The organism is Escherichia sp. E1130 (assembly GCF_005781065.1).
Taxonomy (GTDB): Bacteria; Pseudomonadota; Gammaproteobacteria; order Enterobacterales; family Enterobacteriaceae; genus Escherichia.
On sequence record NZ_VATL01000025.1, the window covers coordinates 1 to 44,609 of the forward strand.

At 49.4% G+C, this 44,609-nt stretch carries 49 protein-coding genes, 1 tRNA gene, 2 pseudogenes, 1 riboswitch and 1 other annotated feature; of the genes and pseudogenes, 22 read left to right on the forward strand and 30 right to left on the reverse strand.

All coding sequences use genetic code 11. The features are described 5' to 3' along the window. From FEK66_RS20880 to wzzB, 5 genes and pseudogenes are all read left to right on the forward strand, one after another. A pseudogene (locus FEK66_RS20880) lies at positions 1 to 282 on the forward strand (hypothetical protein); the annotation flags it as partial. 54 nt (positions 283 to 336) lie between these two features. Further along, positions 337 to 1,965 (forward strand): sulfatase-like hydrolase/transferase, encoded by a 1,629-nt coding sequence (locus FEK66_RS20885; protein ID WP_240783247.1) that lies wholly within the window; start codon positions 337 to 339, stop codon positions 1,963 to 1,965. A gap of 133 nt (positions 1,966 to 2,098) precedes the next feature. Further along, the gene (gene gndA, locus FEK66_RS20890) at positions 2,099 to 3,505 is read left to right on the forward strand and encodes an NADP-dependent phosphogluconate dehydrogenase (protein ID WP_130208711.1); all 1,407 of its coding nucleotides are present in this window, start codon (positions 2,099 to 2,101) and stop codon (positions 3,503 to 3,505) included. A gap of 244 nt (positions 3,506 to 3,749) precedes the next feature. After that, the gene (ugd, locus tag FEK66_RS20895; protein WP_130208709.1) at positions 3,750 to 4,916 is read left to right on the forward strand and encodes a UDP-glucose 6-dehydrogenase; all 1,167 of its coding nucleotides are present in this window, start codon (positions 3,750 to 3,752) and stop codon (positions 4,914 to 4,916) included. A 144-nt stretch (positions 4,917 to 5,060) separates the two neighbouring features. After that, the gene (gene wzzB / locus FEK66_RS20900; protein WP_130208743.1) at positions 5,061 to 6,041 is read left to right on the forward strand and encodes an LPS O-antigen chain length determinant protein WzzB; all 981 of its coding nucleotides are present in this window, start codon (positions 5,061 to 5,063) and stop codon (positions 6,039 to 6,041) included. Between the two features lie 181 nt (positions 6,042 to 6,222). On the opposite strand, the gene hisIE is transcribed toward wzzB, so the two are convergent. The 9 genes from hisIE to hisL form a co-directional block, all read right to left on the reverse strand. Beyond that, entirely contained in the window at positions 6,223 to 6,834 is a 612-nt protein-coding gene (gene hisIE, locus FEK66_RS20905) for a bifunctional phosphoribosyl-AMP cyclohydrolase/phosphoribosyl-ATP diphosphatase HisIE (protein WP_000954922.1), read from the reverse strand. Then, on the reverse strand, positions 6,828 to 7,604 hold the full coding sequence (gene hisF / locus FEK66_RS20910) for an imidazole glycerol phosphate synthase subunit HisF (protein ID WP_000880155.1): 777 nt from the start codon (positions 7,602 to 7,604) through the stop codon (positions 6,828 to 6,830). The genes hisIE and hisF overlap by 7 nt, the downstream gene beginning before the upstream one ends. Then, complete coding sequence (gene hisA / locus FEK66_RS20915; protein WP_135494145.1) at positions 7,586 to 8,323, reverse strand: 1-(5-phosphoribosyl)-5-[(5-phosphoribosylamino)methylideneamino]imidazole-4-carboxamide isomerase; 738 nt, start codon at positions 8,321 to 8,323, stop codon at positions 7,586 to 7,588. The genes hisF and hisA overlap by 19 nt, the downstream gene beginning before the upstream one ends. Continuing rightward, positions 8,323 to 8,913, reverse strand: coding sequence for an imidazole glycerol phosphate synthase subunit HisH (gene hisH, locus FEK66_RS20920; RefSeq protein WP_131161056.1), 591 nt, complete (start codon positions 8,911 to 8,913; stop codon positions 8,323 to 8,325). The genes hisA and hisH overlap by 1 nt, the downstream gene beginning before the upstream one ends. Then, entirely contained in the window at positions 8,913 to 9,980 is a 1,068-nt protein-coding gene (gene hisB / locus FEK66_RS20925; RefSeq protein ID WP_130208703.1) for a bifunctional histidinol-phosphatase/imidazoleglycerol-phosphate dehydratase HisB, read from the reverse strand. Before hisB ends, hisH begins: the two co-directional genes overlap by 1 nt. Then, positions 9,980 to 11,050 (reverse strand): histidinol-phosphate transaminase, encoded by a 1,071-nt coding sequence (hisC, locus tag FEK66_RS20930; protein ID WP_135494143.1) that lies wholly within the window; start codon positions 11,048 to 11,050, stop codon positions 9,980 to 9,982. The genes hisB and hisC overlap by 1 nt, the downstream gene beginning before the upstream one ends. Continuing rightward, positions 11,047 to 12,351 carry a histidinol dehydrogenase gene (gene hisD, locus FEK66_RS20935; protein ID WP_135494141.1) on the reverse strand — a complete coding sequence of 435 codons (1,305 nt, stop codon included), beginning with the start codon at positions 12,349 to 12,351 and terminating at the stop codon, positions 11,047 to 11,049. Before hisD ends, hisC begins: the two co-directional genes overlap by 4 nt. 5 nt (positions 12,352 to 12,356) lie before the next feature. Beyond that, complete coding sequence (hisG, locus tag FEK66_RS20940; protein WP_000131780.1) at positions 12,357 to 13,256, reverse strand: ATP phosphoribosyltransferase; 900 nt, start codon at positions 13,254 to 13,256, stop codon at positions 12,357 to 12,359. A 46-nt stretch (positions 13,257 to 13,302) separates the two neighbouring features. Then, positions 13,303 to 13,426: a sequence feature (His leader region), on the reverse strand. Beyond that, the gene (gene hisL / locus FEK66_RS20945; RefSeq protein WP_001364200.1) at positions 13,402 to 13,452 is read right to left on the reverse strand and encodes a his operon leader peptide; all 51 of its coding nucleotides are present in this window, start codon (positions 13,450 to 13,452) and stop codon (positions 13,402 to 13,404) included. It overlaps the preceding feature by 25 nt. 283 nt (positions 13,453 to 13,735) lie before the next feature. On the opposite strand from hisL, the gene yefM reads away from it, so the two are divergent. From yefM to plaP, 6 genes are all read left to right on the forward strand, one after another. Further along, complete coding sequence (yefM, locus tag FEK66_RS20950; RefSeq protein ID WP_087906931.1) at positions 13,736 to 13,987, forward strand: YoeB-YefM toxin-antitoxin system antitoxin YefM; 252 nt, start codon at positions 13,736 to 13,738, stop codon at positions 13,985 to 13,987. Continuing rightward, complete coding sequence (gene yoeB / locus FEK66_RS20955) at positions 13,984 to 14,238, forward strand: type II toxin-antitoxin system mRNA interferase toxin YoeB (RefSeq protein ID WP_135494139.1); 255 nt, start codon at positions 13,984 to 13,986, stop codon at positions 14,236 to 14,238. Before yefM ends, yoeB begins: the two co-directional genes overlap by 4 nt. Positions 14,239 to 14,320: 82 nt before the next feature. Further along, the gene (locus FEK66_RS20960; RefSeq protein ID WP_130208695.1) at positions 14,321 to 15,145 is read left to right on the forward strand and encodes an SDR family oxidoreductase; all 825 of its coding nucleotides are present in this window, start codon (positions 14,321 to 14,323) and stop codon (positions 15,143 to 15,145) included. Positions 15,146 to 15,190: 45 nt separating this feature from the next. Continuing rightward, entirely contained in the window at positions 15,191 to 16,120 is a 930-nt protein-coding gene (locus FEK66_RS20965; protein ID WP_130259983.1) for a LysR substrate-binding domain-containing protein, read from the forward strand. 214 nt (positions 16,121 to 16,334) lie between these two features. Then, positions 16,335 to 16,397 (forward strand): membrane protein YoeI, encoded by a 63-nt coding sequence (gene yoeI, locus FEK66_RS20970; RefSeq protein WP_010723108.1) that lies wholly within the window; start codon positions 16,335 to 16,337, stop codon positions 16,395 to 16,397. Next, positions 16,387 to 17,745, forward strand: coding sequence for a putrescine/proton symporter PlaP (gene plaP / locus FEK66_RS20975; protein ID WP_000019197.1), 1,359 nt, complete (start codon positions 16,387 to 16,389; stop codon positions 17,743 to 17,745). The genes yoeI and plaP overlap by 11 nt, the downstream gene beginning before the upstream one ends. A 76-nt stretch (positions 17,746 to 17,821) precedes the next feature. Here the strand turns inward: plaP and sbcB are convergent, their stop codons facing one another. Beyond that, the gene (gene sbcB, locus FEK66_RS20980) at positions 17,822 to 19,246 is read right to left on the reverse strand and encodes an exodeoxyribonuclease I (RefSeq protein WP_130208691.1); all 1,425 of its coding nucleotides are present in this window, start codon (positions 19,244 to 19,246) and stop codon (positions 17,822 to 17,824) included. 211 nt (positions 19,247 to 19,457) lie between these two features. Here sbcB and dacD point away from each other — a divergent pair, with 211 nt between their 5' ends. The 4 genes from dacD to FEK66_RS21000 all read left to right on the forward strand — a co-directional run bounded on the left by dacD (position 19,458) and on the right by FEK66_RS21000 (position 22,957). Beyond that, on the forward strand, positions 19,458 to 20,624 hold the full coding sequence (gene dacD, locus FEK66_RS20985; protein ID WP_135407155.1) for a serine-type D-Ala-D-Ala carboxypeptidase DacD: 1,167 nt from the start codon (positions 19,458 to 19,460) through the stop codon (positions 20,622 to 20,624). Positions 20,625 to 20,742: 118 nt separating this feature from the next. Then, complete coding sequence (gene sbmC, locus FEK66_RS20990) at positions 20,743 to 21,216, forward strand: DNA gyrase inhibitor SbmC (protein WP_135494137.1); 474 nt, start codon at positions 20,743 to 20,745, stop codon at positions 21,214 to 21,216. A gap of 181 nt (positions 21,217 to 21,397) precedes the next feature. After that, complete coding sequence (locus FEK66_RS20995; protein WP_135494135.1) at positions 21,398 to 22,456, forward strand: FUSC family protein; 1,059 nt, start codon at positions 21,398 to 21,400, stop codon at positions 22,454 to 22,456. Positions 22,457 to 22,627: 171 nt separating this feature from the next. Further along, a complete protein-coding gene (locus tag FEK66_RS21000; RefSeq protein WP_000450409.1) occupies positions 22,628 to 22,957 on the forward strand; it encodes a DUF496 family protein in 330 nt (109 codons plus the stop codon). Positions 22,958 to 23,066: 109 nt separating this feature from the next. On the opposite strand, the gene FEK66_RS21005 is transcribed toward FEK66_RS21000, so the two are convergent. From FEK66_RS21005 to pduA, 19 genes and pseudogenes are all read right to left on the reverse strand, one after another. Then, positions 23,067 to 23,510, reverse strand: coding sequence for a EutP/PduV family microcompartment system protein (locus tag FEK66_RS21005; protein WP_131161064.1), 444 nt, complete (start codon positions 23,508 to 23,510; stop codon positions 23,067 to 23,069). 4 nt (positions 23,511 to 23,514) lie between these two features. After that, positions 23,515 to 23,865: a propanediol utilization microcompartment protein PduU gene (gene pduU / locus FEK66_RS21010; protein WP_130259978.1), complete on the reverse strand. Its 351-nt coding sequence runs from the start codon at positions 23,863 to 23,865 to the stop codon at positions 23,515 to 23,517. Beyond that, positions 23,865 to 24,419 (reverse strand): propanediol utilization microcompartment protein PduT, encoded by a 555-nt coding sequence (gene pduT / locus FEK66_RS21015; RefSeq protein ID WP_130259977.1) that lies wholly within the window; start codon positions 24,417 to 24,419, stop codon positions 23,865 to 23,867. The genes pduU and pduT overlap by 1 nt, the downstream gene beginning before the upstream one ends. Before the next feature lie 2 nt (positions 24,420 to 24,421). Further along, on the reverse strand, positions 24,422 to 25,765 hold the full coding sequence (locus tag FEK66_RS21020; RefSeq protein WP_135494133.1) for a 4Fe-4S dicluster domain-containing protein: 1,344 nt from the start codon (positions 25,763 to 25,765) through the stop codon (positions 24,422 to 24,424). Beyond that, the gene (locus FEK66_RS21025; RefSeq protein WP_135494131.1) at positions 25,762 to 26,874 is read right to left on the reverse strand and encodes a 1-propanol dehydrogenase PduQ; all 1,113 of its coding nucleotides are present in this window, start codon (positions 26,872 to 26,874) and stop codon (positions 25,762 to 25,764) included. The genes FEK66_RS21020 and FEK66_RS21025 overlap by 4 nt, the downstream gene beginning before the upstream one ends. 10 nt (positions 26,875 to 26,884) lie before the next feature. After that, complete coding sequence (gene pduP / locus FEK66_RS21030; protein WP_138211534.1) at positions 26,885 to 28,270, reverse strand: CoA-acylating propionaldehyde dehydrogenase PduP; 1,386 nt, start codon at positions 28,268 to 28,270, stop codon at positions 26,885 to 26,887. Next, positions 28,267 to 29,274, reverse strand: coding sequence for a two-domain cob(I)yrinic acid a,c-diamide adenosyltransferase PduO (gene pduO, locus FEK66_RS21035; RefSeq protein ID WP_135494129.1), 1,008 nt, complete (start codon positions 29,272 to 29,274; stop codon positions 28,267 to 28,269). The genes pduP and pduO overlap by 4 nt, the downstream gene beginning before the upstream one ends. An 11-nt stretch (positions 29,275 to 29,285) precedes the next feature. Beyond that, positions 29,286 to 29,561: a EutN/CcmL family microcompartment protein gene (locus FEK66_RS21040; protein ID WP_130208669.1), complete on the reverse strand. Its 276-nt coding sequence runs from the start codon at positions 29,559 to 29,561 to the stop codon at positions 29,286 to 29,288. 3 nt (positions 29,562 to 29,564) lie between these two features. After that, positions 29,565 to 30,056 carry a microcompartment protein PduM gene (pduM, locus tag FEK66_RS21045; RefSeq protein WP_135410121.1) on the reverse strand — a complete coding sequence of 164 codons (492 nt, stop codon included), beginning with the start codon at positions 30,054 to 30,056 and terminating at the stop codon, positions 29,565 to 29,567. After that, complete coding sequence (locus tag FEK66_RS21050) at positions 30,053 to 30,685, reverse strand: phosphate propanoyltransferase (protein WP_135494127.1); 633 nt, start codon at positions 30,683 to 30,685, stop codon at positions 30,053 to 30,055. Before FEK66_RS21050 ends, pduM begins: the two co-directional genes overlap by 4 nt. A gap of 2 nt (positions 30,686 to 30,687) precedes the next feature. Next, positions 30,688 to 31,110, reverse strand: coding sequence for a BMC domain-containing protein (locus FEK66_RS21055; protein WP_205713432.1), 423 nt, complete (start codon positions 31,108 to 31,110; stop codon positions 30,688 to 30,690). Positions 31,111 to 31,133: 23 nt separating this feature from the next. Beyond that, on the reverse strand, positions 31,134 to 31,409 hold the full coding sequence (gene pduJ, locus FEK66_RS21060; RefSeq protein ID WP_001057752.1) for a propanediol utilization microcompartment protein PduJ: 276 nt from the start codon (positions 31,407 to 31,409) through the stop codon (positions 31,134 to 31,136). A gap of 19 nt (positions 31,410 to 31,428) precedes the next feature. Further along, entirely contained in the window at positions 31,429 to 31,779 is a 351-nt protein-coding gene (locus FEK66_RS21065) for a glycerol dehydratase reactivase beta/small subunit family protein (RefSeq protein ID WP_000444000.1), read from the reverse strand. After that, the gene (locus FEK66_RS21070) at positions 31,769 to 33,601 is read right to left on the reverse strand and encodes a diol dehydratase reactivase subunit alpha (RefSeq protein ID WP_135494123.1); all 1,833 of its coding nucleotides are present in this window, start codon (positions 33,599 to 33,601) and stop codon (positions 31,769 to 31,771) included. Before FEK66_RS21070 ends, FEK66_RS21065 begins: the two co-directional genes overlap by 11 nt. Positions 33,602 to 33,610: 9 nt before the next feature. Continuing rightward, on the reverse strand, positions 33,611 to 34,129 hold the full coding sequence (pduE, locus tag FEK66_RS21075) for a propanediol dehydratase small subunit PduE (RefSeq protein WP_135494121.1): 519 nt from the start codon (positions 34,127 to 34,129) through the stop codon (positions 33,611 to 33,613). 14 nt (positions 34,130 to 34,143) lie between these two features. Then, on the reverse strand, positions 34,144 to 34,812 hold the full coding sequence (locus tag FEK66_RS21080; RefSeq protein WP_130208657.1) for a propanediol/glycerol family dehydratase medium subunit: 669 nt from the start codon (positions 34,810 to 34,812) through the stop codon (positions 34,144 to 34,146). A 9-nt stretch (positions 34,813 to 34,821) separates the two neighbouring features. Continuing rightward, positions 34,822 to 36,488, reverse strand: a pseudogene (pduC, locus tag FEK66_RS21085) (propanediol dehydratase large subunit PduC). Between the two features lie 18 nt (positions 36,489 to 36,506). Continuing rightward, the gene (pduB, locus tag FEK66_RS21090) at positions 36,507 to 37,319 is read right to left on the reverse strand and encodes a propanediol utilization microcompartment protein PduB (RefSeq protein WP_064529394.1); all 813 of its coding nucleotides are present in this window, start codon (positions 37,317 to 37,319) and stop codon (positions 36,507 to 36,509) included. After that, entirely contained in the window at positions 37,316 to 37,600 is a 285-nt protein-coding gene (pduA, locus tag FEK66_RS21095; protein WP_001183614.1) for a propanediol utilization microcompartment protein PduA, read from the reverse strand. Before pduA ends, pduB begins: the two co-directional genes overlap by 4 nt. A gap of 513 nt (positions 37,601 to 38,113) precedes the next feature. Between pduA and pduF the strand changes: the two genes are divergently transcribed. The 7 genes from pduF (at position 38,114) to ldtA (ending at position 44,474) form a co-directional block, all read left to right on the forward strand. Further along, the gene (pduF, locus tag FEK66_RS21100) at positions 38,114 to 38,923 is read left to right on the forward strand and encodes a propanediol diffusion facilitator PduF (protein WP_130208653.1); all 810 of its coding nucleotides are present in this window, start codon (positions 38,114 to 38,116) and stop codon (positions 38,921 to 38,923) included. A gap of 204 nt (positions 38,924 to 39,127) precedes the next feature. Beyond that, positions 39,128 to 40,042: a regulatory protein PocR gene (pocR, locus tag FEK66_RS21105; RefSeq protein WP_130208651.1), complete on the forward strand. Its 915-nt coding sequence runs from the start codon at positions 39,128 to 39,130 to the stop codon at positions 40,040 to 40,042. 83 nt (positions 40,043 to 40,125) lie between these two features. Further along, positions 40,126 to 40,301, forward strand: a riboswitch (cobalamin riboswitch). A gap of 217 nt (positions 40,302 to 40,518) precedes the next feature. Further along, positions 40,519 to 40,953, forward strand: coding sequence for a cobalamin biosynthesis protein (locus FEK66_RS21110; RefSeq protein WP_135494119.1), 435 nt, complete (start codon positions 40,519 to 40,521; stop codon positions 40,951 to 40,953). A gap of 134 nt (positions 40,954 to 41,087) precedes the next feature. Then, complete coding sequence (cobU, locus tag FEK66_RS21115) at positions 41,088 to 41,633, forward strand: bifunctional adenosylcobinamide kinase/adenosylcobinamide-phosphate guanylyltransferase (RefSeq protein ID WP_130208647.1); 546 nt, start codon at positions 41,088 to 41,090, stop codon at positions 41,631 to 41,633. Beyond that, positions 41,630 to 42,373, forward strand: coding sequence for an adenosylcobinamide-GDP ribazoletransferase (cobS, locus tag FEK66_RS21120; RefSeq protein ID WP_130208645.1), 744 nt, complete (start codon positions 41,630 to 41,632; stop codon positions 42,371 to 42,373). The genes cobU and cobS overlap by 4 nt, the downstream gene beginning before the upstream one ends. A 24-nt stretch (positions 42,374 to 42,397) precedes the next feature. After that, positions 42,398 to 43,477: a nicotinate-nucleotide--dimethylbenzimidazole phosphoribosyltransferase gene (gene cobT, locus FEK66_RS21125; RefSeq protein WP_130208643.1), complete on the forward strand. Its 1,080-nt coding sequence runs from the start codon at positions 42,398 to 42,400 to the stop codon at positions 43,475 to 43,477. Positions 43,478 to 43,538: 61 nt separating this feature from the next. After that, positions 43,539 to 44,474, forward strand: a complete 936-nt coding sequence (gene ldtA / locus FEK66_RS21130; RefSeq protein WP_135494117.1) for a L,D-transpeptidase — start codon at positions 43,539 to 43,541, stop codon at positions 44,472 to 44,474. Positions 44,475 to 44,529: 55 nt separating this feature from the next. Here ldtA and FEK66_RS21135 read toward each other — a convergent pair. Further along, positions 44,530 to 44,605, reverse strand: a tRNA-Asn gene (locus FEK66_RS21135). Positions 44,606 to 44,609 lie beyond the last annotated feature (4 nt).

Genomic DNA, 44,609 nt, shown 5'->3' on the forward strand with positions numbered 1-44,609 from the left:
CGTCAGTCCTTGCGGGGAGCGGGCTTTCGTAATCTTGCCCTGGAGAATAACCTTCAGTGGTGCTTGGATATGGTAATGAATGAAGACGACTTCAAAATAAGAAGAGGAAACTCAGCAGAATTATTTTTAGGGATAAGACACATCGCTATTAATATTTTAACGGGTGATCAGGTATTCAGGGTAGGGTTAAGACGTAAAATGCAAAAAGCAGGCATGGACAGAAACTACCTGGCGTCACTCCTGGCGGGGAGTGGGCTTTACCAGTCCTTCCTTGCTCAGTGACAGAATATTAAATGAATAGCATTATGATTATTAAATAATATGGTTTAATTTGACATGAACTTTACAAATATAATTAAAATAATACCACCTTTCTGTATCTTCTTGAGTATTTTACTTTACTCTGGAAGGACAGACTGTGTCTTTTTATTTACTATTGAATACACACTTACAAGTCTGGCAATACTTCTAATAAAAAGAAAGTCCATAAGCAATATCTTGTGGGGAATTTATCTCTCCATTTTAGGTGTGCAGGCAGCATCGCTATTTAGCTCAGGGCAATATTTGATGCCTCTTGCCTTGTCGAATGCCGCAGAAGTTGGATCGCTAGGCATTGGCGAGATAATCAAGGTTTTTTCCATTTTTATTTTATTTGTTATAATTTCATTCGTTACGATGCCTTCTGGCGCTCTAGTCGAACGTATTAAATATTATAAATTTAATCTTTTTTGTATAGTATTATTGCTTGTGTGTTCTTTCATAAGTGCGGGGCCGGTATATTCTTTTTATGAAACAGCAAAATTGTACTATTTACAGCAAACCTTTAAGCCTAGTGAGAAGATTGGTGATGCCGGGAAATCTTTTTTAAAAACAAGTGTTTTTATTAACCCTATACAGAATAACAACAACTTCAAAGGGCGTAATGTTATTGTAATCTTTGCTGAGGGATTTTCATCGGAGATTATTGGTAATTCAAAAACTGACGCATTTTCTATTACTCCTAATTTAGATAAGTTATCTACTGAAGCGCTAAGTTTTAAAAATTATTATAACCATACAGCAGCAACATTTAGAGGTTTAAGAGGCCAGTTAACTTCTGGCTATCAATTTCGTGATGGGTTAACTGATACTGGTACTGGTATTGCACAATTATCTAACTCAGAAATTAATAATATTTATCTTCATCGTCAAACATCTTTACCGGATATATTGAAAGAGTATGGCTATAAAAGTTATTTTATAGCGTCTACAGAAAAAAATAGCCCACTTAACACTATGTTGAAAACGCTTAATTTTGATAAAGTTCTTGGTATGGGGGATTTTATTGGTTATCAACGCGACAGAATGACTGATAAGCAAACATTTAATGCACTGAAATATTTTTTACGTTCTCAAGAAAATAAAAACGAACACTTCTTTATTGGTGTGTACCCATCTGGTACTCATCATGGTCAAGATAGTCCAAATGAAAAATATTTTGATGGTAGCAACCCACTCTACAATAAATTCTATAACTATGATTTTCAGTTGGGGAAGTTCGTTGACTTTTTTCGGCGCAGTTCATTTTATGGCAATACGTTGTTGATAATAACATCGGATCATTCTACATTTCCTTCGACAGAATATAAGAAATCATTTAATAGCGATTCTCGTTTTTTTGTGGACAAGATACCATTTCTGGTCATTGGGAAAGATATTGCGCCTGAAGTTTTAGATGCAGGAGGTAAAAATTCTTTAAGTTTCGCGCCAACAATATTGCACATGTTAGGGATTCAGTATTCAATGAATTATTTTTTGGGGTGTTCTCTTCTTGATAAGATGTGCACATCACCATTCTCACATCTTTCTGCTATTGGCAGCGATTATTTCAATACAAGCAAAGAAAATCATGTTGAACTAATTCAAAATAATAGTAATAATGAATTAATAAAATTAGCCGAACTTTTTTATAACATTAGTGGTTAAATATAAAGCTGTACAAGTTACAAGCAATTTCCTAATTAGGAAATATATGACTGTAAAAGAAGATATAAATTAAGCTATTCTTTATCTTCAATAAGCCGCAACCCGCGGTGACCACCCCTGACAGGAGTAAACAATGTCAAAGCAACAGATCGGCGTCGTCGGTATGGCAGTGATGGGACGCAACCTTGCGCTCAACATCGAAAGCCGTGGTTATACCGTCTCTATTTTCAACCGTTCTCGTGAAAAGACGGAAGAAGTGATTGCCGAAAATCCAGGCAAGAAACTGGTTCCTTACTATACGGTGAAAGAGTTCGTTGAATCTCTTGAAACGCCTCGTCGCATCCTGTTAATGGTGAAAGCAGGTGCAGGCACGGATGCTGCTATTGATTCCCTGAAACCATATCTTGATAAAGGCGATATCATCATTGATGGTGGTAATACCTTCTTCCAGGATACCATTCGTCGTAACCGCGAGCTTTCTGCAGAAGGCTTTAACTTCATCGGTACGGGGGTTTCCGGTGGTGAAGAGGGCGCGCTGAAAGGACCTTCTATCATGCCTGGTGGGCAGAAAGAAGCCTATGAACTGGTTGCACCTATCCTGACCAAAATCGCCGCCGTTGCTGAAGATGGCGAACCGTGCGTTACCTATATTGGTGCTGATGGCGCAGGTCACTATGTGAAGATGGTTCACAACGGTATTGAATACGGTGATATGCAACTGATTGCTGAAGCCTATTCTCTGCTGAAAGGTGGTCTGAATCTATCTAATGAAGAACTGGCACAAACCTTTACCGAGTGGAATAACGGTGAACTGAGCAGCTACCTGATCGACATCACTAAAGACATCTTCACCAAAAAAGATGAAGACGGTAAATACCTGGTTGATGTGATCCTGGATGAAGCAGCGAACAAAGGTACGGGTAAATGGACCAGCCAGAGCGCGCTGGATCTCGGCGAACCGCTGTCGCTGATTACTGAGTCTGTGTTTGCTCGTTATATCTCTTCCCTGAAAGATCAGCGCGTAGCCGCGTCTAAAGTACTGTCGGGTCCGCAAGCGCAGCCAGCAGGTGATAAAGCTGAATTCATCGAAAAAGTTCGCCGTGCGCTTTATCTGGGTAAGATTGTTTCTTACGCGCAGGGCTTCTCGCAGCTACGTGCGGCGTCTGAAGAGTACAGCTGGGATCTGAATTATGGTGAAATCGCGAAGATCTTCCGTGCCGGTTGTATCATTCGTGCTCAGTTCCTGCAGAAAATCACGGATGCTTACGCCGAAAATCCGAAGATTGCTAACCTGCTGTTAGCCCCGTACTTTAAGAAAATTGCCGACGATTACCAGCAAGCTCTGCGTGATGTTGTTGCTTATGCGGTGCTGAACGGTATTCCAGTACCTACCTTCTCTGCAGCGGTTGCTTACTATGACAGCTATCGTGCCGCAGTACTGCCTGCAAACTTGATCCAGGCGCAGCGTGACTATTTCGGTGCGCATACCTATAAGCGCATTGATAAAGAAGGTGTATTCCACACCGAATGGCTGGATTAATCTGATTTAATCAGTATTAAACTAAGGCCCGGCATTTATCGCCGGGCTTTTTTTTACTATCAATCTTATTGATTTAATTTCATTGCTTAATACTAACTTAATAAATAGCAGCTATTCTTATAAAGAAAATCTGAAATGTTTTTCGTTTCGTTGACCAGACATCATCGTGGCGTTAAAACTTTTAACTCTTATCAGGGTGCTAAAACATCATGATTCATAGTTAAGTTAATTCTGAGAGCATGAAATGAAAATCACCATTTCCGGAACCGGTTATGTTGGCCTGTCTAATGGGCTATTAATCGCACAAAATCATAACGTTGTAGCATTAGATATTTTACCAACTCGCGTTGCAATGCTGAATGATCGGATATCTCCTATTGTTGATAAAGAAATTGAGCAGTTTTTGCAATCAGACAAAATACGTTTTAATGCCACGTTAGATAAAAAAGAAGCCTACCGGAATGCTGATTATGTAATCATCGCAACCCCGACCGACTATGATCCTAAAACCAATTATTTCAATACATCTAGCGTAGAATCAGTAATTAAAGATGTTACGGAAATAAACCCTCATGCAGTAATGATTATTAAGTCTACGGTTCCTGTAGGTTTTACGGCCGCGATGCAAAAAAAATTCAAGACTGAGAACATTATCTTCTCCCCTGAATTCCTCCGAGAAGGCAAAGCCCTTTACGATAACCTTCATCCTTCCCGTATTGTGATAGGCGAACGTTCTGAACGTGCACAGCGGTTTGCCGCGTTATTACAGGAAGGGGCGGTTAAGCAAAATATCCCGACTCTGTTTACTGATTCAACAGAAGCAGAGGCCATTAAACTTTTTGCCAATACTTACCTCGCCATGCGCGTGGCGTACTTTAACGAGTTGGACAGTTATGCAGAAAGCCTGGGATTGAACACCCGTCAAATCATTGAAGGTGTTTGTCTTGATCCGCGTATCGGCAATCATTACAACAATCCATCATTTGGTTACGGTGGTTACTGTTTGCCGAAAGATACCAAGCAGCTTCTGGCAAATTACCAGTCTGTGCCAAACAACATCATTTCTGCCATCGTTGAAGCTAATCGCACCCGCAAAGACTTTATTGCCGATGCTATCTTGTCACGTAAACCCAAAGTCGTAGGGATATATCGCCTAATTATGAAGAGCGGTTCAGATAACTTCCGTGCGTCTTCCATTCAGGGGATCATGAAGCGTATCAAAGCTAAGGGGGTAGAAGTGATTATCTATGAACCGGTTATGAAGGAAGAAATGTTTTTCAATTCACGACTGGAACGTGATCTCGCGACGTTTAAGCAACAGGCTGATGTCATCATCTCTAATCGAATGTCAGAAGAGCTTAAAGATGCAGCAGACAAGGTCTACACCCGCGATCTTTTCGGTAGCGACTAACTATCTGTAATCAGATGATTTTTGGCGGTAGTTGGTATCGATGTTCATGTAATAATTCATTATATTTATTGTTTATCCTATGGCATTCATACTGATTATCGCTAAACTATGGCGACCTGAAATTTTCCGTCTGTTAGGGTAATGATGAAAGTTGAAAATAATAATATTTCTGGGCACAACAATGACCCGGAACAGATTGATTTAATTGATTTACTGGTACAACTGTGGCGCGGGAAGATGACCATTATCGCCACAGTCATTGTGGCTATCGTGTTGGCTATTGGATACCTGGCAGTAGCGAAAGAGCAATGGACATCAACAGCCATTGTCACTCAACCTGATGTGGGGCAAATTGCCGGCTATAACAACGCCATGAATGTAATTTATGGCCAGGCTGCGCCAAAAGTAGCTGATTTACAGGAGGCGTTAATTGGTCGCTTCAGTTCTGCTTTCTCTGCATTAGCGGAAACGCTGGATAATCAGGAAGAACGCGAAAAACTGACTATCGAACCTGCTGTTAAAAACCAGCCGTTACCGTTAGCTGTTTCTTATGTCGGGCACACTGCAGCGGATGCACAGAAAAAGCTGGCTGAATACATTCAACAGGTTGATGACCAAGTGAATGAAGAGCTGGAAAAGGACCTGAAGGATAATATCGCTTTGGGTATGAAAACCTTGCAGGACTCCCTGAAAACTCAGGAAGTGGTGGCTCAGGAGCAAAAAACGCTGCGTATCCGCCAGATTCAGGAAGCGTTGCAGTATGCGAATCAGGCGCAGGTAATAAAGCCGCAGATTCAGCAGACTGGTGAAAATATTACTCAGGACACGTTGCTTTTGTTAGGTAGCGAAGCACTGGAGTCGATGATTAAGCACGAAGCGACTCGTCCGCTTGTGTTCTCGCCAAACTATTATCAGACTCGTCAAAACCTGCTGGATATCGAAAGTCTGAAGGTTGATGATCTTGATATTCATGCCTACCGTTACGTTATGAAACCCACACTGCCAATTCGTCGCGATAGCCCGAAGAAAGCAATTACCTTGATTCTGGCAGTACTGCTGGGCGGCATGGTTGGCGCGGGAATTGTGCTGGGGCGTAATGCGCTGCGTAATTACAACGCGAAATAGTCTTTTCAGCTTTAAATAAAAAGGGCAGGGTGGTGACACCTTGCCTTTTTTGTTGCCGGATGCGATGCTGGCGCATCTTATCCAGCCTACGTGTGCAGAGCGAATAGTAGGCCTGATAAGCTTGCGCATCGGGCAATGGCTCAGGATGCGACAGCTACATCGCATCCGGTCAGCCTGCAACTCACTGATGACGTTTGCGCAGGTTCTCAATCACCGTTGTTAAATCCAGATCCTGATCCTGCAGCAGCACCAGTAGGTGATACATCAAGTCCGATGCCTCGTTGGTCAGTTCAAAGCGGTCATGTACCGTCGCTGCCAGTGCGGTTTCCACGCCTTCTTCGCCCACTTTCTGCGCAATGCGTTTGGTGCCGCTGGCATACAGTTTGGCGGTATAGGAGGTTTCCGGGTCGGCAGATTTGCGTTCGGCGAGCAGTTGTTCCAGTTGATACAGGAATAGCCACTGGTGAGCGGTGTCGCCGAAGCAGCTGCTTGTGCCTTTGTGGCAGGTCGGGCCGATGGGATTCGCCAGCACCAGCAGGGTGTCGTTGTCGCAGTCCGGCGCAATACTCACTACGTTGAGGAAATTGCCGGACGTTTCACCTTTGGTCCACAGTCGCTGTTTAGTGCGCGAGAAGAAGGTTACTTTGCCGCTTTCGATGGTTTTGTCCAGCGCTTGCGGATTCATGTAGCCCAGCATTAACACTTCGCCGGATACCGCGTGTTGCACAATCACCGGCATCAGCCCGTCGGTTTTTTCCCAGTCCAGTTCGCGACGTTGTTGTTCTGTTAACATATCCTGATCTCCACGCCCTGTGTTGCCAGGTACGCTTTTAATTCACCAATATTGATTATTTGTTTGTGGAATACGGAAGCCGCCAGCGCGCCGTCAACGTCGGCATCGCGGAAGGCTTCGAGGAAGTGTTCCATGGTGCCTGCGCCACCGGAGGCAATCAGCGGGATGTGGCAAACTTCACGCACTTTTTTCAGCTGCTCGAGGTCGTAACCGTTACGCACGCCGTCCTGATTCATCATGTTGAGGACGATTTCTCCGGCACCGCGTTTTTGCACTTCCTGTACCCAGTCGAGCGTTTCCCACTGAGTGACGCGGGTGCGGCTTTCATCGCCGGTATATTGATTCACATGATATTTACCGGTTTCGGCGTCGTACCAGGTGTCAATACCGACCACAATACACTGCACGCCAAAGCGATCGGCCAGGCGAGTAATTAACGTCGGGTCCGCCAGCGCAGGGGAGTTGATAGAGATTTTATCCGCGCCAAAGGAAAGAATTTTCGCGGCGTCATCCAGCGATTTAATTCCTCCCGCCACGCAGAACGGAATATCGATCACTTCCGCCACGCGAGATACCCAGCTTTTATCTACCACACGTCCATCGCTGGAGGCGGTGATATCGTAGAACACTAGCTCGTCCGCACCTTCTTCGGCGTAGCGTTTTGCCAGCGGCACGATATCGCCAATGATTTCATGGTTACGAAACTGTACGCCTTTCACCACCTGACCATCACGAACGTCGAGACATGGGATTATGCGTTTTGCCAGCATGCGATGGCCTCCTTCACGGTGAATTTACCTTCCAGTAATGCCCGACCAACTATTACGCCGCGTACGCCAGTACCACGCAGGGCAGCGACATCATCAATGTCGCCAATGCCGCCGGAGGACTGAAATGCCACCTGCGGATATCTGGCGCAGACTTCCTCATATAAAGAGACGTTAGAACCTGCCAGCGTGCCGTCGCGCGCGATATCGGTACACAGCACATGTTTCAGGCCGACGGGCAGATAGGTTTCCACCAGTTGTTCCAGCGAAACGCCCGAGTTCTCTTGCCAGCCGCTAACCGCCACCTGCTTGTTGCCTTGCTCGTCAATGCGTACATCCAGCGCCAGCACTAACGCACCCGCACCGAAGCGTTCAAACCAGCCTTTCACCATTTCTGGTGATTTCACTGCGGTGGAGCCGACCACCACGCGCGCAACGCCAGCTTCCAGTAACGTCGCCACATCTTCTTCGCTACGCACGCCGCCGCCCACCTGAACCGGAACGTTAACGCCTGCGACCAGCGTTTTAATCAGAGAAATTTGTCGTTTAGCCGGATCTTTTGCCCCAGTCAGATCCACCAGATGCAGCACTTCGGCACCTTGTGCAGCGTAATCCTGTAAACGCGGCAGCGGGTCGTTACCGTAATCGCGCTGTTTGCCGTAATCGCCCTGATGGAGACGCACCACGGTGCCGTCGATTAAATCTAATGCCGGAATAATCATCACATCTCCAGGAAGTTTTTCAGCAACTTAGCGCCAGCGGCACCAGAACGCTCCGGGTGGAACTGCACGCCATAGAAGTTGTCTTTTTGTACCGCTGCGGTGAATGGTTCGCCATAATTGCACTGGGCGATGGTCCACGGATTGATCGGCATTGCGTAGCTGTGAACAAAGTAAAAGTACGCGCCGTCTTCAATCCCCTGAAACAGGCGGTTGCCTGCCCGCGGGTAAACGCGGTTCCAGCCCATATGCGGCAGCGGCAGACCAAAGTCGGTCATTTTCGGCACGTCTTCGTCGATGATGCCCAGCAAATCGACGCCGTTGCTCTCTTCGCTGCGCCGCCCCAGCAGTTGCATCCCTAAGCAGATGCCCAGCACCGGTTGGGTACAGGCTTTGATGAGATCAAACAGCTCGCGCTCACGTACCTGATCCATCGCCGCTTGCGCAGTGCCAACGCCGGGTAAAAATAGTTTATCGGCCAGCAACACGACGTCCGGGTCACGACTGACTTTTGGTTCATAACCGTGACGCGCAATGGCTGACTTCACCGAGTTCAGGTTGGCGCAGCCGGTATCCAGGATCACCACGTTCATTACAGCACTCCTTTCGACGAGGGCAGGGTGTCGCCTTCCACGCGGATGGCCTGGCGCAGGGTGCGACCAAAGGCTTTGAACAGGCTCTCTACACGGTGGTGATCGTTTTTACCTTTGGTTTTCAGGTGCAGGGTCACGCCCATGGTGTAAGAGAGCGAACGGAAGAAGTGTTCGATCATTTCGGTGCTGAGATCGCCCACGCGCTGGTAGGTAAACTCGGCTTTATATTCCAGGTGCGGGCGACCAGAGATATCCAGTGCGCAGCGGGCAAGGCATTCATCCATCGGCAGCACAAAACCAAAGCGACAAATACCGCGTTTGTCGCCGAGGGCTATTTTTAACGCTTCCCCCAGCGCCAGGCCGGTATCTTCGACGGTGTGGTGATCGTCGATATAGAGATCGCCTTTGACGTTGATTTCCATCCGGAAGCCGCCGTGGGTGGCAATCTGATCCAGCATGTGATCAAAGAAGCCAACGCCGGTGTTAATCTTGCTGCCACCTTCGCGATCCAGCCACACCTGGACGTCAATTTGCGTCTCTTTGGTGTTGCGCACTACATGGGCGTAACGGTCTCGTTTAGTGAGTTGCTCGCCAATCATCGGCCAGTTCAGGGTTTCGCGGTCGTAGCGTAAACCATTAATTCCCATGTTTTCCGCGAGTTGAATATCGGTCGCGCGATCGCCAATCACATAACTGTTGGCACGATCCATCGCTTGCTCAGCGAGATAACGCTCCACCAGTTTTACTTTCGGTTTACGGCAGTCGCACTCATCTGCGGGCAGGTGCGGGCAAATCAGTACTTCATCAAACTGCACGCCTTGCGAGGTGAAGATCTGCATCATCAGGTTGTGCGGGCCATCGAAATCTGCCTGCGGGAAACTTTGTGTTCCCAGACCATCCTGATTAGTGATCATCACCAGCTTGTAGTCCGCTTTTTGCAGCTTCAGCAGCTCCGGAATCACGCCCGGTTCAAAGGCGAGTTTGTCAAAACGGTCCACCTGAAAATCACTCGGCGGTTCGCTAATCAGGGTTCCATCGCGATCGATAAAAAGATACTTCTGACTCATCAAACTTGCTCCGCACGTAAGGCGTCAATGACGCGCTGGCTTTCTTCACGGGTTCCGACGGTAATTCGCAGGCAGCCGCTTAAAGAGGGTTGTTTATTCTGATCACGTAAGATAATGCCCTGATCCCACAAAGATTTAAACACTGCGCTGGAGGCTTTAAAGCGCGCCAGAATGTAGTTGGTTTCAGAGTCGAAAACCTGCGCCACGCAGGGGATCTGTTTCAGTGCGGCAATCAGGTATTCGCGTTCTGCAATAATTTGCGCCACTCGTTCGCGCATGGCGACGATTCCCTGCGGGCTTAACGCCTGGGCCGCAATGTCGGCAACCGGCGTCGAGAGCGGGTAGGGGGCGATCACTTTCATCAGCAGGTTGATGACTTCTTCGTTTGCCAGCGTAAATCCGCAACGAAGGCCCGCCAGAGCAAAAGCTTTCGACAGTGTGCGCAAAATAGCCAGGTGCGGATATTCCGCCAGCCAGCCAGCCAGCGATGCCTGCGGGCAAAACTCGATATAGGCTTCATCGGCAACCACAATGGCTTTTCCGCGGGTTAACTCCAGCAGGGTGCGAAAATCTTGCGGATTGATCAGTTGCCCGGTCGGGTTGTTGGGGCTGCAAACATAGACCACTTTTACGCCGTCCAGCTTGTCGGAAATGCCCTGTAAGTCCAGTTGCCAGTTGTCCAGCGTTGGCACTGTGCGGCACTCAACGCCAATGGTTTCGGCGCTGACGCTGTACATGCCGTACGTTGGTGGGCAGTAGAGGATGGCGTCTTTACCTGGTTCGCAAAAAGCGCGAATCAGCAGTTCAATACCTTCGTCCGCGCCACGGCTGACCAGTACCTGCTCTGGTTTTACACCTGCATACTGCGCGTAATTTTCAATCACCGCTTTCGGCTGGCATTCCGGGTAGCGGTTGAGCGTTTGTTGAGTGAGCTGAAACTCCACGGCCGTGGGGTATTCGTTGGCGTTCAGCCAGACATCGCCGTTACCGCCCAGACGACGTGCCGACTGATACGGCGTCAGGTTGCGGACGTTTTCACGTGCTAAATCGGTAATAGTCACGGTGCTCATGCTTGCTCCTTAAGGGCGTTAACACGCAAAGTAACGGCATTTTTGTGGGCGGCCAGACGTTCAGCGGCGGCCAGTGTTTCAATGGTCGAAGCCAGCGCGGAAAAGCCTTCTTTCGACAGTTCCTGCACGGTCATGCGCTTTTGAAAATCTGCCAGGCCGAGGCTGGAACAGGTGGCGGTGTAACCGTAAGTCGGCAGTACATGGTTGGTGCCGGAGGCGTAATCACCTGCCGATTCCGGTGACCAGTCACCAAGAAATACCGAACCGGCGCTGGTGATGCCATCGACAAGTTGGCGGGCGTTGCGGGTCTGAATGATCAGGTGCTCCGGGCCGTAGAGGTTGGAGATCTCTACGCACTGCGCTAAATCGTTGGTCACAATCAGGCGGCTGGCGCTCAGTGCCTGACGGGCGGTTTCGGCACGCGGCAGCTCTGCCAGCTGGCGTTCGACAGCCTCGGCAACGCGACGCGCCATATCAGCATCGGGCGTCAGTAAAATCACCTGTGAGTCCGGGCCGTGTTCTGCCTGGGAGAGCAAATCAGAAGCCACGAAATCCGGCGTAGCGCCGCTGTCAGCAATCACCAGTACTTCCGACGGGCCTGCGGGCATATCGATTGCCGCACCGTCAAGACGCTGGCTTACCTGGCGTTTTGCCTCGGTGACAAAGGCGTTACCTGGCCCGAAGATTTTGTCTACTTTGGGCACGGATTCTGTGCCAAATGCCAGTGCGGCAATGGCCTGTGCGCCACCGACGTTAAACACATCCTGCACGCCGCACAGCTGCGCCGCGTAAAGGATCTCATCGGCAATCGGCGGCGGTGAGCACAGCACCACTTTTTTACAGCCTGCAATACGCGCCGGAGTCGCCAGCATTAATACCGTTGAGAAGAGCGGGGCGGAGCCGCCAGGAATATACAAACCAACTGAAGCTACCGGGCGCGTGACTTGCTGGCAACGTACGCCTGGCTGAGTTTCTACATCTACCGGCGGCAGTTTTTGCGCAGTGTGGAAGGTTTCAATATTCTTTACTGCCACCGCCATCGCCTGTTTTAGCTCGTCGCTCAGGCGTTCGCTGGCGGCGGTGATCTCCTCAGCAGACACCTTCAGCGCGGTAACCGTGGTTTTATCAAACTTCGCGCTGTATTCACGCAGGGCATCATCGCCGCGTGCTTTCACGTTATCGAGAATATCGTTAACAGTGCGGGTAATGCTTTCAGAAGCGGAGATCGCCGGACGCATTAACAACTGGTGTTGTTGCTCCGCAGTACAGCTATTCCAGTCAATGATTGTGTTAAAGCTCATGGCGATCACTCCATCATCTTCTCAATGGGCAGGACCAGAATCGAACTGGCACCCAGCGCTTTCAGTTTTTCCATGGTTTCCCAGAACAGGGTTTCGCTGCTGACCATGTGCATGGCGACGCGCTGTTGATCACCCGCCAGCGGCAGAATAGTTGGGCGTTCGGCACCTGGCAGCAGGGCGATGACGTCATCCAGACGCTCGGTCGGTGCATGCATCATGATGTATTTTGATTCGCGCGCCTGGATCACGCCCTGAATACGGGTCAGCAGTTTGTCGATCAGCTGCTGTTTGGATTCTTCCATTTCGCCATCGCGCTGGATCAGGCAGGCTTTCGAGCGGTAGATAACTTCGACTTCGCGCAGGCCGTTAGCTTCCAGCGTGGCACCGGTGGAAACCAGATCGCAAATCGCATCCGCCAGTCCGGCACGCGGCGCAACTTCGACAGAACCATTCAGTAAGCAGGATTTAAAAGAGATACCTTTCTGGTCGAGATAACGCTTGAGCAGGTGAGGATAAGAGGTGGCGATACGTTTACCGTTTAAGGAGAGCGGGCCGTCCCAGGCTTCATCAACTGGCGTTGCCAGCGAAAGGCGACAACCGCCGAAATCGAGACGACGCAGGGTAAAATAACGCGGATCTTCACCCTGGGCGCGGCGGTTAAGTAACTCTTCTTCCAGCACGTTTTCGCCGATAATGCCGAGGTCAACCACGCCGTCCATTACCAGACCGGGAATGTCGTCGTCACGCACGCGCAGAATATCAATCGGCATGTTTTCAGCCATTGCGATCAGGCGCTGAGTGTGAAGATTAATTTTTATGCCACAGCGTGCCAGCAATTCGCGTGAGTCATCACTTAAACGTCCTGATTTCTGCATAGCTATGCGTAAACGAGTGTTGTCTGTCATTTTCTTTTTCCTCTTTATACCTGTCTGAACCGTTATCAACCGCGCAATAAAAAAGCCCCCGGAAGGTGATCTTCCGGGGGCTTTCTCATGCGTTCATGCACCACTGGAAGATCTGAATGTCTTCCAGCACACATCGCCTGAAAGACTAGTCAGGATGATGGTGATGATGGTGGTGTTTAAATTGAACGCGTGTCATAAAAGTCTCTGTGAATGTTTATTCAACTGATGTCTTTTAACCTAAACCACTTTCACGTTAGAAAGCAAGGGCTTTTTTATATATTTTATGGCGATGGATTTGTTTAATGAATGAGCGGGGAAAGGAGGGGGCTAAGAGGACTGTCCTCTAACCTGACGGCACCAAAAATAGCGAAGCCTGGATTTTTCGTCTCGCTGACAATGCTTTGAGCTACTGGCTAATTAATAAATAGTTTATTGCCACTCATCATTGCACAATGAACTGTACAAAAGAGGAGATTGACATGCGTACAATTAGCTACAGCGAAGCGCGTCAGAATTTGTCGGCAACAATGATGAAAGCCGTTGAAGATCATGCCCCGATCCTTATTACTCGTCAGAATGGAGAGGCTTGTGTTCTGATGTCACTCGAAGAATACAACTCGCTGGAAGAGACGGCTTATCTACTGCGCTCCCCCACTAATGCCCGGAGATTGATGGACTCAATCGATAGCCTGAAATCAGGCAAAGGAACGGAAAAGGACATTATTGAGTGAAACTAATCTGGTCTGAGGAATCATGGGATGATTATCTGTACTGGCAGGAAACAGATAAGCGAATTGTTAAAAAGACCAATGAACTTATCAAAGAAACCCGCAGAGCACCCTTTGAAGGTAAGGGGAAGCCAGAACCCCTGAAACATAATTTGTCAGGCTTCTGGTCCCGACGCATTACTGAGGAGCATCGCCTGGTATACGCGGTTACTGACGATTCACTGCTTATTGCAGCATGTCGTTATCATTATTGAAGAGATTCATTCATAGAATGAATTGTCAGTTTTGATACGCTGGCGTAGCCTTATAGATCTAAGGTGTATCAGGAGAAAACGGATGAAAAAGGTCGCAATTGTCGGGTTAGGGTGGTTAGGCATGCCGCTGGCGATGTCACTTTCAGCACGAGGCTGGCAAGTCACCGGGAGTAAAACTACACAAGATGGCGTAGAAGCGGCCCAAATGAGTGGCATTGATAGCTATCTGCTTCGCATGGAGCCCGATTTAGTTTGCGACTCTGACGATCTGGATGCCCTGATGGATGCCGATGCGCTGGTGATTACGCTTCCGGCACGCCGCAGCGGCCCCGGCGATGAGTTCTATTTACAAGCAGTGCAGGAGCTGGTGGATAGCGCGCTGGCTTATCACATTCCCCGCATTATTTTTACCAGTTCAACATCTGTTTACGGTGATGCGCAAGGCACAGTGAAAGAAAACACTCCGCGTAATCCGCTGACCCATAGTGGACGAGTGTTAAAAGAGCTGGAAGACTGGCTGCACAATTTACCCGGTACTTCGGTTGATATTTTGCGTCTTGCTGGTCTGGTCGGGCCTGGGCGTCATCCCGGCCGTTTCTTTGCCGGAAAAACTGCGCCGGATGGAGAACACGGCGTCAATTTAGTCCACCTGGAAGATGTTATTGGCGCTATCACTCTGTTGTTACAGGCACCTAAAGGCGGGCACATCTATAATATATGTGCGCCAGCTCACCCTGCGCGTAATGTTTTCTACCCACAGATGGCCCGCTTACTGGGACTGGAACCTCCGCAGTTCAGGAATAGCCTGGACAGCGGCAAAGGTAAAATTATTGATGGCAGCCGGATCTGTAATGAATTGGGATTTGAATACCAGTATCCCGATCCACTGGTAATGCCGCTGGAGTAAAGCATCACGCCAGCAGAATGCCGCATACACCGCAAGGGGGCGTGTATGAAACCACTGCTGGACGTGTTGATGATCCTTGATGCCTTAGAAAAAGAGGGTAGTTTTGCGGCGGCGTCAGCCAAACTGTATAAGACGCCATCTGCCCTCAGTTACACTGTTCACAAGCTGGAAAGCGACCTTAATATTCAATTGCTTGATCGTAGTGGTCACCGCGCTAAGTTTACCCGCACCGGAAAAATGTTGCTGGAGAAGGGGCGGGAAATTCTCCATGCTGTGCATGAACTGGAAAAGCAGGCGATCAAACTCCATGAAGGTTGGGAAAACGAGCTGGTAATCGGGGTTGATGATACCTTTCCCTTTTCACTGCTTGCGCCACTCATTGAAGCCTTTTATCAACATCACAACGTCACGCGTCTGAAGTTTATCAATGGCGTTCTGGGCGGTTCCTGGGATGCCCTGACTCAGGGGCGAGCAGATATTATTGTTGGCGCGATGCATGAACCGCCATCTTCCAGCGAATATGGTTTCTCTCGGTTGGGCTGTCTGGAACAAGTTTTCGCGATTGCTCCTCATCATCCGTTAGCTCTGGAAGAGGAACCGTTAAATCGCCGTATCATTAAACGCTATCGGGCGATTATCGTGGGTGATACCGCGCAGGCTGGCGCATCTACGGCATCACAACTTCTCGACGAACAAGAGGCCATTACCGTATTTGATTTTAAAACCAAACTGGAATTACAAATCAGCGGTCTTGGTTGCGGTTATTTACCGCGCTATCTGGCGCAACGCTTTCTCGATAGTGGCGCGTTAATTGAGAAGAAAGTGGTTGCGCAATCCCTCTTTGAACCCGTATGGATTGGCTGGAATGAACAAACCGCAGGGCTTGCCAGTGCGTGGTGGCGTGATGAGATTTTAGCAAATAGTGCTATTGCTGGTGTTTATGCAAAATATGATGACGGAAAATCAGCCATTTAAATAAAAAATTATATGACAAGCCTCTCATTCTCTTGTCATTTACCCCCCATTTAGGCACAATGCGCCGCTGTCAAAAAATGACTAAAAACCGACGTTTCATCCGCGTCGGTTATTTTTTGCTTCAAACCAATCATTCATACCAAGAGGCCGGGCTTCGTACCGGATAGATATTTACTAAAAATCGACAGTTGTTGTCGCTGAGGAATCCAAAAAAATGGGGCAATTTTTTGCTTACGCGACGGTTATCACCGTAAAGGAGAATGACCATGTCGCATAACGTTACTCCAAACACCTCTCGCGTGGAATTGCGTAAAACGCTTACGTTAGTTCCGGTTGTAATGATGGGTCTTGCCTATATGCAGCCGATGACGCTGTTTGATACTTTTGGTATCGTTTCAGGCCTCACGGATGGTCATGTGCCGACAGCCTATGCGTTCGCATTGATTGCGATCCTGTTTACGGCTCTGAGCTACGGGAAGCTGGTTCGCCGCTATCCTTCTGCTGGCTCTGCATACACTTACGCCCAGAAATCCATTAGCCCGACTGTCGGCTTTATGGTGGGTTGGTCTTCTCTGCTCGACTACCTGTTCGCGCCGATGATCAACATTCTGCTGGCGAAAATCTATTTTGAAGCTCTGGTGCCTTCCATCCCATCGTGGATGTTTGTGGTGGCGCTGGTGGCCTTTATGACCGCCTTTAACCTGCGTAGTCTGAAATCCGTAGCGAACTTCAACACTGTAATCGTGGTGTTGCAGGTAGTGCTGATCGCGGTGATTCTGGGCATGGTTGTGTATGGCGTATTTGAAGGTGAAGGCGCTGGTACGCTGGCGAGCACGCGTCCGTTCTGGTCCGGTGATGCACATGTCATCCCGATGATTACCGGTGCGACGATTCTGTGTTTCTCCTTTACCGGCTTTGACGGCATCAGCAACTTGTCGGAAGAAACCAAAGATGCAGAGCGCGTGATCCCGCGTGCGATTTTCCTGACCGCGCTGATTGGCGGCATGATCTTCATCTTTGCAACTTACTTCCTGCAACTGTACTTCCCGGATATCTCTCGCTTTAAAGATCCGGATGCGTCACAGCCTGAAATCATGCTGTACGTTGCGGGCAAAGCGTTCCAGGTTGGCGCGCTGATCTTCTCCACCATTACCGTACTGGCGTCCGGTATGGCGGCGCACGCAGGCGTAGCGCGTCTGATGTACGTAATGGGTCGTGACGGCGTGTTCCCGAAAAGCTTCTTCGGTTATGTACACCCGAAATGGCGTACTCCGGCCATGAACATTATCCTGGTTGGTGCGATTGCTCTGCTGGCAATCAACTTTGACCTGGTAATGGCAACGGCGCTGATTAACTTTGGTGCGCTGGTGGCGTTCACCTTCGTTAACCTGTCGGTTATCTCGCAGTTCTGGATCCGTGAGAAGCGTAACAAGACGCTGAAAGATCACTTCCAGTATCTGTTCCTGCCGATGTGTGGTGCGCTGACTGTAGGTGCGCTGTGGGTTAACCTGGAAGAAAGCTCAATGGTTTTGGGGCTGATCTGGGCGGCTATCGGTCTGATTTACCTGGCTTGCGTGACTAAGAGCTTCCGCAACCCGGTTCCGCAGTACGAAGACGTTGCATAATCTTTAAATCCGGATGACATAATCATCCGGTAAATCTAAAAAAAGCCGGAGTTTATATCGCTCCGGCTTTTTTGTTTCAGACGATCTCTTCCGCGTACTGCCAAAGCGCTTTTAACAACGCTACTTTCTCTTTGTCATCGGCATATTGTTGTGCCAGCATCTGCAATTCATCAGCATAACCTTGCAAAAATTCTGCTGTGAAGACCTGACGGCGGTGCTCCAGCCAGCGTTGCTGCTCGGCGTAATCCAGCGTCCCCGGGAAGTTACGCGCCCGATAATTGAATAACAGTTTCTCAATACGTTTATCGACAAAGGTGATATCCAGTGCCGGTAAATTACGCGGCTCGGTTTCCAGGACAATTTTCATTGCGGCGCGATCGGCGTCACTGAAAAAGCCATTATAGAGCTGTGCATCGACGTTATCTGAAGGTGTAAATGGTTCGGCTTCAGCAAATATCGCAACCACTTTTTCACGCACTTGCGGGTGTTCACGCAGAATTTTCAGGTTATCGAGACAATGCTGACGATTAATTCCCAACCTGTCGGCATCTTCCGGGCGCAGCGTATTCGCCTGCGCCAGCACCGGGCATTTATTGATATGCACCAGCTTAACCGGGACTGCGGCGTTATCGCCCAGATCGGCCTTTGCGGTATACAGACGCTCGCGCAGCGTGTCGCTGTCCAGCTCCAGGAGTGGCGAGATATCTCCTGCCAAATCCACCATAATCACGGCATTGCGATTTTCAGGATGCCACGCCAGTGGCGCCACCCAGCTGGTATTGCCGCGCCATGCGCCAAACATACCGGAAACATGTACCAGCGGTTTCATCTGCGGCACATCAATCAACGCCGTCAGTTTGTGCTTATTACGATGGGTAAAGAGATAATCAAACAGGCGTGGTTGACGTGTTTTCACCAACTTCGCCATCGCAATAGTGGCGTACACATCGGCCATCGCATCGTGGGCGTTGCTATGTTCAATACCATTAGCTTTGGTTAAATGTTCAAGTCGAAAGCTCGGTAAACCATCTTCATTTTCAGGCCAGTTAATCCCCTCCGGGCGCAGGGCATAACAGGCACGCATCACGTCAAGCAGATCCCAGCGAGAGTTATCATGTTGCCAACTCCAGGCATAGGGATCGTAAAAATTACGATAAAAGATATTGCGTGTAACTTCGTCGTCAAAACGCACATTGTTGTAACCAAGAATACAGGTCTTCGGTACGGTAAAAAGCGAGTGAATACGGGCGGCAAAGGCAGCTTCGTTTTCCCCTTTTGCACGCGCTTCCTGTGGAGTGATGCCGGTAATTAACACCGCCCCTGGCTGGGGTAAATAATCGTCCGCAGGCTTACAGTAAAAGACTTCAGGTTCGCCGATAATATTGAATTCGCTATCAGTGCGAATGGCGGCAAACTGCGCTGGGCGATCTAACGCGGGGTGCGTGCCAAAGGTTTCGTAATCATGAAACAAAAAGGTAGATTGTTGCTTACCGTCATTCATCGTTAGGTTAAATCCGTTATTTCTGTTGTAGGCCAGAGTATCAAATATCACCGTGCTAATCAGCTTTAGAGCGATATTTTGGCTGCGTGTGAAAACAGATAATGTCAGATTAAAATGAGATAAATGTCACATTTTCTTGCACTTTATTCCAGCCAGTTCATCAGGATTTCCGTAAAAAGAACAGCTATTGGAAACACCTGAGGATTTGCTGTTGAAACGCCGTCTTATTATTGCTGCTTCTTTGTTCGTTTTTAATTTATCGTCTGGTTTTGCGGCGGAAAAGATTCCCTTTTCACCCCAACCTCCGGAGATTCATGCGGGATCATGGGTTTTGATGGATTACACAACCGGACAGATCCTCACGGCGGGTAATGAGCACCAACAACGTAACCCTGCCAGCCTGACTAAGCTAATGACGGGCTATGTCGTCGATCGCGCTATCGATAGCCATCGCATAACACCAGACGATATTGTCACTGTGGGACGCGATGCGTGGGCGAAAGATAATCCGGTTTTTGTCGGCTCTTCACTGATGTTTTTGAAAGAGGGCGATCGCGTATCGGTACGTGATTTAAGCCGTGGATTAATTGTGGATTCCGGCAATGACGCCTGTGTGGCGCTTGCAGATTATATTGCCGGGGGGCAACGGCAGTTCGTCACAATGATGAACAATTACGCTGAAAAGTTGCATTTACAGGATACCCATTTTGAAACGGTTCACGGTCTGGATGCGCCGGGCCAGCATAGCTCAGCCTATGATTTAGCCGTGCTTTCTCGCGCCATCATCCACGGCGAACCTGAGTTTTACCATATGTACAGCGAAAAAAGCCTTACCTGGAACGGCATCACCCAGCAAAACCGAAACGGGCTATTGTGGGATAAAACCATGAACGTTGACGGCCTGAAAACCGGGCATACATCCGGGGCCGGGTTTAATCTCATTGCTTCGGCGGTGGATGGGCAACGCCGTCTCATTGCAGTGGTAATGGGGGCCGACAGCGCAAAAGCTCGCGAAGAAGAGGCTAGAAAATTACTGCGTTGGGGGCAGCAAAACTTTACTACGGTGCAAATTTTGCACCGTGGGAAAAAGGTCGGTACGGAACGCATCTGGTATGGTGATAAAGAAAACATCGCACTGGGAACGGAACAAGAATTCTGGATGGTGCTGCCGAAAGCGGAGATCCCTAATATCAAAGCAAAATATACCCTTGATGGTAAAGAACTCACTGCGCCAATTGCTGCTCACAAGCGGGTAGGGGAAATTGAGCTGTACGACCGCGATAAATTGGTTGCGCACTGGCCATTGGTAACCCTGGAATCTGTCGGTGAAGGCGGTATGTTTTCCAGGTTGAGCGATTATTTCCACCATAAATCCTGACCTTTATTTAGCGCCGACTGGCAGGAGTGCGAGTCTGCTCGCATAATCAACACTCATTCCTTGTGGTATTTACATTGCAAAATACACTGTACAAAAAAACAGTGTATGTGGAGGCGTCATGAACTACGAGATTAAGCAGGAAGATAAACGTACCGTTGCAGGTTTCCATCTCGTTGGCCCGTGGGAACAAACGGTAAAAAAAGGTTTTGAGCAGTTGATGATGTGGGTAGACAACAAAAAAGTTGTGCCTAAGGAATGGATCGCCGTCTATTACGATAACCCAGATGAAACACCCGCCGAAAAGTTACGTTGTGACACGGTGGTTTCCCTGGAGAACAACTTCACTCTACCGGAAAACAGTGAAGGCGTGATCCTGACGGAAATCTCCGGTGGGCAATATGCGGTTGCCGTTGCCCGCGTAGAAGGCGATGATTTTTCTACGCCATGGTATCAGTTTTTTAATACTCTCTTGCAAGACAGTGCTTATCAGATGTCAACTAAGCCCTGTTTCGAAGTTTATCTTAATAACGGAGCGGAAGACGGCTATTGGGATATTGAAATGTATGTCGCAGTGCAGCCGAAAATGGGTTAATGCTGATGCAACAACAGGGTGTTAACCTGATTGCTTCGCTGTTTTTCGTCATGTAAAAGGGTAATATTGGCCTTCAGACTTCTGATGATCCCTTCGGGAATGTTCCTGATTACTGGTTGAAAGTCGGCTGGACAGCTGGTTTAGTGTCTGGTCGTTTATCCTTATTTTACGGAGTTGCAGCGTGCGAGCTGATAAGTGCCTTAGTCCGTTTGAAATTCGTGTGTACCGTCATTACCGAATCGTGCATGGTACTCGCGTCGCGCTGGCATTCCTGCTGACTTTTCTCATCATTCGCCTGTTTACCATCCCGGAAAGCACCTGGCCGCTGGTCACTATGGTAGTGATCATGGGGCCTATCTCGTTTTGGGGTAACGTCGTCCCTCGCGCCTTTGAACGTATTGGCGGTACGGTGTTGGGGTCGATTTTAGGTCTTATCGCTCTGCAACTGGAGTTAATCTCTTTACCGTTGATGTTAATCTGGTGTGCAGCAGCCATGTTTCTTTGCGGTTGGCTGGCGTTGGGTAAGAAACCGTATCAAGGTTTATTGATTGGCGTGACGCTGGCAATTGTTGTTGGTTCCCCGACAGGTGAAATTGATACCGCATTATGGCGAAGCGGCGATGTGATCCTCGGTTCTTTACTGGCAATGCTGTTTACCGGCATCTGGCCGCAACGGGCCTTCATCCACTGGCGTATTCAACTGGCGAAAAGTCTGACCGAATATAACCGGGTCTACCAATCAGCATTTTCACCGAACCTACTGGAACGCCCGCATCTGGAAAGCCATCTGCAAAAACTCCTGGCTGATGCCGTGAAAATGCGTGGGCTGATTGCACCCGCCAGCAAAGAAACCCGTATTCCAAAATCGATATATGAAGGTATCCAGACGATTAACCGTAATCTGGTTTGTATGCTGGAGCTACAAATCAATGCTTACTGGGCCACGAGGCCCAGTCATTTTGTGCTACTGAATGCGCAAAAACTGCGCGACACACAGCAAATGATGCAGCAAATAGTGCTGACTCTTGTTCATGCCCTGTACGAAGGTAATCCACAGCCGGTTTTTGCTAATACAGAAAAACTGAACGATGCTGTGGAAGAGTTGCGCCAGTTGCTCGCTAATCATCATGATCTGAAAGTCGTTGAGACGCCGATTTATGGCTATGTATGGCTAAACATGGAAACGGCGCATCAACTGGAGTTGCTGTCAAATCTGATTTGTCGGGCTTTACGCAAATAAATTCCGACCTTCAGAATCAAATTGCTGCTGCTTCGATTCAGCAAGGATAAAGGGTATGATAGTGAACAGGGATAAAAGCATTGTCATCTGCGGCAGCTATGAGTAATGTTGGCCCTAACGAATAGCGGTTGCTTAAACGAATCCGACTCTCACATTATCAGGGGTATAAAAATGGAAACTACCAAGCCTTCATTCCAGGACGTGCTGGAATTTGTTCGTCTGTTCCGCCGTAAGAACAAGCTGCAACGTGAAATCCAGGACGTTGAGAAAAAGATCCGTGACAACCAGAAACGCGTCCTGCTGCTCGACAACCTGAGCGACTACATCAAACCTGGTATGAGCGTTGAAGCAATTCAGGGCATCATCGCCAGCATGAAAGGCGACTATGAAGATCGTGTTGATGATTACATCATCAAAAATGCTGAGCTCTCCAAAGAACGCCGCGATATCTCCAAAAAGCTGAAAGCTATGGGCGAAATGAAAAACGGCGAAGCGAAGTAATTTCTACTTTATTCAATGAGGATTGCCGGGCAATCCTCATTGTTCATTGATTCTTTTCTCACTGTTGTAAGTCATCATACCCATCTCATAACATATTGAAATTTCTGGCTTAACGACAGCCTTCTTCTGTATGCAATAAGGCAAGAAGTTCTGCAATCCCGATGTTATTTACCGCACTGGTCACTAACACCTTTCGTGCTCCAGCTTCCCGTAGCCAGCATTTCACCAAAGATATCTGTTCTTCACTGGCTAAATCCACTTTGGTGACTACCCCAATGACCGGGCGATTCATTGACGTGGTAAAGCCTGGCGAAAAAGGGGACCACGGCGCGTCCGCATTAAGCACCAGCGCGATAATGTCTGCTTCACAGGCGCTGACCAGCAGCGCACTGTAAAGACTGCGGTTTTCGAGGTATTCCCCGGGAGTGTCAATGGTGGCCGGTGACCAGACGATTGCCTGCGTTTTCTGATACTGAATATTCTCTCCGCGCAGGCATTGCGTGAGTGATGTTTTTCCGCACTGGCTGGGGCCAATGAGCATCATGCGTCGCATAGTGTCAGGTCCGCGTAATGGGGCAGGCGGTAAAGTGCATCATTTCGCCCAGTGTGCGGGTAACCTGGCTAAGTGCATATTCGATAGCAGAAACATCGCCAGTCAGCACTACGGCACCGGTAAAACGATCAAGAAAACCAATCTCTACAGCGCCTGATTTTGTAGCGATATCACATGCGATGATAGATGCTTCGCTGGGGGTAATCGTCAGAATGCCAATAGCGGAAACGGTGTCCGGTAAGCCTAATTTTTTAAACAGATCCTTTCCAGGATTGGCAATAACATGTGCCAACGTGACCTGTTTACCGGGGACATATTCCTGAATCATTCGTTCAGTCGTGTGCTGAGTTGACATTATCCCTCCACCATCTGACGCCACATGGCTTCATGCGGACGGGCAATTACCGAGCGATAGACCAACAAACCTTTTTCCCCCGCTCGTTCGCTGGCGACAGATACCGCGTTATTAACATCAGAAATATCGCCTGCCACTACCATGTAGCATTTACCGCCAATACCAAAGGCCATATGTACCCGTACGAGCGTGACGTTTGCCGCTTTCACTGCACAATCGGCAGCGTCAATGCAGGCGGCGACACTCCAGGTTTCGACTACACCGACAGCCCGTCGCTGGTCAACATGGTTCAGACCGCTGATTGCGGGCAGGATAGAGGGATGAATATTAGGAAGGAGCAGACTGTCGACCAGCATTTCACCTGCAAGGGAAGCGCCGCTGTTGATGGCCTGCTGTACTGCCCCGACATCGCCTCCGAGCATCAGCAGAAATTTACCGGGGCAAAGCGTTTTGCTGACCAGTAATTCAACGTTGGCGCTTTTCAGCATGGCATCGCCGGTTTCCATTCCTTTCGCGATACTGCTAAGTTCTAAAATACCTACCGCTTTCGACATGATTAACCTCTCACTATCGTAATCGCGTTTTCTGTCACATCGCTGACCATGCCATCAATACTGGCATGAACAGGGGCACCTAATGTGCCGTGTGGAATTAGCCCCACGCATTGTCCACGAACGACGCAATCGCCTTTTTGTACACATGGAATTGCGCTGGCACCGATGTGCTGGCGTAACAATAGCGTCACTTTTTCGGGTTGTGGTACGTGTTCAGACAATGGCGCGTCCTGATACCACGTGGCTAATCCCAATCTTGTCACCAGCCGTTTTACTGGAATCAGCCGATAATTTGCCATGGCATCCTCAGGATTTAAGGCACCTTCGTAGCGGAGGTTTTTTGCGCGTAGTTCCTGCTTAAGCAGGCGGTTTATGCGCATGGGTGAAATACCTACCGGGCAGGCAACGCTGGCGCAGACGTTGCACTCCGAACAGGTGAGCGCTGTCAGTAACAGTTGCGGCGTAGCGAGCTGTTGGTAGTTAACTGCACGTACTAACAAATGTGGTGATAGTTCGTGACCAATTAAATGGCGTGGGCAGAGATCGGTACATAAGCGGCATTGTTCACAAACGGTTTTCGCGACGGCAAGTACGCTACGGTCATCCTGCATTCGACGTTGGATCAGTGAATGAGAGTTGGGTAAAACCAGCAAGCCGCCAGTGGTTTTGCTGACTGGCGTATCGAGCGATGTGATCAAACTCCCCATCATCGGACCGCCATTGATAAAACCAGGATTATCTACTGTTGCGCCTCCCGCCAGCGCCAGTACCTCGCGTAAAGAGATCCCGATGGGAACTGTCACCGTTACGGGGTTAGCAACTGCACCATTAACGGTTAGCGTGCGGCGCGTTACCGGATACTGCTGCTCAACAGCTCTGGCAATATTCAGCACAGTCTGGACGTTATTGACGACTACGCCGACGCTAACGGGCAACGCGGCTGGTGGAACGCGGCGACCTGTTGCCATCCAGATGGTCAGCACTTCGTCTCCTGCGGGGTAAACGTCGGGCAAAATATGCAGGCGGATATCAGGCGGTAGTAATGGTGTGAGGGCGTTTATTGCCAGTTGATACTTTTCTTTCAGCGCGATGATTCCGCTACTGGCCCCGGTGGCTTTCATTGCATAGTGAACACCGCGAAGCAGGCGGCTGGCTTGCTGTGCCATTAACTGCTGGTCCACTTTCAACATGGGTTCGCATTCCGCCGCATTCACCAGGAACGTATCAACACGTGCTTGTAGCTTGATATGTGTCGGAAATCCTGCGCCACCAGCACCAACAACGCCTGCTGCTTGTACTCGCTCGCGGATCGTCTGACCGTCGCAGGACGTAAACTCGACGTTCATAACAACTCCTCAAGCAATTCTGCAATAGCATTGGTATCAGCCACTCGTGGGTTGGTACGCAATGTAGCATCCGCCAGCGCCGCCTGAACCATATCGGGAATACGTGATGACCATTCTGCTTTTTTTTCTTTCAGCGCATTGGCGAGAGTCGGTATTGAACACGCTTTTTTGAGCTGTTCAATATGTTGAATGAGTGCATTCAGGCTTGCGGTGTCATTGGCATTGTCCGGGCATAAATGACACGTTTTAGCCAGCCGGGCGTAGCGTTTGGCGGCGCGAGGATCGCCAGCATTAAAACGAATAACTGACGTCAGCAGGAGCGCATTCGCCAGACCGTGGGGCAAATGAAACTGCCCACCGAGTTGATGGGCAATCGCATGATTTAATCCCAGTCCGGCCTGGCTAAAGGCCATTCCGGCAAGTGTAGAGGCATTATGCATTTTACCGCGGGTGGCAATACAATCGCCTTTCTTCACTGCAGTGGGCAGGTATTGAAAAACAATTTGCACGGTTTTTTCGACCAGTGCATCCGTGAAGTCACTGGCGCGGGGAGAAACATAGGCTTCAAGCGCATGGGTTAAAACATCCATTCCGGTATTGGCCGTTATCGCCGGTGGCACGCTCACGACCAGAGATGGATCAAGGATCGCGATATCCGGATAAAGTGCGTTATCGAAAAGGGGATATTTAATTCCTTTCTCAGGATCGCTGATGACACAGGCGCTGGTCACTTCTGAACCGGTGCCGCTGGTGGTGGGAATAGCGACGCAGGTTTCAATTTCGATAGCACACTGGCGACTAAACCAGACAATTGCTTTTGCGGCGTCCAGTGCAGAGCCGCCGCCAAAACCGATAACCACATCCGGGCGCAAAGTTTGCATCTGAGAGATGCCTTTTGCCACTGTCTGGATAGTTGGATCGGGCGTTATTTCGCTAAAAATACTGAGGCGATTGCTGTCGGGTAGCGCCAGGCGCAAGGTATCAATCAATGGCGATCGCGCCAGAAAGGCGTCGCAAATAATCCAGATGTGCTTATTGGTGAAACGACTAAGCACTTTGAGACTTCCCGGTCCGCTGTATAAACGCGTTTGTAGTGAAAAAGTATTCATTTCCGTTTCTCTAGCGAATGGAAAAGCCGCTGGTTAACACACAGCGTCGTGAGCGGGCAAAAGTCCGGGCTGACGTTGTCCCTTCTCCGGTCGGTGTAGCAATGGTGAAGGTCGTAAAACCTTCGCCACCGACGCCAATACCAGCCCAGGAGGGGCCATTTTTGACAAAGATAGAGGTTTGCATAACGCGCGCAGCAAGGTTGAGCCGTGAGATGTTCTGCGAGTGCATAATTGCGGTGTGATGCAAACTGTCTTCTACATTCAGCGCCAGTGCGAGGGCGCTATCAAAATCGTTGACCTTCACAATGGGTAGCATTGGCATGAGTTGTTCGCTGGTAACCCAGCTATCATCGGCGTCAACAACGGCAATCAGTAAGCGCGGCGCTTTTACCGGCAAAGGGAGGCCTGCGGCCTCGAGCAAGGTTGATGGACTTTTGCCGACCAGTTTTTTGTTGGCGACGCCGTCTGGCAGGCAAACAGCACGCAATTTTTCAGTTTGTTCATGGCTAAGAAGAAGGGCGCCAAAACTTTGCATCTGTTGAATTAAATAATCAGCCACTGAGGTCACGACGATCAGGCTTTTTTCAGCGATACACGGCAGGTTGTAATCAAACGAGGCTCCATTGATGATGTCTTCGGCAGCTTTCACAATATCTGCCGTTTCATCGACGATGCAGGGGGGATTACCCGCACCGGCACCAATCACTTTTTTGCCACTTTTCATTCCCATGGCGACGATACCCGGACCGCCGGTAATCGCCAGAACGCTGATTTTAGGGTGCACCATCATCTGTTCGGTTGCGGCAAAGGTCGGTTCAGATACAGTAACGATCAGGTTATGAATGCCACTACAGCGAAACGCGATGTCTTCGATTATGGCGATCAATTTCAGCGAGACGTTTTGGGCTCCTGGGTGTGGACTGAAGTAGACGCTATTACCAGCTGCCAGCATGCTGATGCTGTTGTTAATGATGGTTTCCGTGGGATTGGTACTTGGCGTGACCGAGCCAATAACTCCAAACGGGGAGTATTCAAACAAAACCATGCCACCATCACCGGTCAGTGCGGTGGTGGTTAAATCTTCAATTCCAGGTGTGTTATCGAGTGCCGCTTTGTTTTTTAAGTACTTATCTTCTTTATTTCCCATCCCCGTTTCGTTCGCGCTCTCTTCTGCCAGTTCTGTAAGGCGGGGCGTTAATTCTTCGCGAATGGCGCTGATAATGGCGCTGCGGGTTTTAAGCGGACACTGTTGAAAGCGCAAAAAGGCCAGATGTGCAGCGCAGACAGCTTCATCGACAGTCTGGAAAATACCGTTTTTTTGCGTTTGTGATGACGCGGGGACAAGCTGTTCGCGCAGAATATTGCGGATCAGTGTTTCTAATTCAGAGTTATTCATTGGTTTTCTCCCACGTTAATTGCCGTCATTGCGCTTTGGGCAATATCCATGTCTTGTTCAACGCTACCACCACTAATCCCAAGCCCTCCAAGCAATATTCCGTCACGCCAGAGGGGGAAGCCGCCACCAAAAGTGACGACTTTGCCTTGCATATGGCTTTCGAGTCCGTAAAGCGGCGCACCCGGTTGCACGGTATCCGTAAGCTTGTGTGTTGCCGTTTTCATCGCCACGGCGGTCCAGGCTTTTTTCGGTGCCAGTTCACTGCTGACCAGAAGTGCATCAGGCATCCGCCAGGTAACACTTTCTGTCCCGTTGGCATCAACAATGCTGATGACAACGGGAATATGCAGTTCATCCGCGCGCATTGCCGCGCTACGAATGAGCTGATGAAGATCCTGAAAAGTGAGCGACATCGTGCGTTCCTTCAATGCTGGAATGTGGTTGGCTGCGTGATAACGTTTTGTGATTTCCTGAATCATCAGGTTCTGATGAGCAATGTTGTCTTCCACGCGGGCGAGGGCATACAGGCAATCGGAAAGCCGGTTAATATAGTGCAGCAAAACATGGCGGACGGAGGCTTCCTTTGTCAGTTCAACCAGACGCCTTTCAGCTCTCCGGGCCACGGTGCGGGCGAAATGCATGCGGCTCGCGGCTTCACAACGTCCTGGCAGAATGAAACAGTGAACTGGAGGAACAGCGCTCATTGCGCTATCGATCGCTTTTTCAAGTGCGGCAATTTCTTCCGTACTGATGTAACGCTGCTGCGCTGATGGCTGCTCGCTTTCACTGGCGAGTTCGGCGCTAAACCAAAATATCTGTTGCTGAATGGCTTCCAGTAATATGCGATGGCTTTCGATGGCGGTAGCGCAATAACACAGACTGAGTGTCGCGTTCAGTTCATCCAGTGTGCCGTAGGCTTCGACGCGTAGATGAGTTTTACTCACGCGTTGTCCGGTAAATAGAGACGTACTTCCTGAATCACCTGTGCGGGTATAAATCGCCATCTTTCAACTCCTTAGCGCGAAATCGTATCTACAATGCCGACCACTGCCAGGTCGATGGCTTCGTTGGGGCCGCTAAAAACATGTCTGGCGCTGGAGCCGCTGCTGAGGAGTACCAACTCACCGACGCCTGCACCGACTGAATCAACGGCAACTTCGTCACCGGTTAATGGCGTGAGAGGCAGTTCGCCGTCAGCACTGACCCGGCGAACCAGCAGCAGTTTTTTCCCGACCAGGGATGGTGATTTTTGCGTGGATACCACCGCGCCTGTGACTCGAGCCAGATGCATGGGTTACTCCTGCCTGATTAACTGAATGTTTCGGGTCATTGCCGCTTCACGCGCAAGTGCGGTCACACAACATTTCCGTTGCAACACCACTATCCCTGCGCATAACTGCACTACGTCGGCATAACTTAAAAGTTGACCACGATGAAGGTAGATTGGTTGTCCTTGTTCGTCGCACCAGGTTAGCGGTAGATGAGCGAGAGACTTCAATTTGATGGCGTTCAGGAAATGACTCTGCAACGACAATTGAATGTGTATTCCCCAGGCTAACGCCTCGTGAATGTGGATTACCGCTCGATCTGACGTTTCGTTCTCCGCAAGTTGTCGCAGCAACGGTAAATCGACGAATCGAATTTGTAACGAAGCATACTGATGAACTATTTCGTTAACGCGGGCTTCTCGCAGTTGCGAAACCGTCAGCGCGAGTGTTTTCCCCGCACGTTGTTTCAGGCGAAAAATCACTTCTTCAACAATGTGTTGCATCAGTTTGTTATTCATGGCAACGACACCAGCGTGGCAAAAACGGCTGGATTATCAGCGCCTGCGGCGTTGGCCTCGTCGGTATCAATATGCATTTCAAGGCGCATATCTGGTGAGACGCGAACAGCAACGTTATCGAATATCAGTCGTCGTTCATCACCTTCAATGGCGACCGCCACTTTATCGCCATGTGTAACGCCATAAATCAGGGCATCTAGCGAAGACATATGAATGTGCCGTTGTGCGACAATAACGCCAGAAGCGATTTCCAGCTCTGCAAACGGGCTTATCAGACGAATCCCCGGTGTGCCGTTGAGATCGCCAGACATACGTAGCGGGGCTGTGATCCCTAATGTTCTGGCGTCAGTCCGGGAAATCTCCACCTGGCTTGAGTTACGTAGTGGCCCTAACAAGCGAACGTTGTGTAATTTGCCTTTTGGTCCCACCAGCGTAACAACCTGTTCAGCAGCGAATTGACCAGGTTGCAGTAATGACTTTTTCTCGCTGATCGGTTGTTCAGGAAAAAGGCGCACATAATCCGCCGTTGAAAGATGAATATGACGACTGGAAACGCCCAGAGGGATAGGGCGCTCGCGCATTTCATCCAGAACCTGGCTAACAGTCTCCTGCAAGGTTTGTTTATCCATTGCTACTCCCCTCGCTTATCAGAGTGCAGACAAAGTGAACGTGGCTCACCTTTTTGCCGTTGACACGCGGGATCAAGACACAAATTACAGCTGATAATCTCTGAGGGGGCGACTGTTGCTGGCGTTTCGCTTACTGCCACCGTCGTATTCATTGCTTCTGTTGGGCGGGGCAGTATTCCCTCACCCGGGCGGGCAATCACTTTGTGTGCGACGAGGCCATTTCGCTGTTCGGCGAAACTGGCACCCGTCGCGATCGCCGCATTAACCGAGGCGACGTCACCGGTGATTTTAATGAGCGTCCAGCCTGAGCCATTGGTCTTCTCAAGGCCAACCAGCGTGATGGACGCGGCTTTTGCCATAGCATCTGCGCAACTGATGGCGAGTGCCAGACCACTGACTTCAAGTAATCCCAGTGATTGCTTCACGCTGTGCTCCTTAGCGAATGGGGTTATGCAGATTTAGGTAAAATGGCCTCAACATCGCTGTGTGGCCGCGGGATGACATGGCAGGATTTCACTTCGCCAACGGCGCTTGCGGCGGCGCTTCCTGCATCAACGGCGGCTTTTACTGCGCCAACATCGCCACGGACCATCACCGTAATCAGACCCGAACCAATCTTTTCATAGCCAACCAGTTGCACGTTGGCGGATTTAACCATGGCATCTGCGGCTTCAATTGCGCCAACTAACCCTTTTGTTTCAACCAGTCCTAGTGCGTTGTTCATACAGCGTTTCTCCTGTGGATTATGAGTGGCATTCCCTGAAGGGAATGCCTTTTACCAGGCGGGCAGCGTTATTGCCGATGCTGCGCCGGGCATGGTTATCTTGTTGATACATCAGCGTAAACAGTGGCGCTGATGCCGGTAAGTTTTTGTAATGCACAATCAGCTTTTCCCGGTCGCAGGCTATGCCAACCAACAGGGGGGACTGACGAGCAGCCTGCCAGGCGCTATCGATGACTTCACCTGACGGGATATGTTGAATGCGAAAGGGGATACCTTCCTCTTCAATGCCAAGAAGCACCTCATTCCATGTACTGATACAGTCACCTATTTCCGTAACGACAATAGCGGGCGTATGTTCTTTACTTTCCATGAGCCAACTCCCTGTGCCAGGAAATCAGTAGCCCGGTAGCTACCGCATTGCGCGGGCCTTCACTACCACGGATATTCCCCCGTCCGGCGACCAATCGATAATGCGCCAATGCATCGGTGACTAACTGCGGTACTTCGAAATCCAGCGAAGAACCGCCGACCAGAACGACGAACGGAATATCGCGAATATTTCCGCCTGGACTTACCTGACGTAGCGCGCGCAGGGCATTGGTGACGAAGACGCGCTCTTTCGCACTGCGGCGAACAGCACGTACTTTTTCCAGTGTTAAATCGCCGGGAATAGGCACCAGTTCGTCAGGTTTCACCACACAAACGCGGGCAAATACATGAGGGGACAGCGGAGTAGGGAAGAACTGAACGCTGCCGTCTTCATGGCGTAAATGGAACAGGCTTTCTACTTTTGCCAACGGGTATTTTTTGATTTCTTCTGCGAGATAACGATCATTTAAGCCCAGTTCCCTGGCAATAATCATCGTCACCATGTCGCCCGCTCCCGCAAGGTGAGTGGCTATCATTTCCCCTTTCTGATTGATGATGGAGGCATCGGTAGAACCTGCGCCTAAGTCCAGAATTGCCAGAGGGCGTGTGGTTCCTGGGGTAGTCAAGGCTCCCTGAATTGCAGCTTCTGCTTCAGCGCCTCCGACCTGAACATCAACATGCAGTTTTTGCTTAATTTCACTGGCGATCATCGCCATTTGCAGTCGGTCGGATTTCACCATAGAGGCGATACCCACTGCCTGTTCCAGTGAAAATTCACCAGCCAGCCCACCGGTTACGCTGACGGGAACAGAGGTATCTATCGCCAGTAAATCCTGAATAAAAATTTCGTGGCTGGGTTTATTGGTCAGTTCCGCCATAGTCTGGCGAACATGTTCCAGCATACCGCCGATGTTGGTGCCCGGTTCTCCCGTTACGTTTTCCAGTTTTGGGCACTCGCCGACCGCTTTCATAATGGCATCGGCACCAGCAGCAACATCAACTCGTATTGTACGTCCGGCAGAAAGCAGCTCGATGTTTCCGGCGGGTATCGAACGGGCTTTAACGTCGCCAGAAGGTGTTTTCACCACTACTGCAGAACGGTTGCCTATGAGTGCTCGTGCAACAGGAACGATATTTTTAGTCTCTTCAGCATTGAGGGCGAAAACAGTGGCAATCCCATACGGATTAGACAGGGTTTCGATAACCTTCCCGGGAACGGCGACTTCAATCGCGGCCAGCATGCCGAGCGGAATACGATCGATGTAGAGGACTTCATCAACAATGGGTAAAGGGATTTCCAGGCGGTTACTGACAAGCACGCCATCATCACGTTGCAGAATAACGCCAGTCAGTTGATATCCGGCACGCACGGAGGCGTTTATCATGGTCGCGATATCGGCAAAATCAAATGCCGATGACACGACCAGAATGTACGGTGTATCCGCCGGACGTGTTAACAACTCTTGTGGAGTGATGGTGAGCCCCACGCCCAGTCCTACTCCGCCTGGCGTTTTTGGGTTGTGACCAATCATGGTTGACTCGGTGATGATGGTTTCCGTAATGGTTTCCATCGCCACATCGCCAATGACAGGAGTTGCTTCGTTGATACGAATAAGCGAAATATCGCTGACATTGATGCCGACTTTTTTCGTTGCCTGTGCGAGCGCCTCCTGAATGCCATATACGTTACGCAACGTACCTTTAATTCCGGTGGTTTCCGCAAGGGCGCTGCTCACGAATGACAATTTTCCAGACGTACTGAGCGTCGCCAGAGCAACTTCTGTAGATGAATTGCCGATATCAATGCCTGCTATATATCGCATAGTTCGTCCTTAATCGTCGCCTTTCAGTTTTTTACGCTCGACATAGAGTTCTGCAGCTTCGCGGACAAATGCAGCGCAAATTTTGGCCTGATAACGACGTTCAAGATCGTCAGCAATGGCAATGAGTTCTTGCTTAGTTGAACGATAAGGGCGTAACGCATTATAGATTTCAAGGATGCGATCATCCGGCACTGAGGTAAGCTCGGCGGCACGTTCAAAATTCATCGCCAGACGATCGCGACCAGCATCTCTGGCAATCGCGGCCTGAATACGCAATGTTTCAGGGGTTATGCGCATGTCCTGGGCGGTGACTTTATTGCTGAGTACATTCTCCAGAGTGAAATCGTCGAGCGTTTTATTGGTCGACGTTTTAACCCATTCCGGATGTTTATTTGCCAGCGGATAATCCGTCACTTTGGCGTTCTGTATTGACGCGTTGGGTGTCGCAGAAACAGGAGCTGCATCCTGTAGACTGTTCATGCGGTTCAACACGTCCCTGACCATCGACTCAATTGCATCGGTATTCATGAAGGTTTCCTTTGTTAAAACGTCACGCGCAGTTCTTGCGGTTTTTTGCCAGTGACCACGTACTTCGTCTCTTTGATATGCAAAATGGCTGATTTGGCCTGGTATTTAGGCCGCGCCATTTGATCGTTGAGGGTCGGAACTGGTTGTGGAGACTCACGCTTCGCATAACGCGCGGCGTTTTTACCAATCTGGCGATAAGTTTCCAGCGTCAACAAAGGCGCTTGCGGGAAAAGTTCCAGGTTAGACAAAGGGGGAAGCCCCTGCTGGTGGATAACCGTGGTGCCTTTTGACTGAATACCAATAGCAATGCCGGAACCACTAAGGCGATCGCCTTCGACTGCTACGAATGCGACATCGGACGATTTAAAACAACGAATCACACGCGCTTTAATACCTTCTTCTTCGATACCGGCAATCACTTCACGCAAGATGTTTTTATGCGGAATACCGATAATATTGACGGTCTGCGCCAGGCCAAATGCCGGGCCTACAGCAATAATGACTTCATCCTGCTGAGTGCCTTGTTGGGCTTCGCCAATTTCAGTTAAAAAATTTCCGGTATCCGGCGCGGAAGAGACTGTTGCGGCGACAGGTGCGCGAAATGAAACGGACTTGTCGCTGGTTTGCATTTCTGCCAGCACGTCTTCGATAATCTGACGCAGTAATTTTTCGTTAATTTCCATTGCTCACCCTTAGTCAATTTCGTTGGGATCAAGTGCACCGGGAATATTTTTGATCTCTTCCCAGCGTTCCCCTTGCAGGCGATAACCTGTAGCCGGTCCGGCGTAATCATTGACGTCATTGACCGCAGAGAGCACTTGTCCGTCATCGACGATAATGGCTGAGGTATGGAGATAATCGCCGGTCAGTTTCGCTTTTTGCATGTTGAGCATGTCCTGAGCGACATCGGTAAAACCGCCTTGCGCCAAGGCTTTCACCACTTCCAGGCTGTTACGGTTTTTATTGATAATTTCCTGGGCGAACTTGATGTCTTCTACAATGTTGCGCTCTGGCATATCTTTCGAACCGTGGGCATAGGTCGCCGCTTCGACTTCTTCATCGGTAATAAGGGGTAATCCCATACCGGCAAAGACAGCCTGTAAAGCGCGTGCGGCTTTATTGCGGATAGCGACAACATCTTCTTCGCGCACCGGTCGCAGACCGCCATCAACCTTCAGGTCACGCTGAATGACGTTGTAATCATCGAAGTCTTCGGCGTCTTCGTTTGAACCGGCAAACATGTTGTCGTAGTTCGGCACAGCGGAAAAACCGGAAGAGATAAAGTCAGTACCCGGCAGAAACTGCATCAGGAAACGCGCGGTACGGCGCATATCTGAGTGGGTAAAGGTCTGGTCATTACTGGAGGCACATTCCAGATCCAGCGATGAGCAAATTAGGTTTTCCGCCAGCACTGCGCGGATGCCTGACGGCACAGCTGATGGAACACCAATGCAGCTTACGGAACCATTCTGCAGCCCCTGTACGCCTGCGGCTTTGGTGATGTAAATGCAACGAGCCTCGAGATAAAGCATTGATTTGCCTTCCGCGTAACCCATCTGTACTTCAGAGCCGGAGCCGGAAGTAAAGCGCATTTTTTTAAACCGCGAGAAGCATAAGATGACGCGAGAAATCCTTTTGACCACGGGGTATCATCGCCATCGGTGAAAACAGGTTCCGTGCCGTAAACAGAAATCGTTTCGGCGTAACAGGTGTGGCCTAACATACCGAGTTTCAGTTCGGTGGCTTCTTCCAGTGAACACTGGGTCAAGACGCCCGGGCGCCCTACCTGTGAACCTACCAGCAGAGCGATGGCGTTGAACGGCGCATAGCGAGCCACGGCAACGGTGGTTTCCTGTTCATCAAACCCGCGCCATGCGCCTTCGGCTGCGTCGGCGGCAATTTGTACCGGGTTATCTTTGACGTTAGTGACGTGAGCCTGTTGTGATGGTGTTCGACGGGCGCGCATTTTCTGCATCGCCATCATCATCTCTACCACGTTCATCTGCGAAACCACTTCGACGATTTTGGCGGGCGTCATTGCTGTGGTAATGGGAACGATATCGCTACGTTTGACATTCGGATCGCACAGCATATTGGCAAGTTTGACCGAATCCATCGCGATGACTTCTTCGGCGCGCGCGAGATTGATGCCGTAACGGGCGATAAAGTGGTCGATCAGGTCAAACTGGCTGGCGGGTTTTCCATCCAGCTCGGTGACGACGCCGTTAACAATTTTGATTGACGGTTTTGGATCGTTCGGGCTTTCCATCGCAATGAAGCCTTCTTCAATCCACTCTTTAACGAAACCGTCCTGGTTGACCGGGCGTTTGGCCAGTGCTTCAAATCTTTTCGATCTCATGAATCAGCCTCAGGGAATTCAGATGTAGGAAGGGCGATCGTTTTTCGGTGTATCGCCGAGAGTCGAAAGTACGGTTTTACCGATTTCGCGTGCGGAGATGACCGCCTGACGGACTGCGCCGGAGTCACCCGAGATAATCAGAATGACTTCATTGCTGTAGCTGGTGCCATGAGCAGGCGAGCTGTATGCCACCACGTCCACATTGGCGGACTTCAGCGCGGTGTCGGCCATCAGAACACCCACAGCGGCTGGAGCGCCAACAATAACGCCGCAAGCCCGTCCCAGTGGTGCACCAAACGCTTTTTCCAGTGCATAGCTGGCGCGGGCGGTATATTGCAGTTCAAGATGCCCGGCTTCGTTGGCATAGACATCACCAAAGGTCCGGTCGAGTTCTTTCAGGGCAACTTCAATACCGCGTTTCACGTCGGAAACATCGTTGCCACCTAAGAGGATTAATGAGCCGTGTCCGGCACCGCCTTTGGTATCGCGAGGAAGTTCAATGCTAATAACTTCAGTGTTCGTAGCTTTTACCGCTTCATCAGCGGCCATAATGTGTGGACCTGCGCCAATACGTGCACCCAGAATGCCAATGGAGCGATAGCGTTTTTCAAGTTTCATCGCGTCCAACAGGGCGCTATCAACGTTCGCAATGACCAGACCTACAGTGTCGCCAATAGCGGTGCCAACAAATTCCGTTAACGTGCAGCTTTTTTCTGCCATAGCCGTCTCTCGTGTTTGATGAGTGGTTTCCGGGAGAACCTCATGCTCTGGCGTCGCTACGCGAGCGATGACCTGCGCCATGATCTGTTCGACCAGTTCATTGCTACTCATGGGTTAATTCCCTTTGGTAAGATTTTTTCGACATCGGTATGTGGGCGGGGAATAACGTGTACGGCTTTTACTTCACCGACGTTACGCGCGGCGGCGGCACCTGCGTCTGTTGCCGCTTTTACAGCCCCGACATCGCCACGCACGATGACGGTCACCAGCCCGGAACCTATTTTTTCGTAGCCAACCAGCAATACATTTGCCGACTTCACCATGGCGTCTGCGGCCTCTATGGCGGCAGTTAAGCCTTTGGTTTCTACCATTCCTAACGCTTCTTGTTGCATAAAGACCTCGCCTGGATTTTTTGACGATATGACTATAAAAAAAAGCGAGGAAAAAGAATGGCTGACTTAATCGGCCAATGAGAAAAATAAATAGAGGACAAATATTATAAAATTGCTTTTATATACTATATGTTATTAATTTATTGGTTGTTTTGTGGGCCTTTCAATGTGAATTAATTGCGTTGGCTGAAGGGTTTAATCGCGAATAATATTTCGTTGGGTTTGGTTCGCGGAAAGGAACTGTGATATTTGTTTAAATTTTATTATGTCATGATGACAATTTTTTATTGTGAAAGTTTGGCGGTAATTATTACTTTCAACACTGATTAACGCTGTGTTGCATGCTTCTGCAATGACAATAATTTGCTATGTCAGCACGATTTTTCCACGAGTCTGTCATGCATGTTGGCAATATTTTCCGCAGAGCAATTTTTATAGTTGCGCTCGATATACATAACAATCAGCAATTCTGTTGGCTGATGAAGAAACAAACTCCGCAAAGAAGGTGTCACTATGAATGATTCACTCAAGGCGCAATGCGTTGCCGAGTTTTTGGGCACCGGACTGTTCCTCTTTTTTGGCATTGGTTGTTTGTGTGCCCTCAAACTTGCTGGGGCAAGTCTGGGGCTGTGGGAAATTTGTATTATTTGGGGGTTAGGGATTTCGCTTGCTGTTTACCTTACGGCAGGTATTTCCGGTGCTCATCTCAACCCGGCAGTTACCATTGCTCTGTGGCTGTTTGCCTCTTTCCCAGCCCGTAAAGTGCTGCCATTTTGTGTGGCGCAATTAGCGGGTGCCTTTGGTGGTGCGGTTCTGGCATATTTTTTATACAGCAATTTGTTTACCGATTTTGAATCTGCCCACAATATGGTTCGTGGAAGTGCAGAAAGTTTACAACTCGCCAGTATCTTCAGTACTTACCCGGCAGCGGCAATAAATGTATGGCAGGCGGCACTGGTTGAAATAGTCATCACGTCTATGTTGATGGGATTGATTATGGCGTTGACCGATGACGGCAACGGTGTACCGAAGGGGCCTCTTGCACCTTTACTGATTGGTATTCTGGTTGCTGTTATTGGTGCTTCTACTGGACCATTAACCGGTTTTGCCATGAATCCAGCGCGTGATTTTGGGCCAAAAATTTTCACCTGGCTTGCGGGTTGGGGAGAAATAGCGATGACTGGCGGACGCAATATTCCTTATTTTATTGTACCCATTATTGCCCCGGTCATTGGTGCCTGCGTTGGTGCGGCGATTTATCGCTTTCTCATTGCACAAAATTTACCTGTCAATAGTGTTACGCCTAAAGATATCCGCGAATAGCGAAATAATCTGGCGGTTATAAACGTTTATTTTTTTACTGTTTGTGATCTGCTTTCCGAACTTATTAAAAAGTCTCCCGCTTCATGGAGGCTTTTGTTATTGTCCTTTGTGCTTCTCGTCAGTAAATCATCAGGGATGATGTGAAGATTAAATGTAAAACAATTGTTTTTTACAATAACAATAAATTAACTGGGAGGTTTTATCATGATTTCTGCGGCGACACTTAATTCAGAACTCATTAATAAAATCGCGCAGGATTTTGCGCAGGCGACCAGCCTTGCGGTTGTCGTGGTCAATATCCACGGTGATGAAATTTCCGAACTTTTTAACTTCACCCCGTTTTGTCAGATGATGCGGCAACATCCACAGCTTAGCACTCGCTGCCGCATGAGCGATCGTTGTGGAGGCCTGGAAGCTTCTAAATCCGATCAACCTTGTATTTACCGTTGCCATGCAGGATTAACCGATTTCTCTATTCCTTTGGTGATTGCCGGGCATTTAGTCGGCTTTGTGTTGTGTGGACAAGTCCGCCTGCGTAATGGTGATGTCGATTTGATCGATATTCTGAATGTCGATGATCGTTGGCAAGCAGATCCCGAATTACTTAATGAATTTCGCAAAGTCCCGGAGATGGATTACTCGCGAGTTATGGCCTCTGCTGATTTGTTGAAGTTGATTGTGGAAAATTGCCTCAAAAAGCAACTCAATTTTGTCGTTATTAAAGAGAATAAACCTCATTCGGATTCAGTTCGTCAGACCCGTGCGTCTAATCCCCACGATAATAAAATGAAAAAAGCATTGCGCTATATTGATGCGCATTTATCAGACGATTTACGCCTGGAGGATGTTGCCTCGCATGTTTATCTAAGCCCTTATTATTTCAGTAAATTGTTTAAGAAATATCATGGGATTGGTTTTAATGCATGGGTAAACCAACAACGCATGGCCAGCGCCCGTGAGTTGCTGTGCCATAGTGACTGGAGCATCGCCAGCATTGCGCGTAATTTAGGCTTCTCTCAAACCAGTTATTTTTGCAAAGTTTTTCGACAGACCTATCAGGTAACGCCGCAGGTTTACCGTCAGCAAATTAGCGAAAATATGGCTGCGGAAACGGCATAAATTCAATGTAAAAAATGAGGGATGATTAAATATACTCTGGCAGTAATAATTCATTTACGTGTTATGGGAAAATTGAAATCAGCTCATAACATACGCTGACAGGTTTGGCACATTTGTGCCTGGGAAGAGGGTGGAAATCCCTCGCAGCCCCCGCTGCTGTAATGCTGACAACCCCGAAAATGCCACTGATCGTGAGATCGGGAAGGTCGGGGGAGGATGACGCTAAGCCAGAAGACCAGCCTGTCAGTTAATACCAACAACTTCGGTGGGAAGTGGGTTGTCTGGAAGCGCCCGGTTGAGCACTGGCGCGTCTTTATACCCCTACCACCCTGAAAGGATCAGGGGATGGCGGCAGCATTTATTTCATTCATCGTCGTGTCGACAGGCACCAGGGCTGCACTTATGGTGTGGCAATCTTTTTTTGTGGCATATCAACCTGACCGTTATTACAGGAAACTAAGCGGAGGGTGGTGGTCATGAAAACGATAAAACCTGAATCGATAGCTCTTTTTTGCCTCTCATCTGGCGATATTGAACTCGCTAAACATCTGGCTGAAATGTTGCCTATTACCTGTTTTGTCGGTGAGGATTGGCAGCAAGGTTTCCTGCCTTTTAACGGGGGGCCAGAACAATCATTATCAGATGCGTATAGCGATTATTCAGTGCTGTTATTGATTGCTGAAAGCGAGACGCTCATCCCAGAAAGGCTCCCTCTGCCTGATGGCGTGACGGTAATCTTAATAGCAGAGCACAATGCTCGTTTGCTGAATGGCACGGCTGGTGGGGCTGTAGCGTTACTCCATTATCTGAATGAAATGTGTCAATTCAGAGAAACCGTTGCTAATGACACATTTTGTCGGTCGTTAACGCAGGCGAATTGGGCTATTTCACAATGCCTCCCCCATTCGTAATGGATTGAGAATGCTGGATTTTTATTTTTAATACGCGCAGTATTAATCGAAGAAATGTTATTACGGTCAGTAACAGTGGAACATCCATTGCTCTGGTCAATGAATACCATCATACAATTGAACCGGGAGTCCGTATGATGATTTTGGTGACGGGGGGCGCACGGAGCGGGAAGAGCCGGCACGCCGAGGCGCTTATTGGGGACACTCCACAGGTCCTGTATATCGCTACTTCGCAAATTTTTGATGATGAGATGGCCGCACGGATTGAACACCATCGGCAAGGCCGCCCGGCGCACTGGCACACGGTGGAACGCTGGCAAAATCTTGATGAGTTAATTAACACAGACATTAACCCGCAGGCTGCCGTATTGCTGGAATGCATTACAACAATGGTGACTAATCTTTTGTTTGAATATAGCGGCGATAAAGATTCTGAAAAATGGGATTATGGCGCGATGGAGCAGGCGATTAACGGTGAGATTCAGTCGTTGATTGCCGCCTGTCAACGTTGTACTGCAAAGGTCGTATTAGTGACCAATGAAGTGGGCATGGGGATTGTGCCGGAGAATCGTCTGGCGCGACATTTTCGTGATATTGCCGGGCGGGTAAATCAGCAGCTGGCCGCTGCGGCAGATGAAGTATGGCTGGTGGTTTCGGGTATTGGAGTAAAAATCAAATGAGTAAATTATTTTGGGCGATGCTCTCTTTTATTACGCGTCTGCCTGTACCGCGTCGTTGGTCCCAGGGGCTGGATTTCGAGCATTATTCTCGCGGTATCATTACTTTTCCCTTAATTGGTTTATTGCTTGGCGCCATTAGTGGACTGGTCTTCATGGCGTTGCAGGCATGGTGTGGCATACCGCTGGCGGCTCTGTTTAGCGTGCTGGTGCTGGCGCTGATGACAGGGGGATTCCACCTGGACGGCCTCGCAGATACCTGTGATGGCGTATTTTCTGCACGTAGCCGCGATCGCATGTTGGAAATCATGCGTGATAGCCGTTTGGGTACCCACGGTGGTCTGGCGCTGATTTTTGTGGTTCTGGCAAAGATTCTGGTGCTAAGCGAGTTGGCACTGCGTGGCGAACCGATCCTTGCATCGCTGGCGGCTGCATGTGCGGTTAGCCGTGGGACTGCCGCATTGTTGATGTATCGTCATTGTTATGCCCGGGAAGAAGGGCTTGGTAATGTGTTCATTGGCAAAATTGACGGGCGACAAACCTGTGTCACCCTCGGTTTAGCCGCTATTTTTGCTGCCGTATTATTGCCGGGTATGCATGGTGTGGCTGCTATGGTGGTGACGATGGTGGCGATTTTCGTCCTCGGCCAGCTTCTCAAACGGACTCTGGGCGGGCAAACCGGCGATACGCTAGGAGCAGCCATAGAACTTGGTGAACTGGTCTTCCTGCTGGCACTGCTATAAGACTGATTACCGAAGAGACGCTACATGCAAACACTCGCCGAATTATTGAATACGATCCCTGCCATCGATCCTGCCGCTATGTCGCGTACCCAACGGTATATTGATGGGTTACTCAAACCTGTCGGTAGTCTGGGAAGACTGGAGGCGCTTGCCGTACAACTGGCAGGAATGCCGGGACTGAATGGTGTGCCTCATGTGGGCCAAAAAGCAGTGCTGGTTATGTGTGCCGATCATGGCGTCTGGGATGAAGGTGTCGCTATTTCTCCGAAAGCAGTGACAGCCATCCAGGCTGAAAATATGACACGTGGAACAACTGGTGTGTGTGTGCTGGCAGCACAAGCGGGCGCTAAAGTTCACGTGATTGATGTTGGGATTGATACCGTTGAGCCTATCCCTGGGCTTATTAACATGCGTGTCGCACGAGGTAGCGGTAATATTGCCTCGGGTCCGGCAATGAGCCCCTGTCAGGCTGAAGAGTTGCTTTTGGACGTCATACAATATACGCGCGAGTTAGCGAGAAATGGCGTCACGCTGTTTGGTGTGGGTGAACTGGGGATGGCAAATACCACACCGGCAGCGGCGATAGTCAGTGCGATTACTGGACGCGATCCTGAAGAAGTGGTCGGTATTGGCGCAAACCTGCCGACAGATAAACTGGCGCATAAAGTTGATGTTGTTCGTCGGGCAATAACATTGAATCAACCGAATCCACTGGATGGTATTGATGTGCTGGCCAAAGTCGGTGGGTTTGATTTGGTCGGAATGGCTGGCGTAATGTTAGGTGCCGCTTCCTGCGGTTTACCCGTGTTGCTGGATGGATTTCTTTCTTACGCCGCTGCACTTGCCGCCTGCCGGATGTGTCCTGCAATCAAACCGTATCTCATTCCTTCTCACCTGTCGGCAGAAAAAGGGGCGCGTATAGCGCTGTCACATTTGGGGCTGGAGCCTTATCTCAATATGGAAATGCGTTTAGGTGAGGGGAGTGGCGCAGCGCTGGCGATGCCCATCATCGAAGCCGCCTGCGCGATATACAGCAACATGGGAGAACTTGCCGCCAGTAATATTGTTCTACCGGGGAAGACGACTTCTGAATTGAACAGTTAAAAACGAAAAGTCAGATAAAAGCTATAATTATCGGATAGCTTTCGCGACTTAGGAAAGGGACATGATGCGTCGTGTAAATATACTTTGTTCATTTGCTCTGCTTTTTGCCAGCCATAATAGTCTGGCGGTAACTTATCCACTCCCTCCAGAGGGTAGCCGTTTAGTCGGGCAACCACTGACAATTACGGTTCCTGATCACAATACCCAGCCGCTGGAAAACTTTGCTGCACAGTATGGGCAAGGTCTGAGTAATATGCTGGAAGCGAATCCGGGCGCTGATGTTTTCTTGCCGAAGTCTGGCTCGCAACTCACCATTCCGCAGCAACTGATTTTGCCCGCCACTGTTCGTAAAGGGATTGTGGTTAACGTCGCTGAGATGCGTCTTTATTACTACCCGCCAGACAGTAATACTGTGGAGGTCTTTCCTATCGGTATCGGTCAGGCCGGGCGCGAAACACCGCGCAATTGGGTGACTACCGTTGAACGTAAACAAGAAGCTCCAACCTGGACGCCAACTCCTAACACTCGGCGCGAATATGCGAAACGAGGGGAGAGCCTGCCAGCATTTGTCCCTGCGGGTCCCGATAATCCTATGGGGCTGTACGCGATTTATATTGGCAGGTTGTATGCCATCCACGGTACCAATGCCAATTTTGGTATTGGGCTCCGGGTAAGTCAGGGCTGTATTCGTCTGCGCAATGACGATATCAAATATCTGTTTGATAATGTGCCTGTAGGTACTCGTGTACAAATTATTGATCAGCCGGTGAAATACACAACGGAACTGGATGGCTCAAAGTGGCTGGAAGTTCATGAACCGTTATCGCGCAATCGGGCGGAATATGAGTCCGACAGAAAAGTGCCATTGCCGGTAACGCCTTCATTGCAGGCATTTATCAATGGACAAGAAGTTGATGTAAATCGCGCAAACGCAGCTTTGCAACGTCGATCGGGAATGCCTGTGCAAGTTAATTCTGGGGCGAGGCAGATGTTTTAAAATAGTTGTTACGTAGAAAGCAAAAAGCCTGCTCGAAAGCAGGCTTTTTTGAATTTGGCTCCTCTGACTGGACTCGAACCAGTGACATACGGATTAACAGTCCGCCGTTCTACCGACTGAACTACAGAGGAATCG

Excerpts from the sequence above, each read along its gene's own strand:
- FEK66_RS20885 (WP_240783247.1), top strand. The coding sequence starts at position 337 with ATGAACTTTACAAATATAATTAAAATAATACCACCTTTCTGTATCTTC.
- gndA (WP_130208711.1), top strand. The coding sequence starts at position 2,099 with ATGTCAAAGCAACAGATCGGCGTCGTCGGTATGGCAGTGATGGGACGC.
- ugd (WP_130208709.1), top strand. The coding sequence starts at position 3,750 with ATGAAAATCACCATTTCCGGAACCGGTTATGTTGGCCTGTCTAATGGG.
- wzzB (WP_130208743.1), top strand. The coding sequence starts at position 5,061 with ATGAAAGTTGAAAATAATAATATTTCTGGGCACAACAATGACCCGGAA.
- hisIE (WP_000954922.1), bottom strand. The coding sequence starts at position 6,834 with ATGTTAACAGAACAACAACGTCGCGAACTGGACTGGGAAAAAACCGAC.
- hisF (WP_000880155.1), bottom strand. The coding sequence starts at position 7,604 with ATGCTGGCAAAACGCATAATCCCATGTCTCGACGTTCGTGATGGTCAG.
- hisA (WP_135494145.1), bottom strand. The coding sequence starts at position 8,323 with ATGATTATTCCGGCATTAGATTTAATCGACGGCACCGTGGTGCGTCTC.
- hisH (WP_131161056.1), bottom strand. The coding sequence starts at position 8,913 with ATGAACGTGGTGATCCTGGATACCGGCTGCGCCAACCTGAACTCGGTG.
- hisB (WP_130208703.1), bottom strand. The coding sequence starts at position 9,980 with ATGAGTCAGAAGTATCTTTTTATCGATCGCGATGGAACCCTGATTAGC.
- hisC (WP_135494143.1), bottom strand. The coding sequence starts at position 11,050 with ATGAGCACCGTGACTATTACCGATTTAGCACGTGAAAACGTCCGCAAC.
- hisD (WP_135494141.1), bottom strand. The coding sequence starts at position 12,351 with ATGAGCTTTAACACAATCATTGACTGGAATAGCTGTACTGCGGAGCAA.
- hisG (WP_000131780.1), bottom strand. The coding sequence starts at position 13,256 with ATGACAGACAACACTCGTTTACGCATAGCTATGCAGAAATCAGGACGT.
- yefM (WP_087906931.1), top strand. The coding sequence starts at position 13,736 with ATGCGTACAATTAGCTACAGCGAAGCGCGTCAGAATTTGTCGGCAACA.
- FEK66_RS20960 (WP_130208695.1), top strand. The coding sequence starts at position 14,321 with ATGAAAAAGGTCGCAATTGTCGGGTTAGGGTGGTTAGGCATGCCGCTG.
- FEK66_RS20965 (WP_130259983.1), top strand. The coding sequence starts at position 15,191 with ATGAAACCACTGCTGGACGTGTTGATGATCCTTGATGCCTTAGAAAAA.
- plaP (WP_000019197.1), top strand. The coding sequence starts at position 16,387 with ATGTCGCATAACGTTACTCCAAACACCTCTCGCGTGGAATTGCGTAAA.
- sbcB (WP_130208691.1), bottom strand. The coding sequence starts at position 19,246 with ATGAATGACGGTAAGCAACAATCTACCTTTTTGTTTCATGATTACGAA.
- sbmC (WP_135494137.1), top strand. The coding sequence starts at position 20,743 with ATGAACTACGAGATTAAGCAGGAAGATAAACGTACCGTTGCAGGTTTC.
- FEK66_RS21000 (WP_000450409.1), top strand. The coding sequence starts at position 22,628 with ATGGAAACTACCAAGCCTTCATTCCAGGACGTGCTGGAATTTGTTCGT.
- FEK66_RS21005 (WP_131161064.1), bottom strand. The coding sequence starts at position 23,510 with ATGCGACGCATGATGCTCATTGGCCCCAGCCAGTGCGGAAAAACATCA.
- pduU (WP_130259978.1), bottom strand. The coding sequence starts at position 23,865 with ATGTCAACTCAGCACACGACTGAACGAATGATTCAGGAATATGTCCCC.
- pduT (WP_130259977.1), bottom strand. The coding sequence starts at position 24,419 with ATGTCGAAAGCGGTAGGTATTTTAGAACTTAGCAGTATCGCGAAAGGA.
- FEK66_RS21020 (WP_135494133.1), bottom strand. The coding sequence starts at position 25,765 with ATGAACGTCGAGTTTACGTCCTGCGACGGTCAGACGATCCGCGAGCGA.
- FEK66_RS21025 (WP_135494131.1), bottom strand. The coding sequence starts at position 26,874 with ATGAATACTTTTTCACTACAAACGCGTTTATACAGCGGACCGGGAAGT.
- pduP (WP_138211534.1), bottom strand. The coding sequence starts at position 28,270 with ATGAATAACTCTGAATTAGAAACACTGATCCGCAATATTCTGCGCGAA.
- pduO (WP_135494129.1), bottom strand. The coding sequence starts at position 29,274 with ATGGCGATTTATACCCGCACAGGTGATTCAGGAAGTACGTCTCTATTT.
- FEK66_RS21040 (WP_130208669.1), bottom strand. The coding sequence starts at position 29,561 with ATGCATCTGGCTCGAGTCACAGGCGCGGTGGTATCCACGCAAAAATCA.
- pduM (WP_135410121.1), bottom strand. The coding sequence starts at position 30,056 with ATGAATAACAAACTGATGCAACACATTGTTGAAGAAGTGATTTTTCGC.
- FEK66_RS21050 (WP_135494127.1), bottom strand. The coding sequence starts at position 30,685 with ATGGATAAACAAACCTTGCAGGAGACTGTTAGCCAGGTTCTGGATGAA.
- pduJ (WP_001057752.1), bottom strand. The coding sequence starts at position 31,409 with ATGAACAACGCACTAGGACTGGTTGAAACAAAAGGGTTAGTTGGCGCA.
- FEK66_RS21065 (WP_000444000.1), bottom strand. The coding sequence starts at position 31,779 with ATGGAAAGTAAAGAACATACGCCCGCTATTGTCGTTACGGAAATAGGT.
- FEK66_RS21070 (WP_135494123.1), bottom strand. The coding sequence starts at position 33,601 with ATGCGATATATAGCAGGCATTGATATCGGCAATTCATCTACAGAAGTT.
- pduE (WP_135494121.1), bottom strand. The coding sequence starts at position 34,129 with ATGAATACCGATGCAATTGAGTCGATGGTCAGGGACGTGTTGAACCGC.
- FEK66_RS21080 (WP_130208657.1), bottom strand. The coding sequence starts at position 34,812 with ATGGAAATTAACGAAAAATTACTGCGTCAGATTATCGAAGACGTGCTG.
- pduB (WP_064529394.1), bottom strand. The coding sequence starts at position 37,319 with ATGAGTAGCAATGAACTGGTCGAACAGATCATGGCGCAGGTCATCGCT.
- pduA (WP_001183614.1), bottom strand. The coding sequence starts at position 37,600 with ATGCAACAAGAAGCGTTAGGAATGGTAGAAACCAAAGGCTTAACTGCC.
- pduF (WP_130208653.1), top strand. The coding sequence starts at position 38,114 with ATGAATGATTCACTCAAGGCGCAATGCGTTGCCGAGTTTTTGGGCACC.
- pocR (WP_130208651.1), top strand. The coding sequence starts at position 39,128 with ATGATTTCTGCGGCGACACTTAATTCAGAACTCATTAATAAAATCGCG.
- FEK66_RS21110 (WP_135494119.1), top strand. The coding sequence starts at position 40,519 with ATGAAAACGATAAAACCTGAATCGATAGCTCTTTTTTGCCTCTCATCT.
- cobU (WP_130208647.1), top strand. The coding sequence starts at position 41,088 with ATGATGATTTTGGTGACGGGGGGCGCACGGAGCGGGAAGAGCCGGCAC.
- cobS (WP_130208645.1), top strand. The coding sequence starts at position 41,630 with ATGAGTAAATTATTTTGGGCGATGCTCTCTTTTATTACGCGTCTGCCT.
- cobT (WP_130208643.1), top strand. The coding sequence starts at position 42,398 with ATGCAAACACTCGCCGAATTATTGAATACGATCCCTGCCATCGATCCT.
- ldtA (WP_135494117.1), top strand. The coding sequence starts at position 43,539 with ATGATGCGTCGTGTAAATATACTTTGTTCATTTGCTCTGCTTTTTGCC.